This window comes from Wenzhouxiangella sp. XN79A (assembly GCF_012272825.1).
In the GTDB taxonomy this organism is placed as follows: Bacteria; Pseudomonadota; Gammaproteobacteria; order Xanthomonadales; family Wenzhouxiangellaceae.
In genome coordinates, this window is sequence record NZ_JAAWWS010000145.1 from 224955 (window position 1) to 279276 (window position 54322).

The 54322-nt window shown below is 67.2% G+C and carries 42 protein-coding genes (1 of these 42 running past the window's edge); 41 read left to right on the forward strand and 1 reads right to left on the reverse strand.

The features are described from left to right. From HFP89_RS07760 to ptsP, 36 genes are all read left to right on the forward strand, one after another. Positions 1 to 375 carry the 3' portion of a MotA/TolQ/ExbB proton channel family protein gene (locus tag HFP89_RS07760; protein ID WP_168717071.1) on the forward strand. Its footprint begins 150 nt before the window's first position, so only the last 375 of its 525 coding nucleotides appear in the window; its start codon lies beyond the left edge, outside the window; it ends in the stop codon at positions 373 to 375. Positions 376 to 399: 24 nt separating this feature from the next. Next, the gene (locus HFP89_RS07765; protein WP_168717072.1) at positions 400 to 807 is read left to right on the forward strand and encodes a biopolymer transporter ExbD; all 408 of its coding nucleotides are present in this window, start codon (positions 400 to 402) and stop codon (positions 805 to 807) included. Positions 808 to 811: 4 nt separating this feature from the next. Continuing rightward, positions 812 to 1444, forward strand: coding sequence for an energy transducer TonB (locus tag HFP89_RS07770; RefSeq protein WP_168717073.1), 633 nt, complete (start codon positions 812 to 814; stop codon positions 1442 to 1444). Next, positions 1441 to 2733, forward strand: a complete 1293-nt coding sequence (locus HFP89_RS07775) for a tetratricopeptide repeat protein (RefSeq protein WP_168717074.1) — start codon at positions 1441 to 1443, stop codon at positions 2731 to 2733. The genes HFP89_RS07770 and HFP89_RS07775 overlap by 4 nt, the downstream gene beginning before the upstream one ends. Positions 2734 to 2821: 88 nt before the next feature. Further along, positions 2822 to 3496, forward strand: a complete 675-nt coding sequence (locus tag HFP89_RS07780) for a histidine biosynthesis protein HisIE (protein ID WP_168717075.1) — start codon at positions 2822 to 2824, stop codon at positions 3494 to 3496. 38 nt (positions 3497 to 3534) lie between these two features. Continuing rightward, the gene (locus HFP89_RS07785) at positions 3535 to 3684 is read left to right on the forward strand and encodes a hypothetical protein (protein WP_168717076.1); all 150 of its coding nucleotides are present in this window, start codon (positions 3535 to 3537) and stop codon (positions 3682 to 3684) included. 22 nt (positions 3685 to 3706) lie between these two features. Then, positions 3707 to 4600 (forward strand): site-specific tyrosine recombinase XerD, encoded by an 894-nt coding sequence (gene xerD / locus HFP89_RS07790; protein ID WP_168717077.1) that lies wholly within the window; start codon positions 3707 to 3709, stop codon positions 4598 to 4600. Between the two features lie 232 nt (positions 4601 to 4832). Then, the gene (locus HFP89_RS07795; protein WP_168717078.1) at positions 4833 to 5573 is read left to right on the forward strand and encodes a DsbC family protein; all 741 of its coding nucleotides are present in this window, start codon (positions 4833 to 4835) and stop codon (positions 5571 to 5573) included. Between the two features lie 160 nt (positions 5574 to 5733). Continuing rightward, a complete protein-coding gene (gene purL / locus HFP89_RS07800; RefSeq protein ID WP_168717079.1) occupies positions 5734 to 9573 on the forward strand; it encodes a phosphoribosylformylglycinamidine synthase in 3840 nt (1279 codons plus the stop codon). A 33-nt stretch (positions 9574 to 9606) separates the two neighbouring features. Further along, the gene (locus HFP89_RS07805) at positions 9607 to 10239 is read left to right on the forward strand and encodes an exosortase H-associated membrane protein (RefSeq protein WP_168717080.1); all 633 of its coding nucleotides are present in this window, start codon (positions 9607 to 9609) and stop codon (positions 10237 to 10239) included. A 78-nt stretch (positions 10240 to 10317) separates the two neighbouring features. Further along, complete coding sequence (gene gspE / locus HFP89_RS07810) at positions 10318 to 12069, forward strand: type II secretion system ATPase GspE (RefSeq protein ID WP_168717081.1); 1752 nt, start codon at positions 10318 to 10320, stop codon at positions 12067 to 12069. A gap of 7 nt (positions 12070 to 12076) precedes the next feature. Further along, entirely contained in the window at positions 12077 to 13288 is a 1212-nt protein-coding gene (locus HFP89_RS07815) for a type II secretion system F family protein (RefSeq protein WP_168717082.1), read from the forward strand. A gap of 107 nt (positions 13289 to 13395) precedes the next feature. Further along, complete coding sequence (gene gspG / locus HFP89_RS07820) at positions 13396 to 13815, forward strand: type II secretion system major pseudopilin GspG (protein ID WP_168717083.1); 420 nt, start codon at positions 13396 to 13398, stop codon at positions 13813 to 13815. 47 nt (positions 13816 to 13862) lie between these two features. Then, positions 13863 to 14315 carry a GspH/FimT family pseudopilin gene (locus HFP89_RS07825; RefSeq protein WP_168717084.1) on the forward strand — a complete coding sequence of 151 codons (453 nt, stop codon included), beginning with the start codon at positions 13863 to 13865 and terminating at the stop codon, positions 14313 to 14315. After that, positions 14312 to 14767, forward strand: coding sequence for a type II secretion system protein (locus tag HFP89_RS07830; protein WP_168717085.1), 456 nt, complete (start codon positions 14312 to 14314; stop codon positions 14765 to 14767). The genes HFP89_RS07825 and HFP89_RS07830 overlap by 4 nt, the downstream gene beginning before the upstream one ends. Beyond that, complete coding sequence (locus HFP89_RS07835) at positions 14764 to 15477, forward strand: prepilin-type N-terminal cleavage/methylation domain-containing protein (protein ID WP_168717086.1); 714 nt, start codon at positions 14764 to 14766, stop codon at positions 15475 to 15477. The genes HFP89_RS07830 and HFP89_RS07835 overlap by 4 nt, the downstream gene beginning before the upstream one ends. Beyond that, positions 15474 to 16412 (forward strand): type II secretion system protein GspK, encoded by a 939-nt coding sequence (locus HFP89_RS07840; protein WP_168717087.1) that lies wholly within the window; start codon positions 15474 to 15476, stop codon positions 16410 to 16412. Before HFP89_RS07835 ends, HFP89_RS07840 begins: the two co-directional genes overlap by 4 nt. A gap of 19 nt (positions 16413 to 16431) precedes the next feature. Further along, complete coding sequence (locus HFP89_RS07845; protein WP_168717088.1) at positions 16432 to 17601, forward strand: PilN domain-containing protein; 1170 nt, start codon at positions 16432 to 16434, stop codon at positions 17599 to 17601. Continuing rightward, the gene (gene gspM / locus HFP89_RS07850) at positions 17601 to 18212 is read left to right on the forward strand and encodes a type II secretion system protein GspM (protein WP_168717089.1); all 612 of its coding nucleotides are present in this window, start codon (positions 17601 to 17603) and stop codon (positions 18210 to 18212) included. The genes HFP89_RS07845 and gspM overlap by 1 nt, the downstream gene beginning before the upstream one ends. Continuing rightward, positions 18209 to 18967, forward strand: a complete 759-nt coding sequence (locus HFP89_RS07855) for a hypothetical protein (RefSeq protein ID WP_168717090.1) — start codon at positions 18209 to 18211, stop codon at positions 18965 to 18967. Before gspM ends, HFP89_RS07855 begins: the two co-directional genes overlap by 4 nt. 42 nt (positions 18968 to 19009) lie before the next feature. Beyond that, positions 19010 to 21214: a type II secretion system secretin GspD gene (gspD, locus tag HFP89_RS07860; RefSeq protein ID WP_168717091.1), complete on the forward strand. Its 2205-nt coding sequence runs from the start codon at positions 19010 to 19012 to the stop codon at positions 21212 to 21214. Between the two features lie 49 nt (positions 21215 to 21263). Next, a complete protein-coding gene (locus HFP89_RS07865) occupies positions 21264 to 21698 on the forward strand; it encodes a hypothetical protein (protein WP_168717092.1) in 435 nt (144 codons plus the stop codon). 157 nt (positions 21699 to 21855) lie between these two features. Further along, a complete protein-coding gene (locus tag HFP89_RS07870; RefSeq protein WP_168717093.1) occupies positions 21856 to 23388 on the forward strand; it encodes a hypothetical protein in 1533 nt (510 codons plus the stop codon). 172 nt (positions 23389 to 23560) lie between these two features. After that, the gene (locus HFP89_RS07875) at positions 23561 to 24631 is read left to right on the forward strand and encodes a hypothetical protein (RefSeq protein WP_168717094.1); all 1071 of its coding nucleotides are present in this window, start codon (positions 23561 to 23563) and stop codon (positions 24629 to 24631) included. Between the two features lie 117 nt (positions 24632 to 24748). Beyond that, positions 24749 to 25666, forward strand: coding sequence for a peptidylprolyl isomerase (locus HFP89_RS07880; protein WP_168717095.1), 918 nt, complete (start codon positions 24749 to 24751; stop codon positions 25664 to 25666). Between the two features lie 19 nt (positions 25667 to 25685). Continuing rightward, positions 25686 to 26441, forward strand: a complete 756-nt coding sequence (locus tag HFP89_RS07885) for an ABC transporter permease (protein ID WP_168717096.1) — start codon at positions 25686 to 25688, stop codon at positions 26439 to 26441. Next, entirely contained in the window at positions 26438 to 27640 is a 1203-nt protein-coding gene (locus tag HFP89_RS07890) for an ABC transporter ATP-binding protein (protein ID WP_168717097.1), read from the forward strand. Before HFP89_RS07885 ends, HFP89_RS07890 begins: the two co-directional genes overlap by 4 nt. After that, entirely contained in the window at positions 27637 to 28443 is an 807-nt protein-coding gene (locus HFP89_RS07895; protein WP_168717098.1) for a glycosyltransferase family 2 protein, read from the forward strand. The genes HFP89_RS07890 and HFP89_RS07895 overlap by 4 nt, the downstream gene beginning before the upstream one ends. Positions 28444 to 28515: 72 nt before the next feature. Next, positions 28516 to 29955, forward strand: coding sequence for an RNA polymerase factor sigma-54 (locus HFP89_RS07900; RefSeq protein WP_168717099.1), 1440 nt, complete (start codon positions 28516 to 28518; stop codon positions 29953 to 29955). 132 nt (positions 29956 to 30087) lie between these two features. Then, positions 30088 to 30411, forward strand: coding sequence for a ribosome-associated translation inhibitor RaiA (gene raiA / locus HFP89_RS07905; RefSeq protein WP_168717100.1), 324 nt, complete (start codon positions 30088 to 30090; stop codon positions 30409 to 30411). A 45-nt stretch (positions 30412 to 30456) separates the two neighbouring features. After that, positions 30457 to 30909 carry a PTS sugar transporter subunit IIA gene (locus HFP89_RS07910; protein WP_168717101.1) on the forward strand — a complete coding sequence of 151 codons (453 nt, stop codon included), beginning with the start codon at positions 30457 to 30459 and terminating at the stop codon, positions 30907 to 30909. Beyond that, entirely contained in the window at positions 30906 to 31856 is a 951-nt protein-coding gene (hprK, locus tag HFP89_RS07915) for an HPr(Ser) kinase/phosphatase (RefSeq protein ID WP_168717102.1), read from the forward strand. Before HFP89_RS07910 ends, hprK begins: the two co-directional genes overlap by 4 nt. Next, complete coding sequence (gene rapZ / locus HFP89_RS07920; RefSeq protein ID WP_168717103.1) at positions 31840 to 32709, forward strand: RNase adapter RapZ; 870 nt, start codon at positions 31840 to 31842, stop codon at positions 32707 to 32709. Before hprK ends, rapZ begins: the two co-directional genes overlap by 17 nt. Further along, positions 32706 to 33089, forward strand: coding sequence for a PTS sugar transporter subunit IIB (locus tag HFP89_RS07925; RefSeq protein WP_168717104.1), 384 nt, complete (start codon positions 32706 to 32708; stop codon positions 33087 to 33089). The genes rapZ and HFP89_RS07925 overlap by 4 nt, the downstream gene beginning before the upstream one ends. Next, positions 33086 to 33355, forward strand: coding sequence for an HPr family phosphocarrier protein (locus HFP89_RS07930; RefSeq protein WP_168717105.1), 270 nt, complete (start codon positions 33086 to 33088; stop codon positions 33353 to 33355). The genes HFP89_RS07925 and HFP89_RS07930 overlap by 4 nt, the downstream gene beginning before the upstream one ends. Beyond that, a complete protein-coding gene (gene ptsP, locus HFP89_RS07935; protein ID WP_168717106.1) occupies positions 33352 to 35091 on the forward strand; it encodes a phosphoenolpyruvate--protein phosphotransferase in 1740 nt (579 codons plus the stop codon). Before HFP89_RS07930 ends, ptsP begins: the two co-directional genes overlap by 4 nt. A gap of 19 nt (positions 35092 to 35110) precedes the next feature. On the opposite strand, the gene HFP89_RS07940 is transcribed toward ptsP, so the two are convergent. Further along, positions 35111 to 35320, reverse strand: a complete 210-nt coding sequence (locus HFP89_RS07940; protein WP_206212257.1) for a DUF2061 domain-containing protein — start codon at positions 35318 to 35320, stop codon at positions 35111 to 35113. A 196-nt stretch (positions 35321 to 35516) separates the two neighbouring features. Here HFP89_RS07940 and HFP89_RS07945 point away from each other — a divergent pair, with 196 nt between their 5' ends. From HFP89_RS07945 to HFP89_RS07965, 5 genes are all read left to right on the forward strand, one after another. Beyond that, complete coding sequence (locus HFP89_RS07945; protein WP_168717108.1) at positions 35517 to 37493, forward strand: acetoacetate--CoA ligase; 1977 nt, start codon at positions 35517 to 35519, stop codon at positions 37491 to 37493. 129 nt (positions 37494 to 37622) lie between these two features. Next, positions 37623 to 46148, forward strand: a complete 8526-nt coding sequence (locus tag HFP89_RS07950) for an isopeptide-forming domain-containing fimbrial protein (RefSeq protein WP_168717109.1) — start codon at positions 37623 to 37625, stop codon at positions 46146 to 46148. A 177-nt stretch (positions 46149 to 46325) separates the two neighbouring features. Further along, a complete protein-coding gene (locus HFP89_RS07955) occupies positions 46326 to 46583 on the forward strand; it encodes a hypothetical protein (protein ID WP_206212258.1) in 258 nt (85 codons plus the stop codon). A 504-nt stretch (positions 46584 to 47087) separates the two neighbouring features. Next, positions 47088 to 52736, forward strand: coding sequence for a DUF11 domain-containing protein (locus tag HFP89_RS07960; protein WP_168717110.1), 5649 nt, complete (start codon positions 47088 to 47090; stop codon positions 52734 to 52736). A 10-nt stretch (positions 52737 to 52746) separates the two neighbouring features. Then, a partial coding sequence (locus HFP89_RS07965; protein WP_168717111.1) for a DUF11 domain-containing protein occupies positions 52747 to 54322 on the forward strand: 1576 nt, incomplete at its 3' end.

Consider the following 54322-nt stretch of genomic DNA (forward strand, 5'->3'; position numbering starts at 1 on the left):
CGTCGTGAGCTCATCGACCGCTGGCAGGCCAGGAGCGACCATCGCTCCTGGCATGCCCATCGCGTCAAGGAAGAGATGATCAGTCAGTTGCGGGGTCAGCTCGAGAAGAACGTGCGCACGATCCAGACCCTGGTCGCGATCTGCCCGCTGCTCGGGCTGCTGGGCACGGTGACCGGCATGGTCGCGGTCTTCGACGTCATGGCGTTCTTCGGCACAGGCAACGCCCGGGCCATGGCCGCCGGTGTGTCGAAGGCGACCATCCCGACGATGGCCGGAATGGTGGCCGCCCTGTCCGGGGTCTATTTCGCTTCGCATCTCGACCGCAAGGCCGACATCGAGGCCGAAAAGCTCGAAGACATCCTGCAGCACGACTGAGACTGAATCGAGGACCCATCTTCAATGGCACGCAGACACGCTGCAAAGGACGAGCCGGAGATCAACATCACGCCGATGCTGGACATCGTGTTCATCATGCTGATCTTCTTCATCGTTACCACCACCTTCGTCCGCGAGACCGGCGTCGAGGTCGAGAAGCCGACGGCCATCACCTCGGAAGCACGACCGCAGGGTAATGTCCTGATCGGAATCGACAGCAATGACCAGATCTGGATGAACGGCAGTCAGATCGAGTTGAGCGACGTGCGCACCCTGGTGTCCCGCGCACGAGACGAGAACCCGGAGGGCTCGGTCATCCTGATTTCAGACAAGGGTGCTCGCACCGGGACCCTGGTCGACATCATGGACCAGGTCCAGGCCGCCGGCGTTTCCCGCATGGCAATTTCCGCCGAACAGACCGGCGGGGGGTAGGAACATGGGTACAGGATTTCGTTACGTCATCTCCGTGCTGTTGGCCGTGATCGTCACGCTGGCGGCGTTCTACATGATGCATCGATTGATTTCGGGCGCCGGTGGGCAGCGCGAGGAAATCGAGCCGCCGCCGGGCATTCGCTTCGGGCCCGTCGAGATCGAGGAGAACCTGACCAAGGAAGAGCGCCGGCGACCCGAGCCGCCGCCGCCGCCGGATGAGCCGCCGCCGCCGCCCGATCTCGAGATCGCCCAGGTCGAGCAGCAGGCCGTGAACATGCCCGAGCTCGAGATGCCGGATCTGAACTTCTCGCCGACCGGCGGAAACCCCGTGCTCAACAGTTTCAACACCAACCGGAACGCCGAGGGTGACGTGGTGCCGCTGGTTCGGATCCAGCCGCAATATCCCCGGGATGCGGCGATGAACCAGATCGAAGGCTGGGTTCGCGTCCAGTTCACGATCACCGAGACCGGAACCGTGACCAACCCGCGCGTGATCGACGCCGAGCCACCGCGCGTGTTCGACCGGGCCGCGCTTCGCGCCATCCTGCGCTGGAAATTCAAGCCGAGGATCGTCGACGGCGTGGCCGTGTCACGCTCCGCAACCCAGCAGATCGATTTCAATCTGGACGGATCATGATTCGCACGAACTCTTCTCTGACCCTTGCCGCGGCGCTGACTGCGGCGTTTGCGGCCAGTCTGGCAGCGCCGACCGCAGTGTTCGCCCAGGCCGAAGGAACGGTGACCTGCGGAGTCGAACGCGAGGTCGATCCGGGGCTGTTGTCCGAGCCGGTCTATCGGCGGCTCAACGACATCTTCGAGAAATTCGGCGAGGACCTGTTCGCCGAGGCCTACAACGACCTGGCCGAAATGCGCGAGCGTCGGCTGTCCGATTACGAAAAGGCATCGGTCGAGCAGGCCATGGGCTTTGCAGCCGCGCAGCAGGAGGATTACCAGCGCGCGATCCGGCATTTCAATGAAGCGATCCGGATCAATTCGATGCCGAACGACCAGCACTTCGAGATGATCCTGCAGGTCGCCCAGCTCTACAACGCCATCGAGCAGTACGACGAGGCCCTGGAGCAGCTCGATCTCTGGTTCTGCGTGTCCACCGAGGATGCCAAGAAGCAGGCCGACGTCTGGCTTCTGAAGGCCAACCTGCACATGCAGCGTGACGAGTTCCGGCAGGCGCTGGAATCCATCGACACGGCGATCGAGCTTCGCGAGGATCCGCCGGAGAGCTGGTACCGCGTCAAGCTCGGCATGCACATGGAGCTCGAGGAATGGCCGCCGGCCGTCGACGTGCTGAAGATCCTGATCGCGATGAACCCGGACCGAAAGGCCTACTGGATTCAGCTGTCGGGTATCCAGATCGAGCTCGATAACGAAGAGGAGGCCATGGCCGCCCTGCGCCTGGCCTGGCGCAAGGGTCTGCTCGACAAGGGTAGTGAATTCATTCAGTTGGCTGGCCTGCTGCAGGAGCTGGACTCGCCGCGTCAAGCGGCCTCGGTGCTCCAGGACGGGCTGGAACGCGGCATTGTCGATGCGACCACGCAGAACTGGGAAATGACCGCGGGCGCCTGGTACGAAGCGCGCGAGATGGACCAGGCGCTGGCGGCCTACGACCGCGCCGGCGAGCTTTCCGATAGCGGGAAGATCGACTTCCAGCGCGCCTCGATCCTGGTCAACCGTGAAGACTGGGATGAAGCGCTGGCCGCTGCGAACCGGGCGCTGGAAAAAGGCGACCTGACCGACTCGCAAGCAGGCAATGCACACATCCTCGTGGGCATGTCGCATTTCAATCTCGGCGATTACGATGAGGCCGAACAGGCCTTTAATCGTGCGTCGGACTATGGCAGACTCCGAGCAGCGGCGCAGGAGTGGATCAACCACATCAACCAGACACGCCAGCGGATAGCAAGCCGTTAACAGGATGCGGATCATCGAAACGCCGGAACGACAACGTCCGATGAACGCACTAACTGACCTTCGACATCGCTGACCGGGGAGGAAGACGATGCAGAACAATACCGAGAGCACCTTGGACCAACAGGTCGGCGACGACGCTGGATCGGCAGGCACTGTTTCTCCGCCCGAGCCCGCTCCAGAGAAGAAGACTTCCAGGAAGAAGGCGTCCAAGAAGAAGGCTTCCAAGAAGAAGGCCTCCAAGAAGAAGGCGTCCAAGAAGAAGGCCTCCAAGAAGAAGGCGTCCAAGAAGAAGGCCTCCAAGAAGAAGGCCTCCAAGAAGAAGGCCTCCAAGAAGAAGGCCTCCAAGAAGAAGGCCTCCAAGAAGAAGGCCTCCAAGAAGAAGGCCTCCAAGAAGAAGGCCTCCAAGAAGAAGGCCTCCAAGAAGAAGGCCTCCAAGAAGAAGGCCTCCAAGAAGAAGGCTTCCAGGAAGAAGGCCTCCAAGAAGAAGGCCTCCAAGAAGAAGGCCTCCAAGAAGAAGGCCTCCAAGAAGAAGGCCTCCAAGAAGAAGGCCTCCAAGAAGAAGGCCTCCAAGAAGAAGGCCTCCAAGAAGAAGGCCTCCAAGAAGAAGGCCTCCAAGAAGAAGGCCTCCAAGAAGAAGGCCTCCAAGAAGAAGGCCTCCAAGAAAAAGGCCTCCAAGAAAAAGGCCTCCAAGAAAAAGGCCTCCAAGAAAAAGGCCTCCAAAAAGAAGGCGACCAGAAAAAAGGCCGGAAAAAAAAAGCGCTGAGCGCTGATCCGTGGGCCCGGCTGGCCGAGGCGGCTGAAATGATCCGGGACGCGGCAAGCCAGATCGCCGCGCAGGAAGCGGCTGCCAGCCGCCGAGCGCTGGATGACATTGTCGGCGCAACGCGGTCGAAACTCGTCGACCTCGAGGAAATGGCCGAGAAGGGCATTGCCCGGATCACCGGCAAGTAGCTCATTGCACGGGCCGCCGGCGATGGATGATCCGGGTGAGCTGATCGACCGCTTCATCGACGCCGCCTGGGCCGAAGACGGCCTGGCGCCGAAATCCCTCGACGCCTATCGAAACGACCTGACCGGGTTTGCCCGGTCGGGTCTTTTCGTGAGCGCCGGGCGCTTGATCGTCGTCGAACGACGCACGCTGATGGACCTGTTCGCGCAGCGATTGCGTGGCGGCACGCAGGTCAGCAGCCTGCGCCGACAGCTCAGCGCGCTGCGGCGCTTCTGCGCCTGGCTGCGGCGTGAGGGGCGAATGAACGACGATCCGCTGGCCCATTTCGAGCCGCCGCGTTCTCCGATGCGATTGCCCGGTGTGCTCAGCGAGAACGAAGTGGTTGCCCTGATGCGCTCGCCGGACGTGGATACAGCACTGGGGCTGCGCGACCGAGCGATGCTCGAGGTGCTCTACGCCAGCGGGCTGCGCGTCAGCGAGCTGGCCGGTCTGGAGCGGGCCAACGTGAACCTGCGACAGGGCGTGGTCCGGGTGACCGGAAAGGGCGGCAAGGATCGGCTCGTTCCGCTGGGCGATTCGGCCTGTGAATGGTTGACTCGCTGGATGGACGGGCCGCGCAGGGACTGGGCCGACGACTCGGACGATGCTGTGTTCGTATCCCGGCGCGGTCGTCGCTTGTCGAGGCAGGGCATCTGGCAGCGCATCCGTGGTCAGGCCCTGGCGCTGGGCTTCGGCTCGCGATTGACCCCCCACAAGCTGCGCCATTCGTTCGCCACCCACATGCTCGATCACGGCGCCGACCTGCGAGTGGTCCAGATGCTGCTCGGTCACGCCGACCTGGCGACGACCCAGATCTACACCCACGTGGCCCAGGCTCGACTCAAGGACCTGCATCATCGGCACCACCCGCGCGGTTAGCGGTCCCGGTCACGATGCGTTCACTGCCGTGCATCGCCGCGAGCGGGCCGCACCGGGTGGCCCCGTCTTCCACGGCCGAAGCGCGATCCACGCAGACCTGCGGTGAGATTCCGTAGACTACGCCGATTCCGTTTCGGGCCGGAACTTCCAGTCGATCTTCCGTTCCAAGCGACCGTTCCCGCCGGTTCCGAAGCGTTCCGGTGCATTCAAGAAACCACGACCGAGGACTGCCGTGAACATCCGACCCCTTTCGACCCTGCTGGCCGTCGGCGCGCTTGTGCTGACCACGATGCCGGCTGATGCCCAGGACTATCAGGTCGTGCGCGACCGACTGGAAAGCCTGACCGGGCCCGAGACCGAAATCACCATTGCCGAGTCGGCGATCCCGGGCGTGCTCCAGGTTCGGCTGGGCGGCGATATCGTCTACATGAGCGAAGACGGGCGGTATCTGATGCAGGGTCGTCTGCTCGACCTGGAGTCGCGGACCGACCTGACCAATGCCGCCAAGACCGAGATCCGCAAGGACCTGGTCCAGGCCATCGACACCGAGCAACTGATCCGGTTCGGCCCGGACAACCCCGAATATGAACTGCTGGTCTTCACCGACGTCGACTGCGGCTATTGCCGCCGGCTGCATCAGCAGATCAGCGAGTACACCGAAGCCGGCATCCGGATCAACTATCTGGCGTTTCCGCGGGCCGGGGCCGGATCGGAAACCTTCCGCAAGATGGATGCCGTCTGGTGCAGTGATGACCAGCATGCGGCGATGGACGAGGCCAAGGCCGGCGGCAGTCCGACCGCCGAGGCCTGCCAGTCGCCGGTGGCCGAGCAGTACCGCCTGGGCCAGGCGCTGGGCGTGACCGGCACGCCGGCGCTGCTGACCATGGACGGCGACCTGATCCCCGGCTACGTTCCGGCCGACGATCTGCGCGGCCGACTGGAACAGCTGGCCGCGCAGCACAGCGCCGACTGAAGGTCCGATCCATCCGGATTCCACGTCCGACCGGCCATCGGTCGGGCGTAGTGCTGTCGCGTTCCGACCGACCGATGAAGGACAGCGACCGCCTTCACGCCGCCCGTTCGGCCAGGCCGGGTCCGTATAATGCGGGCCGTCCAGTCAGCGGGCCGCCGCGATGAAGTTTCTGCTCGGCCGGGGTGGTCTTCCCCGGTTCAAGACCGCCGCACTTTCCGATCAACTCGTTCGCCGAATCGGGCGCCCCGTCCGGATCGACAGCCGCGAGTTCCTGATGCTCGATCTGGAGCCGGCTGCATGGGCCGAACGGTCCGAGGCCCTTCTCCAGGTGCTCGATGCCGAGCCGATGCCTTCCGGGATGCCGGACGCGACCCACCTGTTCGTGGTGCCGCGCCGCGGTGTGGTCAGCCCCTGGGCCAGCAAGGCCGGCGACATCCTCACCCGCTGCCACGTCGACGGCGTCCGAAGAGTCGAGCGCGGGACCTGGCTGCAGATCGAGGGAATCGAGCCCGATGAACTCGACGAGGAAACCCGGCAGCTCTTCTACGATCGGATGACCGAGGCGGCGGTCGATGATCTTTCCGCGCTGGCGGACTGGTTCGAGCCGCTGGCGCCCGAGCCGCTGGGTCGGCTGGCGCTCGGCGACGATCCCGCCGCCGCCCTGGCGCGGGCCAACGACGAGATGGGCCTGGCGCTGAACGCCGACGAGATCGATTACCTGGTCGAGGCCTATGCGGCACTCGGCCGCGATCCGACCGATGCCGAGCTGATGATGTTCGCGCAGGCCAATTCCGAGCACTGCCGGCACAAGATCTTCAACGCCGACTGGGTCGTCGATGGCGAGCCGCTCGGCGATTCGCTGTTCGGCATGATCCGCACCACCCACCGCGAAACGCCCGACGGCGTGCTGGTCGCCTATGACGACAATGCGGCCGTCCTGCGTGGTTTCGACGGCGAGCTGTTCAGCCCCGGCATCGATGATCCGGTCTGGCGGGTCGAGGCGCTGCCGCTGCATATTCAGATCAAGGTCGAGACGCATAACCATCCGACCGCGATCTCGCCCGAGCCGGGTGCCGCAACCGGGTCCGGCGGCGAAATCCGCGACGAGGCCGCGACCGGTCGCGGCGGTCGGCCGGTCGCGGGCCTGACCGGTTTCAGCGTGTCCGACCTGCGGATTCCGGACGCGCTCAGGCCCTGGGAGACCGCGCCGCCGCCGCCGTCGAGGCTGGCCACGGCGCTGGAAATCATGATCGAGGCGCCGATCGGCGCGGCCCGCTACAACAACGAATTCGGCCGACCGAACCTCGGCGGCTATTTCCGCACGTTTTCCGCCGAGATCGACGGTCGGCTGTGGGGCTACCACAAGCCGATCATGATCGCCGGCGGCTCCGGCACCATTGCCGAGGGCCAGACCGGGAAGAAGCCGCTGGACGAGGGCTACCGGGTGATCGTGCTCGGCGGTCCGGCGATGCTGATCGGGCTCGGCGGCGGCGCGGCCTCCAGTGTCCATTCCGGCCAGTCCAGCGAGGCGCTGGATTTCGCCTCGGTCCAGCGCGCCAACCCCGAGATGGAGCGCCGCTGCCAGGAAGTCATCGACCGCTGCTGGTCGCTGGGCGCCGACAATCCGATCGCGTCGATCCACGACGTCGGTGCCGGCGGCCTGTCCAACGCCATTCCCGAGCTGCTGGACGACGGCGGGGTCGGCGCCGAGCTGCAGCTGCGCGCGATTCCGGCCGCCGATCGTTCGCTGTCGCCGATGGCCATCTGGTGCAACGAATCGCAGGAGCGCTACGTGCTGGCCGTGGCCGAGGACGACCTGGACCGCTTCCGCGCGATCTGCGAGCGCGAGCGCTGCCCGTTCGCCGACCTCGGGCCGGCGACGGCCGGTCATCGGCTGCATGTGGCCGACGCCGAGCACGGCGACGCCCCGGTCGACCTGGATCTCGATGTCCTGCTCGGCAAGACCCCCGCGCTGACCATGGACGTCTCGCGTGCTGCCGTTCCGGTCGACGACCGGGGTACCGAGGGCCTGGAGCCCGATGCAGCGCTCGACGCCGTGCTCGCCGTGCCCGCCGTGGCCAGCAAGCAGTTCCTGATCACCATCGGCGACCGGACGGTCGGCGGCCTGAGCGCCCGCGACCAGATGATCGGGCCGTGGCAAGTGCCGGTCGCCGACTGCGCGCTGACCCTGACCGACTATGCACACTACACCGGCACCGCGATGGCCATGGGCGAACGCAGCCCGCTGGCGGTCTGGGATGCCCCGGCCTCGGGCCGGATGGCGGTGGCCGAGGCCTTGACCAACCTGGCCGGCGTTGCACTGAGCGGTCGCCGTTCGATCAAGCTGTCGGCCAACTGGATGGCGGCCAGCGGTGCACCGGGCCAGGACGCCGCGCTGCGCGAAACCGTCGAGGCCGTCGCGTTGGCATTCTGCCGGTCGCTGGAACTGGCCATCCCGGTCGGCAAGGACTCGCTGTCGATGCAGACCCGCTGGCGCGATGCCGACGGCGATCAGGTGATGATCGCGCCGGTCTCGCTGATCGTCTCGGCCTTCGCGCCGGTCGACGATGTCCGCCGCGCGGTCACGCCCGAACTCCAGCTCGACGCCGGGCCGAGCGAACTGTTGCTGCTGGCCCTGCCCGGCATGCGGCTCGGCGGATCGGCGCTGGCCCAGGCCACCGGCCGTGCGTTGGGCGCGGTGCCGGACGTCGATTCGGTCGACGACTTCGCCGCGCTGTTCGACGCCGTCCAGCAGCTGCTGGCCGAAGGCCGGATCCTGGCCCTGCACGATCGCTCCGACGGTGGCCTGCTGGTCAGCGTGCTCGAAATGGCACTTGCCGGGCACGCCGGGGTGGCCCTGGACCTGTCCGACGACGTCGATCCGATCGCTGCGCTGTTCAACGAGGAGATCGGCCTGGTCGTCCAGGCGCGGGCCGCCGACCGGACCGCGATCGAGCAGCGACTGGCCGATGCCGGGCTGGCCCATGCGCTGACCGTGCTCGGCCGGGTGACCGGCGACGATCGGCTGCGCGTTGCACGGGCCGGTGCGACCTGCATCGACCGTCCGCTGGCCGAGCTGCACAGGGCCTGGGCATCGACCAGCTGGCGCGTCCAGCGGTTGCGCGACCATCCCGACTGCGCCGACGAGGAATTCGGGCAGCTGGCCGACTGGTCGCGGCCGGGGCTTGCGCCGGTCGTCACCTTCGACGCCGCTCCGCCGCCGGTCGTCGGAACGGCGCGTCCGCGGGTGGCGATCCTGCGCGAGCAGGGCGTCAACGGCCAGCGCGAAATGGCGCGGGCCTTCCACGTCGCGGGGTTCGAGGCCGTCGACGTGCACATGAGCGACCTCGAGCACGGTCGCCAGGTGCTCGACGGCTTTCACGGGCTGGCCGTGTGCGGCGGGTTCTCGTTCGGCGACGTGCTCGGCGCCGGCAACGGCTGGGCGCGATCGATCCGCTTCAGCCGCCGTCTCGGTGACCAGTTCCGGTCCTTCTTCGACCGGCCCGACACCTTCACGCTCGGCGTCTGCAACGGGTGCCAGATGCTGTCTGCGCTGGCTTCGATGATTCCGGGCGCGGCCCACTGGCCGCAATTCGTCCACAACCGCTCGCGCCAGTTCGAGGCTCGCCTGAGCCTGGTCGAAATCGTCGAATCGCCGTCGATCCTGCTGGCCGGGATGGCCGGTAGCCGCCTGCCGGTGGCCACGGCCCACGGTGAAGGCCGCGCCGTGTTCGCCGATGACCGGGCCCGCTCCTCGGCGCGCGTCGCGGTGCGCTACGTCGATGGCTACGGCCGTCCGGCCGAGCGCTATCCCGACAATCCGAACGGCTCGCCCGCCGGGATCACCGGCCTGACCAGCGACGACGGCCGCGCGACCATTCTGATGCCGCACCCGGAACGGCTGCTGCGCGCGGTCAACTATTCCTGGGCCCCGACCGAGTGGGGCGAGTGGTCGCCGTGGATGCGGATGTTCGAAAACGCGCGCCGATGGGTAGACTAGTGTGCCCCGAGCCCGACTTCCAGTGATGATCCGATGAGCGAACCGCAGCGACCGGAATCGAACGAGCCGTCGAACGACGACGAGATCTCGATCAGCGACAACCCGATCAAGGAGATGTTCCTGCTGGCGATCCTGTACCTGCCGCTGGGCTTCTTCCTGTGGTTCTACCTGGCCTCGGCGCTGATGTGGTTCCCGGCCCGGCTGACCGACTGGGCGCTGACCGGTCTGTTCCCGGAGATCTTCCGCGACGTCGTGCAGTTCGGCTACCGGCTCGAGATCCAGCTGCAGTTCGTTCGCCCGGAGGGGCGGATCGCGCTGGCCGATCGCGAAATCATGATCTACGCCTGGGGCATGGCGCTGCTGTTCGGGCTGATCATGGCCACGCCGATGTCGATCAAGCGGCGGCTGGCCCAACTCGGGATCGGCTACGTGGTGGTCTCCTTCGTGACCGCCTGGGGTGCGTTCTGGGACGCGATGAAGGAAGTGGCGTTCAAGGTCCAGCCCGAAGGTGTGGCCGCGATCGCCCAGACGGCGGTGTCGCCGACGATGATCGCGCTGTTCTACCAGCTCGGCTACCTGATGCTGCCGGCCGTCGTTCCGCTGGCCACCTGGATCCTGATGAACCGGCCGTTCCTCGAAGACGTCGTGTTCACCCGCAAGCGCTGAGCCCCGGCCCGGGGAACCCGCCGACACGGCGGCTGTCCATTGCAGGCGACCGCTGAAGGGTATCCGTATAATCCCGCCATGGAACACGCTCTGACCGCAACCGGCGAAACCGACCTGCTGCCCCAGGTCGGCGATCATCTCGAGGATCGCGCAGCCGAACTGTGCTCGCTTCTGATCGAACAGGGTCGCCTGCGGTCGGAGGACCTGGCCCGCGCCCGCGCCTACCGCGAACAGCACGGCGGCAACCTGCTGACCCTGCTGGTCCGGCTGGGCCTGGTCTCGGAGCGCGACCTGGCCTCGGCCCAGTCCGATCTGCTCGGGGTCCCGCTGGTTTCCGAGAAGGACTACCCGGAACAGGCACCGGAGATCGAGTCGATCTCGGTCCGGTTCATGAAGCAGCAACACCTGGTGCCGATCCGGGTCGACGACGGCACGCTGCAGGTGGTCATGGCCGATCCGCAGAACCCGGCCATGCTCAAGGCGCTGCGCATGGCGACCGGGCTGACGGTCGAGCCCAGCGTCGGCATCACCTCGGAAATCGACAACGCGATCGAACGCTACTTCGGTGGCGGACGCAGCGCGATGGGCCAGATCGCCGAGGGGCTCGGTTCGGACGTCGAGAGCGACGACGAGGAAAACGTCGAGCACCTTCGCGACCTGGCCTCCGAAGCGCCGGTCATCCGGCTGGTCAACCTGATCCTGGGCCGGGCGGTCGAAGCGCGGGCCTCCGACATCCACATCGAGCCGTTCGAGAACCGGCTCAAGGTCCGCTACCGCATCGACGGCGTGCTTCAGGAAGTCGAAGCGCCGCCGGCGCGTTCGACCGCGGCGGTGATCTCGCGCGTCAAGATCATGGCCAAGCTCAACATCGCCGAGCGTCGCCTGCCGCAGGACGGCCGCATCATGCACCGCGTCTCGGGCAAGGAGCTGGATCTGCGCGTCTCGACCGTGCCGACCTCGCACGGCGAGAGCGTGGTCATGCGAATTCTCGACCGCGAGGCGGTGACGCTGGATTTCGGTGCGCTGGGCTTCGCCGAGGACACCCGCGACCGGTTCATCCGCCAGCTCGAGATGCCGCACGGCATCATCCTGGTGACGGGACCGACCGGCTCGGGCAAGACCACCACCTTGTACACGGCGCTCAGCCAGCTCAACGCGCCGTCGCGCAAGATCATCACCGTCGAAGACCCGGTCGAGTACCAGCTCGAGGGCGTCAACCAGATCCAGGCCAAGTCGTCGATCGGCCTGAATTTCGCCGCGGCGCTCCGCGCGATCGTCCGCCAGGACCCGGACGTGATCATGATCGGCGAGATGCGCGACCTGGAAACCGCCAAGATCGCGATCCAGTCGGCCTTGACCGGGCACCTGGTGCTGTCGACGCTGCACACCAACGATGCCGCCGGCGGCGTCACCCGGATGCTCGACATGGGCGTGGAGGACTACCTGCTGACCTCCACGGTCAACGCGATCATGGCCCAGCGCCTGGTCCGCCGGCTCGATCCCGCGACCCGCGAGCCGTTCGAAGTGCTGCCGGAGATGGTCGAAGAACTGGGCCTGCGCGCGCTGACCGACGCCGACCCGATCACCCTGTATCGCCCCGGCAGCTCCGAGGTCAATCCGACCGGCTACAAGGGCCGCTCCAGCATCATCGAGCTGCTCCAGATGTCCGACGAGATCCGTCGCATGGTCATGAAGCAGGCTACCGCCGGCGAGATCGAACGGCAGGCCGTGGCCGAGGGCATGCGCACGATGTACGCCGACGGCATGCTCAAGGCGCTGAACGGCACGACCAGCGTCGAGGAAGTCCTGCGCGTCACCCAGGAAGCCTGAGCGCACCGTGCCGATCTTCGAATACAAGGCCGTCACGCCCGCCGGCGAAACCCTGACCGGCGAGATGGAAGCGCCCACCGCCGACCTGGTCGTGGCGCACATTCAGGAAACCGGCAACATTCCGGTCCAGGCCAAGGAAGTCGGCGCCGGCTTCCGGCTCGAGACCCTGTTCCGCGGCCGCCAGGGCCTGACCCAGCGCGAAATCGGCGACCTGACCGGCCAGCTGGCCACGCTGCTCGGCGCCGGCCTGCCGCTGGACCGCTCGCTCGGCATCCTGGTCGAGCTGGCCGAGAACGAGCGGGTCGAGCGGATGCTGTCGAAGATCCGCGACCGGGTCCGCGAGGGGATCTCGTTGTCCGAGGCGCTGGAAGAACGCCACGGCGTGTTCTCGCGCTTCTACATCAACATGGTCCGGGCCGGCGAGCTGGGCGGTGCGCTGGACCAGACCCTGGCGCGGATGTCGGAATACCTCGAGCGGGCCAAGGAACTCAAGGACGGCGTGGTCTCGGCGCTGATCTACCCGGCGTTGCTGGTGATCCTGGCGATCGCCTCGCTGATGCTGCTGATGATCTACGTGATCCCGCAGTTCACGCCGATGTTCGAGGACTTCGGCGCCGACCTGCCGCTGATGACCAAGGTCGTCGTGGCCATCGGCGAACTGCTTCGTGGCTACTGGTGGGCGCTGGCCGGCGGTTTCGCGCTGGTCGTGCTGTGGTTCCGCGGCCAGATGGCGCGGCCCGCTTCGCGGCTGCGCTGGGACGCCCGCTTCCTGAAGATGAAGTGGATCGGCGACGTGATCGCCAGGATCGAGATGGCCCGGCTGGCCCGGACCACCGGCACGCTGCTGATCAACGGCGTACCGCTGCTGTCGGCGATCTCGATCGCGCGTAACGTCATGGGCAATACCGTGCTGCGCGAGGACGTCGGCGTGGCGGCCAAGAAGGTCAAGACCGGTGCCCCGCTGGCCCGCGCGCTGAACGAGAGCGGCAATTTTCCGCGCCTGGCGCTGCAGATGATCAACGTCGGCGAGGAAACCGGTCAACTCGACGAGATGTTGCTGAAGGTCGCCGATACCTACGACCGCGAGGTCAAGACCACGATCGACCGGCTGATGGCGCTGCTGGTGCCGGCCCTGACCCTGGGCCTGGCCGCGGTGATCGGCTTCATCGTCATGTCGGTGCTCATGGCGATCCTGAGCATCAACGAACTGGTCGGCTGACCCTGTTCTCATCGCGCCGGCGGCGAGCCGGGGCGGGCAGTACCTTTCGTGCGGGAATCTTCACGTCCCCGTGCGGTCGAATCGAATCGGATAAGGAGCGAATGATGATGAACACCATCCAACCGAAGAGCGTCGGCGGCTTCTCGCTGATCGAACTGCTGGTCGTCCTGGTCATTCTCGGCATGATCGCGGGCCTGGTCGTGCCGAACATCATGGGCCGCAGCGAAGACGCCAAGGCCCGCACGGCGGTGGCCGAAATCCAGCGGCTGTCGATGGCCGTCGACGAGTTCTACCTCGATACCGGTCGCGCGCCGCGCGAGCTGCGCGAACTGGTCGAGGAGCCCAGCGGCGTGTCGAACTGGAACGGCCCGTACGTGAACAATTCCAATCTGAACGACCCCTGGCAGAATGCGTATCAGTACCGGTATCCGGGCGAGCACCGGGACTTCGACCTGTTCTCCTACGGCGCCGATGGCTCGCCGGGCGGCGAGGGCGCGGCGAAGGACGTGGCCAACTGGGAACAGTGAGCAGCCGGGGTCGCCGCAACTCGAACCCGTTCGAGAGGGCGACCTCGATGCGCGTGCGTGCGGCCGGTTTCAGCCTCATCGAACTGATGGTGGTGATGATGCTGGTGGTGGCGCTGTTCGGGCTGGTCGGAACCTCGATCAGCCGCTCCCTGAAGGGCGCCGAGCTGCGCAACGAAGCCCGCGAGATCATCGCCGGCATGCGCCGGACCCGCGGTCAGGCGATCGTCCAGCGCACCGAGGCGGTGTTCCGGGTCGACGCCGATGCGCGCACCTGGCAGGCGGCCGGCCGTGAGCCCGAAGCCCTGCCCGAAGGGCTGGACATCACGCTGACCACGGCGCGCTCCGAGCTGACCGGCGAAAACGCCGGCGGCATCCGCTTCTATCCCGACGGCGCCTCGACCGGCGGCAGCGTGCTGCTGAGCGTCGAGGACCGCAAGTGGTACATCACGGTCGGCTGGCTGACCGGCGAGATCAGCCAGGACCCGCCGGAGGACACATGAATCCTCGCCGTCGTTCATTCGCGCCGTCGATCCGCCGCAGCGGCGGCTTCACCCTGATCGAGGTGATGGCCGCGTTCGCCATCTTCGCCGTGCTGTTCGGCGTGATGCTGCAGATCCTGTCGACGTCGATGAGCAACACCCGGCGCTCGAGCGACTTCACCCAGGCCGCCCTGCTGGCCCAGAGCCAGCTGGACATGATCGGCATCGAAGCGCTGCCCGAACCGGGCCGCTACGGCGGCGACTACGACGATCGCTATTCCTGGGAAATGGAGATCGAGCCCTACCTGATCCAGGACGAGCGAGCGGTGAACTACGAGGAACTGCCGATCGACCTCTACCACATCGTGCTGACCGTCTCCTGGGGCTCGGGCCGCGGTGAGCGCTCGGCGCGCTTCGAGACCCTGCGCGCGGTCGATCGCTTCTTCGCCGAGCGTCAGGAGATGATGCCGTGACCGGTCTGCCCCTGCCCGACCGCAGTCGCGGCTTCACGCTGATCGAGCTGCTGCTGGCCACGGCCCTGATCGCCCTGATCATGGCGATGGCCTACGGCGGCTTCCGCGCCGGCGTGCGCGCGACCCACTCGGGCGAGCAGCTGATCGAGGAGTCGAACCGACTGCGGGTCGTGCACGAGTTCCTGCGCACCCGGCTGGCGCTGGCCCAGCCGCTGATCATCGAGGACGTCGACGGCGAGGCGATCCGCTTCGAGGGCGATCCGGACCGGGTCCGCTTCGTCGCGCCGCTGCCGGGCTATCTGAGCTACGGCGGGCCGTACGTGCAGGAATTCCGCGTCGAGCGCGGCCGCGAGGGCGTGGATCTGGTGTTCGCCTACGCGATGCTCAACGGCTACGAGCCCGGTGATCTCGACGCCGAACCGCCGGTCACGCTGCTCGAGAACGTCGGGCGCCTGAACCTGGAGTACCTCGGCTTCGAGGATAACGGCGAGAACGTGTACTGGGACTCGGCCTGGCAGGAGCCCGATCGCATGCCGCTGGCGATCGCGCTGGCGCTGGACATGGAGCGCGACAACGGCCTGCGCTTTCCGCCGCTCAACACCCCGCTGAAAGTCGACAGCGCCAGCATCGCCCAGCCGCGGCTGCAGGGTTCGGACAGCATCCTGTCGCCGGTCAACCGCCACCTCCAGCGCACCCAGGATCGGCAATGAGCCGGGGCCCGTATCCGGTCCGCTCGAACCGCGGCATCGCGCTGATCGTGGTGCTGTGGATGCTGGTGCTGCTGACCGTGGTCATCGGGACCTTCTCGGTGCTGGCCCGGACCGAGAGCCTGCAGTCGCGGTTCCTGTTCGACACCACCGATGCGCGCTACGCGGCCGAGGCCGGCATCCATCGCGCCGTCGTCGAGCTGCGCAATCCGGACCTGGAGACCCGCTGGGTGGCCGACGGCCGTGCCTACGTCTTCGATTTCGGCGGGGCCGAGGTGGAAGTGAAGATCACCGACGAGACCGGCCTGATCGACGTCAACGCCGCGGCCCAGGCCCAGCCGGAGTTGCTGCTGAACCTGTTCGAGTCGGTCGGCGTCGAGGCGCAGTCGGCGCAGATGCTGACCGACGCGATCCAGGACTGGGTCGACCCCGATGACCTGAGCCGCCCGCTCGGCGCCGAGCTCGACGAATACCGATCGGCCGGCTATCCCTACGGGCCGGCCAACGCACCGTTCGCCTCGGTCGACGAACTGCAGCAGGTCATCGGCATGAGTTGGGAACTTTTCCGCGCCGTCGAGGCCAGTCTTACCATTCACTCGGGCCGCGCGAACTTCAACCCGGCCTTTGCTCCGCTGAGCGTTCTGCGGACGCTGCCCGACATGGACACGGAGACGGCGCAGTTGTTTATCGAGGAACGCTCGCAGTATCATCCCGGCGATGCCATGCAGCTGATGCTGCCGGACGGAACGCCGGTCAACCAGCGCGGCGGCGGACTCACGCACACGGTCGAATCCCGGGCGACCCTCGAGGGGGGCACCTGGAGTCGGATCACGGCCACGATCCGGCTCGGCACCGACAGCCGAGGCCGGCCCTTCCGCGTGGTGCGCTGGTCGGAAAACGAGACCGAGCCGGCCGCAGCGACGCCGCCGCAGACCTGAGCCGGACCCAGGACACACGATGATCCAGAACCTTGCCGACAACCTGCAGGACGCCGTCCGCCGCCGCTACCGGGCGACGCCGCTGCCGGCGTTCTTCGCCTGGTGGGGCGGTGAGCTGGCGCCGCTGGTGCCGGCGACGCTGCGGCGACGCTGGATGCCGCCGAAGCCGCAGCTGTGGATCGTGCCGGCCGAGACCGGCGGGGGCGACCTGCGCATCCTTCGGGTCGGCGATTCACCCGCGGTAGCCGACGTGTTCGGCGCCGGCGAAGACCTCGACCTGCTGCGCGACCGCTGGCGTGACCTGCAGGCCGGCTTCGAGGACGGTCGCCCGGAGGTCCGGCTGTGCCTGCACGAGGACGATGTGCTGGCGCTGCCGATCGAACTGCCGGCAGCGATCGAGAGCAACCTGGCCCAGGCGCTGAAGTTCCAGATCGACCAGGTCTCGCCGTTCAGCCCGGACCAGGTCTATTTCGACCACCGGGTGGCCGCGCACGACCACGAACACGGCCGGCTGCAGGTCGAGTTGCGCATGGTGCCGCGCGAGACGGTCGACGGCCTGCTCGAGCGGCTGCGCGCGGTCGGCGTGGTCATCCACCGCGTCGATACGCTCCGGCCCGGCGACGAGGCCGAACCGGAGGGCTTCAACCTGCTGCCCGACGAGCGCAGGCCCCACTACGTGCATGCCCGGGCCCGATTCAACCTGGTGCTCGCCGGCCTGCTGGTGCTGCTGGCCGGGCTGATCATGGCCCAGTCGCTGATCCTGCGCGAGCGGACGGTCAATCGATTGACCGAGGACGCCGATCGGCTGCGGACCGAAGCGCGCCAGGTCATGGCGCTGCAGCAGCGCCTCGAGGAATCGCTGCTGGCGGCCAATTTCCTGGCCGAGAAGCGCGCCGCCCAGCCGCCGGCGATCGAACTGCTGGCCGAGACCACCCGGCTGCTGCCCGACGACATCTGGCTGCAGCGCTTCCAGCTGCAGGGCCAGGAGATGACCGTGCAGGGCCTGACCAACGGATCGCAGCGCGTCATCAACCTGCTGAACGAATCCGAGCTGCTGCGCGATACCGAGATCCGCGGCAACATCACCATGGATCCGCGCTCCGGCAAGGAGCGGTTCACCACCACCTCGCAGGTGGTCCGCGCCGACGGACCCGATGCCGCGCAGGTCGAAGACGAGGGAGGCGCCTGATGCAGCTGCTTCCCGATCGCGAACAGGGTCGCCCGCTGGCGATCGGCCTGCTGGTCATCGCCCTGATCCTGGTCTACCTGGCCGGCTTCCACTGGTTCGTGGTGCGCCAGGCCGCGCTGGGCAGCGAGATCGACCAGCTGGAGCGCCAGATCGCCCGTTTCAAGGCCACCGCCGGCCAGCGCGATGCACTGCAGGAACGGCTGCAGCAGCTCCAGCGCCAGCGCCTGGACAGCGCGCTGTTCCTGGAAGGCGGCGATTTCAACGTCGCGGCGGCCGAGCTGATCCGGCGACTGCGCGAGGAGGTCGAGCGGCGGGCCGACGATGCCAGCCTGTGCCAGGTCACCAACACCACCCCGCAGCGACCGCGCGAGCCCGAGCGGTTCCAGGCCGTCAAGGTCAGCGTGCGCATGCAGTGTCCGCTGCCGGACTTCATCCGCGTGCTCTACGAACTGGAGCGCTCGGTGCCGTTGATCTTCATCGACAACCTGATGATCAATCAGCGTGCGATGCTCAGCCAGGCCTCGCGGCGCGGCGGCGAGGCCTATGGCCAGCTCGATGTCCGGTTCGAGATGTTCGGTTATCTCGATCAGCCGGGGGAGGGTTTCGAATGATCCGGGTCGATGCGCGCAACAACCTGTTGTCGGTGCTGCTGCTTTCGGCGATCGGCCTGCTGGCGCTGCTCGGGGGCCTGAATTTCCTGCTGCTCGGTCACGGCGATGCGGCGTCGATTCCGCCCGCAGCGGCCGGTCTGCCCGACACCGGCGAGGCCGGCGCGCCGACCCAGGAGCTCGGCGAGCTCGAGCGCTTCGCAGTCATCACCGATCGCCCGGTGTTCTTCGAGGACCGCCAGCTGCCGGTCATCGAAGACGAGGCCCTGGTCGACGAAGATGCCACGGAGGAGGCGCCGGTGGTCACGGAGATCCCGGAGCTCGAGGCCAGCGTGGCCGGCATCATCATCACCCCCGAGCTGAAGCTGGCGATGATTGCCGATGCGCGGGGCCGTGAAACCCTGGTGCTGCGCGAAGGCATGGCACTGGAAGGGGAACTTTCGGCCTGGAAACTGACCGAAATCCGTCCACGCAGCGTACGATTCGCGACCGACGGCGGACGCAGTGCCGACCTGGAGCTCCAGGTCGAGACCGATGCCCTGGCCGCCGGCGCGCCGCCGTCGCGGCCGCCGCAGCGGGAGCAGCCGCTGCCGCAGACGGCCGACAGCGCCGATTCGCCGACCTCCGACACCGAAGCCCAGGCCGCCGCGCGAGCCCGGGCCGAGGAGATACGCCGGCGCGTGGCCGAGCGCCGCGCCCAGCTGCGCGCCGAGGCCGAGCGCCGCGCACGGGAACAACAAGACAACGACGGTCGCTGATTTCTTCGCGCCGCGCCGTAACTACGAGACATGGAACATCGAATGCCTATCGAACGTACAGATCGACGTCGAGCACGCCCCACGCTGGCCCTGATCGGTGTCCTGCTGCTGGCCGGTTGCGCCGCGACCGACCGGCGCGATGACGTGACCGATCCGACCCGCCCGGCCGGTGCCCGCTTCGCCGAGACCGCGCCCGTCCAGGGGCCGATCGAACTCGGTCCCGAGTCGGGCGAGGAGGGCGCCGCGTTCGAGGGCACGGAGACCTATCCGGGCACCGGCGTGTTCATCAACCGCGACGCGGCCAACGCCCCGGTCCTGCCTCCGGACGGCGAGGGCGAGGTCACGCTGAACTTCGAAGGCCAGGGCATCCAGGAAGTCATCCACGCCATCCTCGGCCACATGCTGCAGGAAAACTACGTGATCGCACCGGGGATTTCCGGCGAGGTCACGTTTTCCACCGCACGGCCGGTGACGCGCGACCAGATCCTGCCGATCCTCGAGATGCTGCTGCGCTGGAACGGCGCCACGCTGATCTGGCGCGAGGACCGGTACCACGTGCTGCCGATCTCCGAGGCCGTGCGCGGCAACCTGACGCCGCGGATCGGATCGGAAGCCCTCGGCCGCGGCTACCAGGTGGTCGGTGTCCCGCTGGACTACATCGCGCCGAGCCAGATGGTCACCATCCTGGAACCCTACGCGCGCGAAGACGCCGTGCTCAACGCCGACAACGCCCGCAGCCTGCTGATGCTGGCCGGCACGCCGGCGGAGCTTCGCAACTACATCCAGGTCATCGACACCTTCGACGTCGACTGGCTGGCGGGCATGTCGGTCGGCATCTTCGAGATCAGCCGGGTCGAGGTCGCCGACCTGGCCACCGAGCTGCAGTCCCTGCTCGGCGAAGGCGAAGGCGAGGGTGGATCGCCGCTGGCCGGGATGTTCCGGATCATGCCGATGGAGCGGCTGAACTCGATCATGGTGATCACGCCGCAGGCGCGCTACCTCGACGAGATCGAGAAGTGGATCGACCGGCTCGATCGCTCCAGCCCCGAGGCCGGCGCGCGGCTGTATGTCTATCGGGTCAAGAACCTCGACGCCGACGTGCTGGCCGGCTACCTGGCCAACGTGTTCGGCGGCGAAGGCGGCGGCAGCCAGGCCACCCAGCGGCAGGACCGGGGCGGGCTGGCGCCCGGGCTCGAGCGGGCCCAGGCCAGTTCGGTCAACGAATTCCAGACCGAGACCGGCCCGCAGGCCCGAGCGGCCAGCGGTGGCGGTGGCCGTACCGGTGGTGGTGGAACGGTCACGCTGGGCGAGGACGGCGGCATCCGGATCACCGCTGTGCTGGAAACCAACTCGCTGTTGATCCAGGCCTCGCCGAGCGAGTACGACTCGATCCTCAACGCCATCGAGCGGCTCGACGAGCAGCCGCTTCAGGTCCTGATCGAAGCCCAGGTGCTGCAGGTGGTGCTCAACGACGCGCTGGAGTTCGGCGTCAGCTGGTTCCTGCAGAATTCGGCCTCGCCCGACCTGCCGGACGGGTTCGTCGGCTCCAACGACCTGAATTTCGGCCAGTTCGGCAACGGTTTCGGCGGCTTCCAGTCTTCGCTGACGCCGGCCGGTGGCATCGGGTCGAACTACGTGGGCGCGATCATCGACCTGCTCGACAGCGTATCGGATACGCGGACCATCTCCGCGCCGTCGCTGATGGTGCGCAACAACGCGCAGGCCACGATCAATGTCGGCTCCCAGATCCCGGTCCAGTCGCAGTCGTTCATCGGTGGGACCGACACCGGCAGCCGGCTCGGCACCACGCAGTACATCAACACCGGAACCGTGCTCGACGTGACGCCACGCGTCAATCCCGGCGGGCTGGTCTACCTGACGGTCAGCCAGGAAGTCTCCTCGCCCGGCGACCCCCCGACCTCCGACAACCCGAACGTTGCGATCAATACCCGCAACGTCACCACCGAAGTGGCGGTCCAGTCGGGCCAGACCATCGTGCTCGGCGGCCTGATCGCCGAGACCAACGGCATTTCGTCCAGCGGCCTGCCCGGGCTGAGCCGGATTCCGATCATCGGCGGCCTGTTCGGGCGCCGTGCGCGGACCCAGAGCCGCGAAGAGACACTGGTGCTGATCACCCCCACGGTGATCCAGAACACCGCCGAGCTCGAGGAAATCTCCCGCGAGTTCGAGAAGAAGTTCAAGGGCCTCGAGCCCATCGCCGGCGGATTCCAGGGCATCCGCGACTGATCCGCCGACCCGGTTTCAATCCCATCCATCGAATCGACTACGAGGACGTATGCGCTATTCCATCCTGTTCATCCTGATCGCCGGCCTGTCGCTGGTCGGCTGTTCGCCGTCCGATCCGCCTTCCGAACCGGCCGCCGAGGCGGCGCCGAGCACTGACGAGGCCGTGTTGCAGCGCGCCCAGGGGCGCTGGAACGCGCTGATCTCCGGCGATCACGAAACCGCCTACGGCTACTACACGCCCGGTTTCCGCGAGCAGATGCCGCTGGTCGACTTCACGATCGACATGCGCAGCCGCCCGGTCCAGTGGGTGGCCGCCGAGGCGCTTTCGTCCAGCTGCGACGGCGATCGCTGCGTGGTGGAAATCGACCTCGAATATCGGGTACCATCGGCGCCTGCCCAGATGTCGGGCATGGGGAACCGGCGACCCATCGAGGAAACCTGGATCCGCATCGACGACACTTGGTGGTTCATGCCCGGAGCGTGAGCGCCGACAGGTGGTGCGCCCCGCCTGAATTCTGTTGCTTTACAGTCCGGGCTTGGTTAATATAGACTTGCAAAATCTGATTCTGGGTGATCGCTGCCCGAAGATGATCAGAAATTGCTCAATGCAGAGCCCTGTGTAAAAACCTAGGAGTGTTGTAATGAAAAGAAAGACCTTGACGACTGCGGTACTCGCAGGTCTGACGGGCGTTGCGGGGATGGTCAGCGTTTCCAACGCTGTTAACCTGAACCCGGACGGCCTGGGTCAGGTCCTCCTGTACCCGTACTATTCCGCCCGCGGCGGCAATGACACGCTGATTTCCATTGTCAACACCACTGACAATGCCAAGTCTGTCAAAGTCCGTTTCCTGGAAGCCCTGAACTCTCGCGAAGTTCTCGACTTCAACCTCTACATGTCGGAATACGACGTGTGGGTGGCGGCGATCACCGGCAATGCTGCCGGCGGCGGCTCCCTGATCATTCCGGATTCGTCCTGCACCGTTCCGTACTTCTTCGGTCAGGGTACGTTCGCGGATGAAACCGCGCGCTTCGGCTCCGTCGACTTCGTCGACTTCGCCTACACCGGTCCGAACGACGACTCCGGCCCGCAGGGCATCGAGCGTACGGCTTCCGGTTACATCGAAGTCATCGAAATGGGCACGCTGGTCGACATCACCGAAGGTTCGGCCGCGGCTGCAACCCACGTGCTGACCAACGTTCCGGGCCCGGGCGGCGCTACCGTCGAAGTTCCGCGTCCGGCCGACTGCCAGCAGCTGGTCGATGCATGGACCGTCTTCGGTGGCACCGGTGGGTACTGGATCCAGGACGAGCTGATCGACCACGAAATGCCGTCCGGCGGCCTGTTCGGTGGCGGCAGCATCATCAACGTCGCCGAAGGCACGATGTTCAGCTACAACGCTGATGCCATCGATGCATTCTCGACCGCGATCCTGCACACCGATCCGGGTGACATCTTCCCGAACCTGAACTCGGGCGACAACGTCTCGAACGTGTTCATCAACGGTGTCGTCGATACGCAGACCTGGCTGGAAGGCGTCGAAGCCGTTTCCGCCAACGTCCTGTACGACACGGTCATGAACGAGTACGTGATCGATCCGGCCATCAACTCGCGTTCGGAGTGGGTGATCAACTTCCCGACCAAGCGTTTCTACGTTGACGGCGCGTTCGCCATCGACACCCCGCCGGTGGATCCGTTCACCGTCGCGTGGACCGGTGACGCCTGCGAGCCGGTGGCCTTCCAGTTCTGGGATCGCGAAGAAGCTCCGTCGAACCCGGTCATCCAGCCGCCGATCATCTCGCCGCCGCCGCCGACCCCGCCGGGTTCCGGTCCGTTCACCCTCTGCTACGAAACGAACGTGATTCGCTTCGATCAGACCGGTGGTGCGGTTCCGACCGAAAGTGAAATCCTGAAGGAGCCGCGTTTCGCGACGATCCCGATGGGCGACTTCACCAGCGGTTGGCTGCGCTTCGAGTTCAACCCGGACGATCCGCCCGTGCACTTCACCCGTCCGTCCGCTGCCGGCATCCAGTACCTGGGCCTGCCGACCATCGGTTTCTGGGTGAACACGTACTCCAACGGTCAGCTGGGCGGTGGTACCGTTCTGGCGAACTACGGTGGTACGTTCAAGCACCGCGGTAGCCGTCGCCTGCAGATCGCTCCGCCGGCGCCGTAAGTCTCGTGTATTCGACCGGTCGGCCTCCGGCCGGTCACCACGAAACACAAAGGGCCGCCCTCGGGCGGCCCTTTTTTAAACTTTTCTTAACCGGGTCTGTCCTACATTGGCAACCCTGGTCCCGGCCCGCAGCGGTCGGTCTGTACGTTTCGAATTCCCGAGTCTCCAATCCATGAATCATTCCGAATCGAACGAACGGGTTGCGCGTTGCCTGCAGCCGGTTCGCTGTCTTTCCGCGCTCGTCCTGGCAGTGCTCGCGGGCACCGCGTTCGCTCAGTCCCAGAGCATCATCCTCGACACATCGCCGACGCCGACCACGATCGAGTTGCTCGACGGCACCGATGTACTGCTCGATCCGCTGTCCGGAAACATTACTGCCACGCCGCTGGACCCGGCGGCCTGCTCGGCGACGACCGACTGTTCCGATGTCCAGGTGTCGATTACTTCGTTCAACGTCTCGCCGTCCACGGTGACCCAGGGCCAGACCACGAACTTCGGCTGGAACGGGCGCGGTGCCTGGGAATGCCAGGGCGCGGGCCTCCCGGCCACGACCTGGAACGGTACGAAGCTGCCGGCCGGAAACCAGGCCGTGTCGACAGCGGCGCTGTCCCCGGATACCTACACCGTGACGCTCGAATGCAGTAACGGTCCGGTGACCGACACGGCCGACGTTTCGCTGACGGTCATCCCCGGCGGAGGTGGCGGTGGCGGCGTTCCTGCGTTCTGCGTCGATGACGGCCGCGTTCCGCCCGCAGGCCTGACCCAGGACACGGCGATCATCGACGGGAGTTCAACGGTGACGCAGACCTGGCTACAGCTGTTCGGCCAGGACTTCCCGCAGGGCAACGGTCGCGATACGGCGATTCAGCGTGATCGCTACGCGTCGCTGCAATTCGACACCGACGGGCTTGCGACCGGCGTCAGCGGGCGCGTGACCTTCGACGTTCTGCAGACCTTTGTCCCGAGCGGCCAGAAGATCGTCACGCTGAGCCAGTGTCCGGGTGATTTCACCGACCTGAACGACAACAACTGCAAGCGGTTCCTCGGCCAGGGTTCGGTCCGTTGGGCGATCAATTCCGGTGGCGGTTTCGACTGCGTCCTTCAGCCGAACACGACCTACTACCTGAACATCCTGTATACCGACAACGATGACGCGCCGTACGACGACTGGGCCTGCACAGGCGCGTCGAACCCGACGACGGCCACCCAGTGCGGCGATATCATCAACTCGCTGGTCAACTGACCTTGCGCGGGCCGGGGAACCCGGCCTGCGTTTCGCGATCAAACCGCAGGTTTCTCCCGCCCGGATCCTTCCGGGCGGGATCGTCTTGAATCCCCGGAACTCGAAGGAGTCACCGCCATGCGATCCATCGCAATTCTCGCTCTGATCCTGTCCTGCACTTCGTCGCTGGCGATCGAACGCAGCGTCGAGATCGAACTGGAAAGTCCCTTGATCGCCAGCCGCGGCGATACCGAAATTTCGATGCTCGACCTCCACGGCCGGATGATGGCCGTCCCCGAGGGCGACCGTGCCGGTGTGGTGTCGTCTCCGGAGCGGCTGGAGCAACTCATCCAGGACGTTCTCACCGTTCACTTCCTGGCCGAGCGCGGGCGCGAACAGGGCCTGGCCGATACGGTGGACTTCCAAGCCGAGTTGCACCACATGATGATCGTGCGCCTGGCCGAAAAGTACCGCGAGAACTGGATCGCCGAGCGTGAGCTCGACAGCTACGAGAACCAGGCGCGGGAAACCTATCTGAGCAACCCCGACCGGTTCTCCCGGCCCGACACGGTGACCTTCAGGCACGTCCTGGTTCGCGATTTCCGCGACGACCCTCGTTCTCGCGCCGCCGAGTTGATGGCGCGGCTGGAGCAGGGCGAGGATTTCGCCATGCTGGCCCGGAGCCACTCCGACGATCCGAGCGTGGTCCAGAACAAGGGCACGCTCGAGGCCATCGACGTCGCGACGCTGGAAGACCAGTTCGCTGCAGGCATCGCCCAGCTCGACGAAGGCGAGATGGGCCTGGTCGAATCCGGTTTCGGTTGGCATGTCGTGATCGTCGAAGAACGTCGAGCCGGTGGGCGACAGTCGTTCGAGGAAGTCCAGGATCAGCTCATCGCGCAGGCCCGGGAACGGCATCGCGAACAATTGCTCGACCGCTTGATGCGCCAGGCCTGGGACGGTGAGCTCGAACTGGTCGACGGCGCCGTGGCCGAGATCCTCGAACGCTACCCGCCGCCGCAGGAGCTGATCGACGCGATCCAGTCCGGGAACTGACCCTCGGGCGAGGCCGGCGATGTTCCGCGACCTGCTCCTCCGGGATCTCCGAGGTCGGTTCGTCGGCAGCCGGTCCGGCTGGCTGTGGGTCGTGCTGACCCCGCTGCTGCTGCTGGCAGTCTACGGCTTCGTGTTCGGCGTGATCTTCCGGGCCCGCGTCCCCGCCGGCCTGGATCTGCCCTTCGTCGCCTGGCTGGCGATCGCGATGTGGCCGTGGCTGGCGTTCCAGGACGCGATCCTCCGTGCCGCGGCGAGCATGCCGGAGCATGCCAACCTGATCAGCAAGGTGCCGCTGGCCCGGGACCAGCTGGCCCTGAGTGCCGCCACCGCGGCGTTCGTGCTGCAGGTGGCCGGCTTTGTGGCCGTGCTGGTCGCATTGCCGCTGTTCGGTGTCGCGATTGCGCCGCAAGGCCTGGCCGCGGCGCTGCTGACGCTGGCCGTCCTGTTCGCCCTGGCCGCCGGTCTCGGCTTCTTCGCCGCTGCGCTTCGTGTCTTCTACCGGGACCTGGACCAACTGCTGCCGACGCTGCTGATGTTCGCGTTCTTCCTGACGCCGATCCTCTATGCCCCGGAGATGCTGCCCGATCATCTGCAGTCCCTGTGGATGTTCAATCCCGTCGCCGGCTTGATGAACGACCTGCGCGCGGCGCTGCTGCACGGGCAGGTCCTGCCCGGCGCGCACACCCTCTGGATGGTGCCGGTTTCGGCGCTGGTGTTCCTGGTCGGCCGCGCGTTCTTCCGGCGCCTGGCGCCGTACTTCGAGGACTACCTGTGACCGAACCGTTGCTGCGCGTGAACGAGGTCGGCAAGGCCTATCCGGCCGGCCCCGGTGCCGGGGGGCGCTGGCGGGCGATTCTCGACATCCTCGCTTCGGGCCGCTCGAAGGGTGTCAAGCGGGTCCTCGGCGGCGTCGACTTCGAAGTCCGTCGCGGCGAGTCGGTCGGCATCATCGGCGCCAACGGCGCCGGCAAGTCGACGCTGCTGAAGATGATCACCGGTGTGCTGGCGCCGAGCGAAGGCCGGATCGAGACCCGCGGCAGCGTTGCGGCCCTGCTCGAACTCGGCGCCGGTTTCGAGCCGGATGTGACCGGGCTGGAGAACCTGCGGATGAACGCATCGTTTCTCGGCCTGTCCCGCGCCGACGTCGCGGCGCGCCTGGACGACATCCTGGCTTTTGCCGACATCGGTGAGGCGATTCACGAACCGATCAAGAACTATTCCTCGGGCATGGTCGTGCGCCTCGGTTTCGCCGTGGTCGCTTCGGTCCGTCCGGACCTGCTGATCACCGACGAGGTGCTCGCGGTCGGCGACGAGTCGTTCCAGAAGCGCTGCATTCGCTGGATCGAGCGCTACCTGTCCGAGGGCGGTACGCTGCTGATGGTCTCGCACAACATGTACCAGGTCCAGAAGCTCTGCCGCCATGCGCTGTGGCTGGAGCAGGGCGGGGTGCGGGCCTGGGGTGACGTGTTCGAGGTGACCCAGTCCTACCTCGCCTGGCACGAGCGGCGCGATGCCGATTCGCGCGAACGGGCGCGCGCGGCACGGCTCGACGGCGCGCGCTATCGGGTCGAGCGGTTGACGCTGCATCCGGCCTCGGACAATGGACCGCTGCGGATCGATGTCGGCGATCCGCTGCGCGTCGAGCTGGCGCTGCATTCGCCGGACGGTCGTGCGCCTCAAGCGCTGGTCGGCATCGTTCGCGCCGACGGTACACCGGTCTACGGCGTGGCGACCGATCACGACGAGGCCGTGCCTGCGCGCATCGACGACCATCGCTTCGCGATCGATCTGGCGTTCGACGGCCTGCCGCTGCTGCCGGGCAGCTACGTCGTGCGGGCGCATGCCATGGACCCGGAAGGACTGCGGCTTCAGGACACCGTCGAGGCGGAGTTCACGGTGTCCGGGCGCAGCCGCGCGCTGGGCCTGGTCGAGCTGCCGCATCGCTGGTGCACCGGCGACGACGCCGACCGATGAGCATCGCGCCGACCATCGTGGTGCCGGTGTTCAACGCGCCGGACGAGACCCGGCGCTGCCTGTCGGCGCTGCGCCGAACGCTGGCGCCGGGCCAGGCCGACGTGATCGTCATCGACGATGCATCGACCGATCCGGCGATTCCCGCTCTGCTGGCCGAGGCCTGCGATCCGGCCTGGCACCGGGAGCGCCAGGCGCGGAACCTGGGTTTCGTCGGCACCGTCAATCGCGGCATGGCGCTGGCCGGCCCTGCCGACGTCGTCCTGCTCAATTCCGACACGGTCCCGGCCGGCGACTGGCTGAACGCGATGCGTCGCTGCGCCGAGGTGTGTCCGGACGCTGCATCGATTACCCCGTGGACCAACAACGGTGAGATCGTCTCGCTGCCCGAGTTGTGCCGGGCCGCGCCCGTGCCCGCAGACGTCGAGCGTTGGGCCCGGGCCTGCCTCGCGACCCGGCCGGCGTATCCGAGCCTGCCGACCGCGGTCGGCTTCTGCATGTTCCTGCGCCGGGCCTGCCTGGATGCGGTGGGCGATTTCGATGCCCGGACCTTCGGCAAGGGCTACGGCGAGGAAAACGACTGGTGCATGCGGGCCACCGCGGCCGGCTGGACGCACCGGCTGTGCGACGACGCCTTCGTGGCCCACCAGGGCCAGGCCAGCTTCGGTCCGCTCGGCCTGAAACCCGACGAATCGGCGATGCAGCGCCTGCTCGGCCTTCACCCGGACTATCTCGATCGCGTGATGGCCTTCATCCGCGACGATCCGCTCGCGCCGCACCGGGCCCGGGTGCTGGCCGCGCTCTGAGGTCGGCACTCGTCGATCGGGCATCGGATCCCGGCTCTCGGCGCTCGGCCGACGATCACCTACAATGCCGGCATGGCTCTGCAGACCGGACTCAAGCTCAAGCTCGGGCAGAAACTCAAGCTGGCACCGCAGCTTCGGCAGGCCATTGCCCTGCTGCAGCTCAACCGGCTGGAGCTGCGCGAGCACCTCGAGCAGGCGCTGGAGTCCAATCCACTGCTGGAGCTCGACGCGCCGGAGGCGGTGTCCGAGGCCGATGTCGAACCCCGGGACGGCACCGATCCCGTCGACGACTTCGCCGACGAATACCGTGCCGACGATCGCGATGAGTATCACGACGAACGCTGGAACGACCTTCCCGAGGGTTTCTCCGAGGTCGCCGAGACGCCCGACTACGATCGTTTCATCAGTGATCCCGCCCAGGAGTCGTTGGCCCAGCACCTGCTCTGGCAGGCCAACCTCGCACACTTCTCCGAGCAGGACGAAGCGATCGCCCGCGCCATCATCTACGCGCTGGGCGAAGACGGCTACCTGGCCGACGATCTGGCCACGCTGCGCGCGTCGCTGGCGCCGGAATACCTGGTCTCGATCGACGAAGTCGTTGCGGTGCTCGGACGGGTGCAGCACTTCGAGCCGGTCGGCGTGGCCGCGCGCAATCTCAGGGAATGCCTGCTGATCCAGGTCCGAACGCTGCCGTCGGAGACTCCGTCGCGTGGCCTGGCCGAGCATCTGATCGAACACTACCTCGACGAGGTCGGCGGTCTCGAGGCCGCCGCGCTGGCGCGACGGACCGGGTTCGGCACCGAGGAGATCGACGGTGCACTGGCGGTGATCCGGCGGCTGGATCCGCGTCCCGGCCTGCGCTACGGCCGCGACGACGAGAACTACCTGGTCCCGGACGTGTATGTGTTTCCCGGAGACGATGGCTGGCAGGTCCGACTCAATCGCGACAACGATCCGCGGCTGCGCCTCAACGACGCCTACGTCAAGATGATCAAGAAGGCCCTGGGCGAGGACAAGAGCTATCTGAAGGAGCGGCTCAAGGAAGCCCAGTGGCTGATCTCCAGCCTCGAGCTGCGCAATCACACCCTGCGTTCGGTGGCCGAGGCGATCGTCCGGCACCAGGCCGGTTTCCTCGAGCACGGCGACATCGGGATGCAGCCGCTGCTGCAGAAGGAGATCGCCGAGCGGGTCGACGTCCACGAATCCACGGTCTCGCGTGCCACCACCGGCAAGTTCATGCACACCCCGCGCGGGACCTTCGAGCTGAAGTACTTCTTCTCCGGGGCGATCCCGACCCGCGATGGTCGGTCGGTCTCGGCCACCGCGGTCAAGGCCCGGCTCGAGCGATTGATCGCAACCGAGCCGGTCGGCAAGCCGCTGTCGGACCAGGCCCTGGTCGAACGGCTCGCCGCCGATGGGCTGTTGCTGGCGCGTCGGACCGTCGCGAAGTACCGCGAACAGCTCGGGATCCCGAACTCCGCTCGCCGGCGCCGCGAGGCGCGTCGCCCGTGAGTCGCGCCGGGCGGGCTGCGCGGGACTGAAGCGGTCGGGGCATTGGTATACCATTGGCTTCCGGGTCGGACCGAGCGGTCCCTTCGCGGAACCTGCCGACCGGCCCTTCGACTCAGCCAGAGGAGCAATGCCATGCAGATCGAGATCAGTGGACAGAACGTGGACGTCACTCAGGCCCTGCGGGCCTACGTGTCCGAAAAGATGGAGCGCGTCCAGCGCCACTTCGACCACCTGACCTCGGCCCACGTGGTGCTGCGCCTGGAGCGGGTCCAGCATTTCGCCGAAGGCACCATCAATGTCGGTGGCCGTACCCAGCCGATTCACGCCGACGCCGATGCCGAAGACATGTACGCGGCCATCGACCTGTTGATGGACAAACTCGATCGACAGGTCCGCCGGCACAAGCGCAAGGTCAAGGACCACCACCGCGCCGAGCGCCGGGCCGAAGCCGGCTGAGCCGGGCAGCGCACCTCCAGACCCCATGACGTTCCGCCGGATGCCATGCGCCTCGCCGACCTGCTGACTCCGGACCGGATCGCGCTGGACCGGACCGTTTCGAGCAAGAAGTCCCTGCTCGAGGCGGCGGCCGGGTTGCTCGGCGCGGCACCCGATGCCGCAGCCGGGCGCGATATCTTCCACGGCCTTTGCCAGCGCGAACGGCTCGGCTCGACCGGGCTCGGCCACGGTGTGGCCATTCCGCACTGCCGCATCGAGCAGCCCGGGGCCTCCGGCGCGCTGATCCGGCTGACGCGGCCGATCGATTTCGACAGTCCCGATGCCGAACCCGTCGACCTGTTCTTCGCGCTGGTCGTGCCGTCGACCTGCAGCGAGGGTCACCTCAAGCTGCTGGCCGGCATCGCCCAGCTGTTTTCCGACCCGGACCAGCGCGAACGCCTGCGCGGACTCGACGGCGCCGACGACGTCATTCGAGTCCTCAACGACTTCGAGCCGTGAATCAGACCCTGGCCGTCGCCGACCTGGTGGAACGCCTCGGTGAGCGGCTGGAACTTCACTGGGTCGGCGGCCAGCGCCAGGCTCGCCACCGCACCCTGTCGGCGGTATCGTTCCGGGCTCGACCATCGCTGGTCGGCTTCCTGAACCTGATCCATCCCAACCAGGTCCAGGTGCTCGGCGACGAGGAACTGGACTGGCTCGACAAGCTCGATGCCCGTCAGCGCTGGCAGACGCTGGCAGAGGTCTGCGCATGCCGGCCGGCCGCGCTGATCGTCGCCGGCGGCGGCGAGGTCGGCGACGATCTCGAGGAACAGGCGGCCGACAACCAGACGCCGCTGCTCAAGAGCCCGCGGCCGGCCTGGGAGCTGGTCTCGATCCTGCAGTACGAGGTCACCCGGGCGCTGGCCAACCGGCAGGTCGTGCACGGCGTGTTCATGGAAATCTTCACCATCGGGGTGCTGATCACCGGCGAGCCGGGCGCCGGCAAGAGCGAACTGGCGCTGGAATTGATCACCCGCGGCCACCGCCTGATCGCCGACGACAGCCCCGAGTTCACCCAGATGACGCCCGATATCATCGACGGCAGCTGCCCGGAGGCGCTGCGCGACTGCCTCGAAGTGCGCGGTCTCGGCGTACTGAACGTGCGCCGGATGTTCGGCGATGCGGCAGTCAAGAGCAACAAGTTCCTCCGGCTGATCCTGCATCTGCACCCTCCGCAGCCCGGCGACGAGGTCTCGTTCGATCGCCTGTCGGGGCGGTCGGACGATGCGCGCGTGCTGGACCTCGACGTACCGCGCATCCTGCTGCCGGTGCTGCCGGGTCGCAACCTGGCGGTCATCGCCGAGGCGGCGGTGCGCAATTTCATGCTCCAGCTCAAGGGCTTCGACGCCACCGGCGACTTTCTCGAGCGCCACGGGCGCCTGATGGGTCATGACCGGCAGCGCTGAGGCACCCCGCCTGATCCTGATCAGCGGCCTGTCCGGCGGCGGCAAGTCGGTGGCCCTGAATGCCCTGGAGGACCAGGGGTTCTATTGCGTCGACAACCTGCCGGCCACACTGCTGCCGTCGCTGGCCGAGCAGATCGAGGCCGCGCCGGAGCGGTTCCGGCGGGTGGCCATCGGCGTCGACGCGCGGGCCGGTTTGGAAACGCTCGCGGCGCTGCCGGAAGTGCTCGAGACGCTGCCGTTCGCGGTCGAGGTGATCTTCCTCGAAGCCGACGACGATGTGCTGATCCAGCGCTATTCGGAAACCCGCCGCCGCCACCCGCTCGGTGAGGGACGCACCCTGGCCCAGGCGATCGCGGAAGAACGACGCATGCTGCAGTCGCTGGCCAGCCGCGCCGATCACGTGATCGACACCAGTGGGCTGAACCTGCACCAGCTGCGCCGGCGGATCTGGGAGCAGGTCCGGGCCGGCCGGCCGTCGGAAATCTCGCACCTGGTGCTGGAGTCCTTCGCCTTCAAGCGCGGCGTGCCGCGCGACGTCGACCTGGTGTTCGACGCGCGCTGCCTGCCCAACCCGCACTGGCAGCCGGGCCTGCGCAGCGCCACCGGCCTGGAGCGGCCGGTCCGTGAATACCTCGAGGGCGAGGCCCGGGTCGGCGCGTTTCTCGCCGATATCGACAGCTTCGTGCGCCGCTGGTTGCCGGCCTGGGCCGAAGAGCAGCGCAGTCACCTGACCGTCGCCATCGGCTGCACCGGCGGGCGGCATCGCTCGGTCTACCTGGTCGACGAGCTGGCCACGCGCTGGCGCCGCGACGGCCTGGACGTGACCACCCATCATCGCGAGCTGCAGCAGTGACCCGGATTCTGCTGGTCGCCCACCAGGGCCTGGCCCCGGCGCTGCTCGACGTGGCCCGCACGATCCTCGGCGCCGAGCCCGACGCGGCGGCCTTCGACGTGGCGCCGGACGGCGATCCGGTTGCCCTGGCCGGCGAGCTGGCGCGCTGGATCGACGCCCATCGCACCCAGGCCCCGGTAGTGCTGCTGACCGACCTGCCGGGCGCCACCCCGCACAACCTGGCCGTCGGCGCCGCGTCGCCGTCGGTGCCGGTGGTCGCCGGTCTCAATCTCGGCATGCTGTTGCGCGCGCTGAATCACGCCGATCAGCCGCCGGACGAACTGGCCGAGCGGGCCCGGGTCGGTGGCCGGCGCGCCATCCTGCGGGTCGGCGCGTCGTGACCCGCCGTTCGCTGCAGCTGGTCAACCGGCTCGGGCTGCACGCGCGGGCGGCCAGTCGGCTGGTTCGGACCGCGGCCGGTTTCGAGTCCGCCGTGTGGCTGGAGCGCGACGGTCGCCGGGTCAACGCCAAGTCGATCATGGGGGTGCTGATGCTCGCCGCGCCGCTCGGCAGCGAACTGACGCTGGAGTGCGACGGGCCGGATGCGGAGGAGGCCGCCGAGGCCATCGAGGCGCTGGTCCGCGACCGATTCGGGGAAGACCAGTGATCCTGGCGCTGAGCGGCACCGGGGTCTCCGACGGGGTCGCGCTCGGCCGGCTGCACAAGCTTTCGCACCGCGAGCTCGACCTGCCCGAATATCACGTCGAGGACGAGGAGATCGAACGCCAGGTCCGGCGCCTGGAGGCGGCCAGTGCTGCCTGCGAGTCTGCGCTGGCGGCGATGGAGGCCGGGCTGCCGGACGAGGCGAGGGGCGCGGCCGCCGAGATGCTGCAGGTGCATCGATTGATGCTGCGCGACGACACCCTGATCGGCGAGAGCGTGCGCCGCGTCCGGACCGACGGCATCAATGCCGAATGGGCGCTGGACCGGCAGGCCGCATCGATGCGCTCGGCCCTGGAACGTTCCGAGGACGCCTACCTGGCGCTGCGCAGTGAAGACCTCGACCAGATCGTCCAGCTGCTGCAGCGCGAGCTGGCCCAGTCCGGCGCGGCGGCCCTGGCCGAACGCATCCCCGCCGGCCTCGAGGGCACGGTCGTGCTGGCCCGTTCGCTGAGCCCGGCCGAAGTCGCGATCCTCCACCAGCGCCGGGTCGCCGGCGTGATCACCGAACACGGCGGGACCTGGTCGCACAGCGCGATCCTGGCCCGGGCCTACGGCATCCCGACGGTGATGGCGGTAAAGCGCGCGCTCAGGGTGCTGCGCGAGGGCGAGTGGGTCATTCTCGACAGTCACTACGGTGCCGTGCTGGCCACCGAGGACGACGGCCTGCACGGCCACTACGGCGAGAAGGTGCGCCAGCTGGCCCGCCGCAGCGCCCGCCAGGCCCGCGCCCTGGCCGTGCCCGATCGCACGCTCGACGGGGAACGGTTCCGGCTGTTCGGCAATGCCGAGCACGCACCGGAGCTGACGCGCTGCGTGGAGCACGGCGCTGTCGGGATCGGCCTGATGCGGACCGAGTTCCTGTTCACCGAGACCCTGCTGCCCGACGAAGAGACCCAGTACCAGGCCCTGCGCACGGCCCAGGCCGCGCTCGACGGGCGGCCGCTGACGGTGCGCACGCTGGACGCCGGCGGCGACAAGCTGCCCGAGGCGCTGGCTCGTTTCGATGGTCCGAACCCCGCGCTCGGCCTGCGCGGCATCCGCCTTTCGCTGGCGCTGCCCGAACTGTTCGACGTTCAACTCCGCGCGATCCTGCGGGCCTCGGCGCATGGGCCGGTGCGGATCCTGTTGCCGATGCTGACCCGACTCGACGAGCTGGAGCGGGCCCGGGAACGGATCGCCGAATGCGCCGAGGCGCTGCGCGAAGAGGGCGTATCGGTCGATCCGGACGTCCAGATCGGCGGCATGATCGAGACCCCGGCGGCGGCCTGGATGGCCGAGCGTTTCGCTGCGCGGCTGGATTTCCTGTCGATCGGGACCAATGACCTGGTCCAGTACGTGCTGGCCGTCGACCGCCAGGACGAACGAGTCAGCCACCTGTTCGACCCGTCCTGTCGCGCCGTCATCGAGTTGATCGGCCGGGTGGTCCGGGGCGCGGCGGTTCACCAGCGCCCGGTCCAGGTCTGCGGCGAGATGGCCGGCGACCCGAGAATGGTGCCGGTGCTGTTCGGTCTCGGCGTGCGCGAATTCAGCATGCCGCCCGGTCAACTGGCCGCGGTCAAGTCGAGGCTGATCCGGCTCGACGCCGCGCGCGCACGGCGCGAGGTCGCGGACGACCTGGCCGTGTCGGACAGCGACTCGGTTGCGGCCCTCTGCAGGCAGTTGGATCCGGGTTCGGACTGAGGCGGCGCGACTCGGTCGATCAGGCGCCGGTCAGCGGCTCGGGCGTGCCGACCGGGCGGGTCCGCCGTTCCCAGACGCGCTCGTGGATGAAATAGGCCACCGTGTTGATCGCCGGTTCGATCAGGGCCACCACGCCGCCCAGCGTCCAGGAGCCGGTCATCAGGCCGACCACGGTGAACGCGACCAGCATGTGGACCATCGCGAACGTCAGTGTCTTGTACTTGGCCATCGTGGCACCTGCCTGTGATGTAACGAGAATCATTATCATCCTTGAATCGCGTTCGGCCTGCAATACGAAGTTTCGATCACGCCGATATCCGGATCGAATGACCGAGCTCGCGGCCGGACTGCCCGAACGTACACGTGACGCTCGGTGGCCCGGTTCGTTAAGCTGCTGCTTTTCCGACCCGTAGACGAGCTCCGGCATGACCGATCCGATCTGGCGCCCCGATCCGGCGCGCATCCAGTCCGCCCACCTGGGCCGCTTCATCGAGGCCGTGGCGCGCGCGCACGATCCGTCGGTGAACGATTCGGCGAGCCTCTACCGGTTTTCGATCGAGCAGCCCGAGACCTTCTGGAATGCCGTCTGGGACTTTGCCGAGGTGCGTGCCTCGAAGCGCGGCGACCGGGTGACCGAAGGATGGCCGGCCATGCCCGGAACGCGCTGGTATCCGGACGCGCGGCTGAACTTCGCCGAGAACCTGCTCCGGCGATCGGACGAAGCCATCGCCATCGAGTTCGCCAGCGAAGGGCGACCGGACGACCGCATTCGCCGATCGTTGAGCTGGCGCGAGCTCGATCGACAGGTCGCCGCGGTCGCCGCCAGGCTGCGCGAGCAGGGCATCCGGCCCGGCGACCGCGTCGCCGGTTACCTGCCGAACCTGCCCGAAACGATCATCGCGATGCTCGGCGCGGCATCGGTCGGTGCGGTCTGGTCGTCGTGCTCGCCGGACTTCGGCGTGCGCGGCGTGCTCGACCGCTTCGGCCAGATCGAACCCCGGGTGCTGTTCGTGGCCGCGGCCTATCGCTACAACGGCAGGACGCATGACTGCCTGGCCCGGGTGTGCGAGCTGCTGCCGGAGCTGCCGTCGGTCGAACAGGTGGTCGTCGTTCCTTATGCGGACCCGGACCCCGATCCGTCCGCGCTCGGCCGGCCGGCCGTGCTGTGGGACGACTACACGGCCGCTGGGGCAGTCGGGGCGGGCGACCGGCCGGTCTTCGAGCCGTTGCCCTTCGACCACCCGCTGTACATCCTGTATTCGTCGGGCACCACCGGTGTGCCCAAATGCATCGTGCATGGCGCCGGCGGCACGCTGCTGCAGCACCTCAAGGAACTGCTGCTGCACACCGACCTGAAGCGCGACGACCGCTTCTTCTACTTCACGACCTGCGGCTGGATGATGTGGAACTGGCTGGCCTCGGGGCTGGCCGTCGGCGCCACGCTGGTGCTCTACGACGGCTCGCCGTTCCACCCCGACGGCAACGTGCTCTGGGACCTGGCCGATGAGCTCGACATCGCCGTGTTCGGCACCAGCGCGAAGTGGATCGCGGCCTGCGACAAGGCGGGCGTGAAACCGCGCGAGACGCATCGACTCGAGAGGCTCCGGACGATCCTGTCGACGGGCTCCCCGCTGTTGCCCGAGTCGTTCGAATACGTCTACCGCGACGTCAAGGCCGATGTGCAGTTGAGTTCGATCTCCGGCGGTACCGATATCGTGTCGTGCTTCGCGCTCGGCAACCCGATGCTGCCGGTGTACGTGGGCGAACTCCAGTGCCGGGGCCTGGGCATGCAGGTCGAGATCCGCAACGAGAACGGCGAAGTGGTCGCGGACGAGACCGGCGAGCTGACCTGTTCGAAGCCCTTTCCCTGCATGCCGGTCCGTTTCTGGAACGACCCCGACGGTGCCCGCTACGAGGCGGCCTATTTCGAGACCTTCCCGGGCATCTGGGCCCACGGCGACTACGCCCGCCTGACCCCGCGCGGCGGCGTGATCATCTACGGCCGCTCCGACGCCACCCTGAACCCCGGCGGCGTGCGGATCGGTACCGCCGAGATCTACCGCCAGGTCGAGAAGCTCGACGAGGTGCTCGAGTCGCTGTGCGTCGGCCAGGACTGGGACGGCGACGTTCGCGTCGTGCTGTTCGTCGTCCTGCGCGACGGCATCGAACTCGACGACGCGCTGATCGACCGGATCCGCGCGCAGATCCGGGCCAACACCACCCCGCGCCACGTCCCGGCCAAGGTCATCGCGGTGCCCGAACTGCCGCGCACGGTCTCGGGCAAGATCACCGAGCTGGCCGTGCGCGACGTGATCCACGGCCGGCCGGTCAAGAACACCTCGGCGCTGGCCAACCCCGATGCATTGCGACACTTTCGGGATCTGCCCGTGCTTGCCGAGTGAGGCCTCGCTCGGCGAAAGCGTGACGGTGGTCCCGATCGAGTCGCTTCAATCGAAAATTCAGCACATTTTCTGGCCGATTGGCGCAGAACTTGCTACCCTACCGCCGTTAAAAAAAAGGGGAACGAGTCCATGCTCCGCGTCATACGCGCGTTCTGCGCGTCAGTCCTGTTTGTGCCCGCCCTGGCCATCGGCCAGACCCCCGTCGTCAGCGAGAACGTCCCGCCCGAGAGTTTTCTCGGCGAAGGGTTCTGCTTCGAGGCCGATTTCTCCAACAGCGGCGCACCAGGGTACGGTCCCTATCTTCGACTGGATCTGCCGCCGGAGCTGAGTTTCGACAGCGCCGAGATCTTCGGCGTCGGCGGTTCGGTCATCAACGTCGGCGTCTTCCCCGCCGCACCGGGCAACCAACTGACCGACCCGCTGATCGACCAGCCGGTCAGCGGTATCGAAGGTCACTCGCTGCGTATCCTCGAGTTTCCTGTCGGTTCGGTGATCAGCGGCGGCCCGCTGCTGCTGGTCGAGATCTGCCTGACCATCGACCCGTCGGCCCAAGTGGGTGTTCCGCTGCCGATCGGCTTGAGCCCGGTCTATGAATTCGGCGACACCGCCACCGGCACCAACGGCCCGATCATCGGTACCGCGTCGACCCCGACTGTCACGCCGACGGTCCTGCTGTTCGACAAGCAGGACAGCGCGCCGGAATCCGAGCGCCCGCCTGGACCCAGCTGGCCGTACGACTACACGCTGACGGTCGATATCGCCAACACCGCGACGATCGAACCGCTGGTAATCCGCGACCAGTTGCCCCCCGATCTGCAGTTCGTCGGCGGCATTTCGATCACCGGCGGCGTCGGCTGCAGCGTGACCCAAGCACCGTCGCTGGTCAGCCCCGGAGGAGCGCTGGAAGTGACTTGCGCCGGAGGCACGGTGGGAACCACGTCGGCCGCGGATGTCGTCGTCGAATACTCCGGCTACATCACCGATGTGCTCAACGAAGCCGCCTGCGACATCCGGCCTCAGATCAACGACGCATCGGTACTGGCCACCTACGTCGACCCGTCGGCCACGGCGCAGCCATTGCCGCCGGTTTCGGACAGCACCACGATTTCGGCCGAACACGTCGTGGTCCAGAAGGGCGCCGCGCCGGGCCAGGCCGTTGCCGGGGACACCGTGACCTTCACGCTGCAGTTCCAGGTCACCGACTTCGGCGACGCCGATGCGCTGGTGGTCACCGACGTCCTTCCCGACGGACTCGATTTCGATTCGCACGGTTCACTGATCGTCAATGGCGCGCCGGTCGCGATCGCGCCGCTGTCGGTGACCACCAACCCGGATTCCACCGAGACGGTTGTCTACGACATCGACGCGGCGGCCGGGACGCTGGCGGCCGGCAGCTCGGCCACGCTGACCTACAGCGCCGTGATCCAGCAGACCTACGACCAGACCGGAGAATCGGTTCTGGCCTCGGATTCGCTGACCAACAGCGTCGTGGCCGACTTCGATCTGGTCCAGGGGGCGGCCGGCTGCAGCAACGGCAGCGACGCCACGGTCGACATCCTGCCGGTGGCGCTGACCAAGGAGATCATCAACCCGCAGCCGTTCTATGTGCCCGGCGACACCGTCATCTTCCGCCTGACCAAGGACGTGCCGGCTGGCGATAGCCGCGGGATCCGGTTCGAGGACTACCTGCCGCTGCCGATTTTCGACGTCAGCGACATCGACCTGGCCTTCGGCACCGATATCGTCTACGGCCCGGGCGACACGGCCGGGCTGGTCCCGGATGCGATCACCGTCGATGTGGCCCAGAATGCGCTGTTCATCGACTGGCCCGATCTGGATTCCCTGTCGGCGGCCACCATCCAGGTCGATCTGTCGGTCACCGTGACCGACGACCCGTTTGCCGACGGCCTGGCCCTGACCAATATCCTTCAATCGAGTTCGGAGAACACGCCGGGTCAGACCGCCGTGTCCACCGGACCGGTGAGTTTCAACGTCGGCGCGCCGGTGCTGGAGATTACCAAGGGGATCTCGGCGACCGATCAGAACGGCACCATCGATCCACCTGCGTCCACGCTTCCGGTCGACGGGAACATCACCGGCGTCGATGCCGGCGATTCGATCAGCTATGTCATTACCGTCGAGAACGTCGGCAGCGCGCAGGCCTTCGACGTGGTCATCACCGACCCCGGCGCGGCCGAGTTGACGGGTTGTGCCGTCGATTCGGTGACCGACGGCAACGGCGCTGCACTGTCAACGACAGGCACCATCCAGTCCGGCCTGCTCCTCGACGATCCACTGGCGGCCAACGACGGCACGCCGGGCGCGCCGTTCGGCGCCGATACTGCGCTGGTGACGCTGACCTGCGAGGTCGTCGGCACCATCGAGCCCGGCACGAACTGGGACAATACGGCGACTGCGACCTGGGCCAGCCTGGGGGGTGCGGTCGATTTCCCCGCAGTCTCCGACACGGCTTCGGCGAGCAGCGCTGAAGCGGCCGCCGAGAAATACTTCATCGACAGCTCCGAGCCGGCCACGTCGAATGCGGCCAGCCCGCCGCGCGTGGCGATCGGTGAGATCGTCCGCTATCGACTGGCCGCACGGATTCCGGAAGGCCGGATACCGAACGTGACCGTGCGCGACCTTCTGCCGACGGGGCTGCAGTTCATCGACGACGGCACGGCCTCTGCAGCGTTCGTCTGCGACGGCGCCTGCACCGCAACGGCCCAGGCGCTGGTCAACCGGCCCGGCGGCGCGGCTGCCCCGGGCTCGCTGGCCAGCGCACTGGTGTCGACGCCGATCGCGCCGGGGTCCATTCTCGGCGGCCCGTTCGGTGACGGGACCGACCCGACCTTCGCGTTCGGCCACGTGGTCAACGGAGACGACGATGCCGATGACGAATTCCTGGTCGTCGAGTTCAATGCCCTGGTGCTCAATGCGGGCACCAACCAGCAGGGTACCAACCGTACCAACCGCTTCGACCTGCGCAGCGCCGGCACCGAGATCACGCCGAACTCCAACGGCGTCACGGTCCGGATCGCCGAGCCGGCCGTCTCGCTCGACAAGAGCGCCACGCCGACGTCGGGCGATGCCGGTGACGTGATCGCCTTCACCCTCACCCTGGCCAACGGCATGGGTGGAAACGTCACGCCGGCCTACGAGGTTGCGCTGACCGACACGCTTCCGGCCGGGCTGGTCGGCCTGACCGTGTCGAGCGTCACCCCGACCGCTTGCCCCGGACTGACCACCACGGACAATACGGTCGGGGATGCCCTCGACCTGTTCTTCAGCGTGATGGCTCCGGGATGCTCGATCTCCGTCGAGTTCGATGCCACACTGACGCCGGGCGTCGCGCCGGGAACCGACGTGACGAACACCGCGTTCGCGAGCTGGACGTCGCTGCCGGGTGCCGGAACCGGGCCCAATCCGACCGGATCGACAACGCCGGGCGCGTCCGGAACGGTCACCGGCGAACGGACCGGTGCAGGCGGGGTCAACGATTACGCCGATTCCGATCCTGTAGCCGTCGGCATCCCCGACGTCGGGATCGCCAAGAGCGTGGTCGCGACCTCCGAGCCTGAAACCGGCGACGGCGAGTTCCGGTCCGGCATCGAGGACCTGGCGATCGGCGAATCGGCGACCTTCGAAATCGTCGTCACGGTTCCGGAAGGCACGACGCCGCAGGTCGTGATCACCGACACCCTTCCGTTCACCAACGGGGTGATGCGTGTGGACGCCGCGGCGGTCCTGTCGGTCGGAGCCAACCTGTCACCGGACGTGTTCTCGCCCGTGCCGATCGTCACCGATGCCCAGCTCGGCGATGGCATCGACGACTCCGTGGCGTTCGATTTCGGCCAGGTCGTCAACAGCCCCGACGGCGTGGTCAATGACGACGACCGGATCCGGGTCGGCATCACGGCCACGCTGGTCGACGAAGCGGACAACGCCAACGGCGATCCGCTGACCAATACCGCGCTGGTCCGGTTCGGGCCCGGCCTGAACGCGTCGGCCACCGCCGACATCGACGTGGTCGAGCCGATCCTGGTGGTCGACAAGGCCGGCAGCATCAACACCGGTGATGCCGGTGACGCCGTTCTGTACACCGTGACCATCCAGCACAGCGGTGCCTCGGCGGCCGATGCCCAGGACGTGGTTCTGCAGGACGTCCTGCCCGCTGACCTGACGCTGAACGTCGGCAGCATCACCCAGACCGGCGGCACGCCGGTGTTCGTGACCAATACCAGTGCCGGCAACACCGTTGCGCTGGGCTGGACCGACATTCCGCGTGGCGAAGTCATCGAAATCCAGTACGCCGCCGTCCTCGACCCGACCGTTTCGCCCGGTGAACTGTTGACCAATACCGCCGACGTCAGCTGGACATCGATCGCAGGACCGAGCGCCGACGAGCGCACCCGAAGCGTCAACGACAACCACCAGGTGATGGTCACCGAACCCGGCCTCGACAAGCAGGTCGTGGCGACCAGCGAGCCGAGTACCGGCAGCGGCCAGTTCGGCGCCCCGGAGGACCTGACGATCGGCGAGGAAGTCACCTATCGCTTCACCGTTCAGTTCCCGGAAGGCACGAGCGAGGCCGCCGAAGTCTTCGACCAGCTGCCGACCGGTGCATCGGTGCTGGGTCTGGTGTCTTCGCGCATCGTCTCGATCGGGGCCAACCTGTCGGGCGCGGGCCTGCCGCCCGCGGGTACGGCCGGCACGCCCTCGGACACCAATGCCGACATGGTGGCCGATCGGTCGACCTGGCTGCTCGGCGATGTGCTGAATACGGCCGACGGCGTCAACAATGCCGCGGACGTGATCGAATTCGAGGTCGTCGCGGTGGTACTCGACCTGCCGTCGAACCAGAGCGGCGATGTCGATCAGCTCAACGGGGCGACCCTGACCACGGCGACCTCCACCGTCAGTGGTTCGGCGCCGATCGACCTGGTCGAACCCGATGTCGACCTGGCCAAGAGCGTCATCGATCCGGCCGACGGCTTCGTCGATGCCGGTGACGTGGTTCGCGCACGCCTGGTGCTCGGTCACCGCGCCGCCAGCACCGCCGATGCCTTCAATCTGGACATCGTCGACACCTTGCCTGCGGGGCTGTCCTGGGGCGGTGACGCTTCGGTGAGCACCGACTGCGCCGGTCTGATCACCGATTCTTCGGCAGCGCCGATCATCACCTTCGATGTGCCGACCCTCGAGCTGGCCACGGACACCTGCTTCATCGAGTACGACTTCGTCGTCGATGCAACGGTGACGCCCGGCAGCAGCCTGATCAACGCAGCGGAACTGGCCTATGACTCGACGCCGACCGTGGTGTCCGGTCAGACGCGCAGCTACAGGGATTCCGATACCGCGGAAGTCACGGTCATCGCGCCGACGCTGGTCAAGGTCGCGGTCGACACCAGCCAGCCGGATACGGACATGGGCCAGGGCGATCCGACCCTGCTCGACCTGACCATCGGCGAGACCGTGACCTATCAGCTGACTCTGGTCTTCCCGGAAGGGCTGACCACCGATGCGCGACTCGTCGACCTGTTGCCTGCCGGACCGGGCGGGGTGCTCGAAGCGATCGGTGCGACGGTGACCGCGGTCGGCGGAAACATTTCCACGACCCTGCCGGGAACGCCGGTCTTCGACGACCTGCAGCTTGCGGATGGACTGGACGATACGGTCACCCTGGAGTTCGGCAACGTCACCAACGTCCCGGACGGCATCGACAGCGCGGCCGACCGCATCGTGGTCGAAATCGTTGCCCGGGTCGCTGATGTGGCGCCCAACGTCGATGGTGCGCTGCTGACCAATGTCGGCGAGTTCAGCTACACCGGCAATCTGCTGCAGGACTCGGCCGATGTCGAAGTGGTCGAGCCCCTCGTCGGCCTGGGCAAGGCCATGACGCTCGAGCTCGACGGCACTGTTCGTTTGACCCTGACGCTGAACAACAGCGGCACGGCGCCGGCCTACGATCTCGAAGTCACGGACGTGTTCGACGAAGCGAACTGGGACCTGACCGGCTTCACCTCCGTTTCGGTTCCGGCAGGCTTCGAGTTGGTCCTGCAGCCGGATACGCCGGCGGTCGGTCAGCAGACGCTGCGTTTCCGGACCGCTTCCGGGGCCGTGTCGCCGGACGGCACGCTGCCGGTCGGCGCCAGCGTCAGCGCGGTCTTCGACATTCCGCTGGCGGCGCTGCCGCCGGTGCCCAACCCGCTGCCAAATACGGCCGAACTGGTCGGTGGCGACACGCTGCCGGGCCCGGACCCGAGTGGACGGGATCTGCCGCCCGCCAGCGACACGGCTCAGATCGGCGTACCGAGCCTGCAGCTCAGCAAGACCGACGCGCTGCTGATCGACGCCGATGTTTCGGGTGACGTGTCTCCGGGCGATACGCTGCGTTACACGCTCGTCCTCGAGAACTCCGGAGCGGCGCCGGCCACCAATGTCGTGATCGACGACACGCCCGATCCCAATACGGCCCTGGTGGCAGGCAGCGTCACGACTACGCAGGGCGCGGTCATGCTCGGCAATACGGCCGGTGACAGCGATGTCCGGGTCGAGATCGCCAGTGTGGCGGCCGCCGCGACGGTGACGATCACCTACGACACGCTGGTCGACGACCCGCTGGCGCCGGCGGTCACCCAGCTGGTGAACCAGGCCGTCTTCGATAGCGACCAGCTGCCGCCGGGCTCCAGCGACGACCCCGATGCGCCGGGTCCCGAAGACCCGACCGTCGTGCCGGTGAATGCCCAGCCCGACCTCACCCTGACCAAGGATGACGGCGGTGTTTCGACCTCGCCAGGCGGCATCGTGGTCTATACGTTGAGCTACGCCAACGTAGGCAACCAGACCGCGACCAACGTCGTGATCAGCGATACGGTGCCCTTCGGGACCAGCTTCTCGCCGACCGGCAGTTCTCCGGGCTGGACCTGCGCTCCGGACGGATCGGCCGGCAGTGTCTGTTCGCTGACCCTGGCCAGTCTCGCGGCCGGGGCTGCTGGATCCTTCGACTTCGCGGTCCAGGTCGACAACCCGGCGCCCCCGGGACTGGACCAGATCGACAACAGCGCGTCGATCGGCGACGACGGCAACAACGGCCCCGATCCGACCCCGGCCAACAACGACGGCAGCGACAGCACGCCGCTGACGGCCGCGCCGGATCTGACCGTGGTCAAGGACGACGGTGGCGTCACGACCGTTCCGAACGGGGTGGTCGTTTACACGCTGAGCTTCGACAACGTCGGCAATCAGGACGCCACCGGCGTGGTGCTGACCGAGGTCGTGCCCACCCATACGTCCTTCGAAGCCGCTTCGAGCAGTGCGGGCTGGTCCTGCACCCCGGATGCCTCGGCGGGCAGTAGCTGCACACTGGCCCTGGGCACCGTTCCGGCTGGAACGGGCGGCAGCGCGCTGTTCGCCGTCCGCGTCGACGATCCGCTGCCGACCAGCGTCAACCAGATCGACAACACGGTCTTGATCGGCGACGACGGCAGCAACGGGCCGGACCCGACGCCGGGCGACAACAGCGACGGCGACACCACCCCGGTGGACAACTCGCCCGCGCTGGACGTCGACAAGGTCCTGACGTCCGCGCCGGACCCGATCGAACTCGGTAGCGTGCTGGTCTACACCGTCACCGTGACCAACACCGGCAACGCGACGCTGACCAACGTGACGATCGTCGACAGCCTGATCACGCCAACCGGCGGCACGGCCCCCTGTACCTCGGTGGCTCCGGGTGCGACCTGTACTCTGGTCGGGGAATACATCGTCACGCAGCCGGACATCGACAGCGGCAGCATTCTGAACGTTGCCACGGGCGACTCCGATCAGACACCGCCCGGTGTGGATCAGGTCGAAGTGCCGATCGCGCAGAATCCGGCGCTGGACCTCGTGAAGGTCGCCAGCCCGAACGATCCGAACGGGAACAACCAGGTCGACGTCGGCGAGGTCATCGACTATTCGCTGACCGCGACCAACATCGGTAATGTCACGTTGACCAATGTCGTGATCGTCGATTCACTGCTACCGACGCTGGTCTGCACGCCGCCGCAACCGACGACCCTGCTGCCCGGGCAGGCCTTGGTCTGCACCGGCAGCTACACCGTGACCCAGACCGATGTCGACGCCGGCTTCATCTTCAACGAAGCAACGGCCGACAGCGACCAGACGCCGCCGGTCGACGGAGACGCGAACGTGATCATCGACCGCGATCCGGCGCTGGACCTGTTGAAGACGGCCATGCTGACCGATCTCAACGGCAACCAGCTGGGCGATGCGGGGGAAACCATCGAGTACGAACTCGTGGCGACCAATACGGGCAACGTCACCCTGGTCGATGTGACGATCTCCGATCCGCTGATCGAGCCTCTCGATTGCGTGCCGACGGCGCCGGCCGTGCTGGCGCCGGGCGAGACGCTGGTCTGCACCGGTTCGTTGCAGATCGACGCAGCGGTGCTTTCTCTCGGCCAGGTCGAAAATGTCGCTACGGCAACCGGTACCGGATCCGATGGTACGGAAGTCAGCAGTGGTTCCAGCACGGTGACCTTGCTGAACGCGCCGGTTGCGATCCCGGCCCTGAGTCGGTGGAGTCTGCTGGTTCTCGTGTTCGCGTTTCTGACCGTCGCCCTGGTCGTTGGAGGCCCGTTGCGACGCGCGTAGCAGGGTGCGAGCGGCCGGAATGCGGTGAGTTATCTCGCCGCGCCCGGTCGTCCGTTCGAAGCGAACGCAGCCTATGGATCCGTGGCGTTTCGTTCGACTGCCGGGTCGAACAGTCCGGCGCAAGGCCGGAATCAACCTGTCTGGGCCGGACCTGAAAAAAAGCGACGACCGCTTGGCGTGGTTCTACGTGATGGGTCCGAGCTGGACACTGTTCCGGTCCAGAAGATCCGGACCCAGATCCGGGCCAACACCACCCCGCGCCACGTCCCGGCCAAGGTCATCGCGGTGCCCGAACTGCCGCGCACGGTCTCGGGCAAGATCACCGAGCTGGCCGTGCGCGACGTGATCCACGGCCGGCCGGTCAAGAACACCTCGGCGCTGGCCAACCCCGATGCCCTTGAACACTTCAGGTGCCTTCCCCAGCTCCTTGCGTAAGAGCGTGATCCACTTCGCGTTCGTGCGATCGGTTCGAGGTCCGGCTCGATAAATCGGACCTGGAGTGTGGAAATCCCGGCGGCTTCCTATATACTCCGCAGCTGACGCTGAACGGCATGTTCTCCGTATTTTCGTAATCGAACCGTGCACGGCGTCACGAAAAGGGGTTCCGGGGAAGTACCGAAGTTTGTTGGCTTTCAGCCGACGTGCAGCAGCGCGTCGAAAGGAAATCGAATGTGCATGCCCATGCTGGCATGAATCATGCATTCGAACTGGATACGCGGCGGCGGCCGTAGTCGCCGCGATAAAGAGCGGGGAGCCAACAAGTCCATGCCGTATCGGTCGCACGACCCTTCTGCGCAGCGCCCCTGCGCGCCCGTCCCCCCGGCCGGATTGCGCGCCGCTCGCTCGCGCTTCGTGAATGCAGGCCCCTCACGACCGCAGACCCTTCTTCCGGGCGTGGCTCCGTGCCGCACCGAACAACCACCGGGAATTCCAATGTCGATGTCCAGATCCGTGGCCCGTATCGGGTCCATTCCGTTCGCGCGTGCGCTGCACGGGGCGTTGGTTCGTGCAGGGGCGGTGCTGGCGCTGACCGTTGTCGCATCGACCGCCTCGGCCCAGCTGGCGATCGACCCGATCACCTGGGACGTGGTCGGGCTCGACAGCAATCGCCCGCTGACGTCGGGACCGGAACTGTTCCCGGTCGGCGCCGAGGTCTGCAACGCGGGTGTGGCCCCCAGTGGCCCGCTGACGGCGACCATGGTCTGGGACGATCCCGACGCTACGTGGATCGACAATCGGCCCGGCTCGCTGACCACGCTGAACTTCGATCCGCTCGCGCCGGGCCAGTGTCTGGACGCCTATTTCGAAATCCAGGTCACCCGGTCCGCGGCCGCTTTCCTGCAATCGCGGCCGTACCGGATCATCGCGACCGACGGCACGTTCACGGTCGAGACGCCGGATACTCGCCAGATCGTCGTCGAGTCCCTGGTGTCGCAGAACCGGAACACCACCAACCTCATCCGCTGGGGCCAGCAGGCCGACCAGTCCGACTGGCAGACCCTCGGTGCCGGCGGTGCGCTGAACCTCGCGGTCGGTGAGTCCTACTTCATCGAACTGACAACCGAGACCTCGACCGGCTACGAGCAGCTCCAGTCCTTCCTGACGCTGTCGAACACGATCTTCCAGGTCATTGCCGTCGAAACCACCTACAGCACGCTGACTGCGCCGGCCTCCCGCGTACCGACGCCGAATCCGAAGCTCTATGCCGACGGCTGCCTGTGGGAGGCCGATGTCGACAGCCCGAACTACCTGTCCTGCCTGGACGCCGGCAAGGCCGGCGGGTCGATCGTGACGACCTACCGGATCGACATCATCTCCGGCGGCGGCAACAACGTCGGACTCGAGGCGCTGATCTACGACAAGTCGGGTTCGAGTTTTCACTACAACACCGATTTCAGCCAGTCGCCGGGCGACCTGGTCACCTACGATCCGGGCGCATCGGGCTTCTCGAAGCGCTTCTTCCCCGACACCATCTCGATCGGCACCACCTCGCGACTGGTGTTCACCATCACCAACCCGAACCCGGTTGCGCTGGGTGGCTACAATTTCATCGACAACCTGCCGGCGGGCGTCGAAGTCGCTGCCGCGCCGAATGCATCGACGACCTGCGGCGGCATCTGGAATCCGCTTCCGGGGGACACCTCGCTGGCCTTCGATATCGGCGCCGATGTGATCGGGCCGTCCAGCAGCTGTTCGATCATCGTCGACGTCGCCGCGCCGGAAGGCACCTACGACAACGTCTCGAACCCGCTGTTCATCGGACCCGTCGACACCGGCCTGGTCGCCACCGATCAGCTGGTCGTTGCGAACCAGCCGCCGCCACCGGCCTGCCTGCCGGGGACAGCGCATTCGACCTGGACCATGGAGCCGGCGGCCGGCACCACCGTGTCGCCGCTGCCGACGACGGTCTACAACGGCGACAACGCCTTCGCTGTCGCCTCGTTCGCCGGGCGCGCAGCCGGGGCGCTGCCGGCCGGCGTACAGACCATCTCGACCATCGACGGCGTGCCGGCGAACGCCTGGGAAGGCACCGGCTGGCCGCTGGCCACGGCGCCGGCACAGCTGGGGCCGGGTCCGAACGAGGCCTCCTACTTCGAGTTCACGCTCGACACTTCGGAATTCTCGACCAACCCGGCCGAGCCGCTGACGCTGAGCTTCGACATCAACCCCGACGGCGGTGGTTCCTGGGCGTCGAACGTCAATATCACGACCAATGTCCACGTCAGCGTCGATGGCGGGGCGTTCACGACCGTGCTGAACGACAACAGCATCTCGAAGTCGACCTGGCAGACCCGGACCGTCGACTTCACGCCGGGGCTGGCGACGACCACGATCCGGATCAATGCCTCGGGCGTGGCCGGCAATACCGCCGGCGAGACGGCGCCGTTGCGCCTCGACAACGTCAGCCTGGTCGGTTGCGGTCCGGGTGCGCCGGGTACGCTTCCGGCGCCACCGGAGCTGGGCAAGGTGTTCTCGCCGGCCACGATCGGTGCCGGCGAAATCTCGACCCTGAGCTTCACCGTGACCAACCCGAATCCGGCCAGTCCGGCCGGCGATCTGACCGGCATCGACTTCACCGACAATCTGCCGGTCGGCGTTGCGGTCGCGCCGGTTCCCAACGTCGTGACGTCCTGCGGCGGTACGGTCACCGCGGACCCGGGGAGCGGCCTGATCGCGCTCGCCGACGGCGCGCTCGTTGCGGGAGCGAGCTGTTCGGTTGCCGTCGATGTGATCTCCAGCGCGGTCGCGACCCACGTCAATGTCTCCGACTTCATCTTTGCCGACGAGTCGGGCCAGAACAACACGTCGACCGGCTTCGCGACGGCGAACCTGACCGTGCTGGCGCCGCCGTCCATCGAAAAATCCTTCGACCCGGTGCTGGTCCTGCTCGGCGTGACGCCGGGCGATCTCGCCGCGCTGGAGTTCGTCATCACCAACCCGAACCCGGTCGACCCGATCGCCGGGGTTGCGTTCACCGACAACCTTCCGCCTGGTCTGACGGTCGCTGCCGCGCCCAACGTGCTCAGCAGCGGCTGCGGTCTGCCGACGATCACCGCGCCGCCGGGTGCTGCGACCATCACCATGACCGGGGGCGACCTGGCGGCCGGCGGCGTGTGCGTGATCAGCGTGGATGTCACCGGTCCGGCCGGGACCTACGACAACGTGTCGAGCAATGTTTCGCACCAGGTCGCCGGCGTAACGCTCGAGGGCAACAACGCCGCGGCACAGCTGGTCATCGATCTGCCGATTCCGGGCATTGCGCTGTCGAAGCAGGTCGGTCTGACCAACCTCCCGGACGGTGCCTGGCAGGACTACCTGGACGTCCAGCTGCCGACCGACATCTACTACAAGCTCACCGTCGAGAACATCGGCGAGATTCCGCTGAGCGCGATCTCGGTCAGCGATCCGACGCTGGACATTTCCAGCTGCACCTGGCCGGCTACGCTGCCGGTGGCCGATTTCAGCGCGCCGACCGCCCACATCGCCGAGTGCATCGTCGGGCCGATCACCATCGATGCCCAGGCCGAGACGGTCAACGTCGCGACCGCTTCTGCAACGTCCAGCTCCGGTCCGGTGCAGGACATCGACGACGCCACGATCGCCACGGTCGGCCTGGCATTCGACAAGGTGGCCGATCGGACGACGTTTTCGGCCGCCGGTGAGGTCATCAACTACACCTTCTCGGTGAGCAACAGCGGATTTGCCAGCCTCGAAGGACCGGTGGTCGTCACCGATCCGCTGATCGGGGCGGTGAGCTGCCCCGCCGTCGCCACGGTCGGCGACCTGGACAACTTCTTCGATCCGGGCGAGAGCCTGGTCTGTACCGGCAGTTTCACGACCACGGCGGCCAACGTGTCCAGCGGGTCGGTCGACAACACCGCGTTCGCCACGGTCGGCGGATTCGATTCCTTCCCCGATTCGGTCAGCGTTCCGCTGACCACGGCCGACCTGACCCTGGTCAAGGACGGCGTGATCGATGACGGCGGTGATGGTCTGGCCGATCCGGGCGATGTGATCAACTACAGCTTCAGCGTCACCAACACCGGCAACGTCACGCTGAACAACATCACGCTCAGCGACCCGCTCGTGACCGTCAGCGGCGGCCCGATCTCCAGCCTGGCGCCCGGGGCGGTCGATGCATCGACCTTCACCGCGACCTACATCATCACCCAGGCCGACATCGACGCGGGTTCGTTGACCAACATCGCCACCGCCACCTCGAGCGAAGGGGCCGGCGACACCGACACCGATACCCAGTTCTTCGGCATCGGCAGCTGTGCGCTGCCGGGCTCCGACGGCAACGCGACCGGTCTGAGCGGCGTGCTGAACACCTTCTGGCGGCCCAGCGACGGCATCTACAACGGGGCATCGGGCGGCATCGCACTGAACGACCGTCGTGGGCAGCCGCTGCCGTTGATCGAGGGCGACCTCGTACTGGTCATGCAGATGCAGTGCGCCGATCTCGACTTCTCCGACACCCTGTCGTACGGCAACGGTACGGCCGGCGAGCCGGCCAGCGGCTTCTTCGACACGCCGGCCAACTGTCGTGCCGGTGGCTACGAATTCGTCACCGCCGGGCCGGCCAGCGACAACACCTTCCTCGATCTTTCGACGACGCCGCTGGTGGCGTCCTACGAGCAGGCCGCTGCGACGGCGACGAACGGTCGGCGCACCTTCCAGGTCATTCGCGTACCGCAGTACCTGAACGCGCAGTTGGGCGGCCCGGTCACCACCGTCGACTGGGACGGCGATACGGGCGGTCTGGTCGTGCTCGATGTCGCGCTGGAACTGGACCTCAATGGTCAGGCCATCGATGTTGACGGCGCCGGTTTCCGGGGTGGCGGTGGCCTGACCGCCTCGGCTGCCGACCCGATCGAGCGATTCCGCTGGGACGACCCGTCTCGCCATGGGGCCAAGGGTGAGGGCATCGCCGGCACGCCGCGTTTCCTGAGCACCAAGCGCACGCCCGACGACGGCGCGACCGCTGCGGTGATCGATCTCGGTACCGGCTGGGGTGGCTATCCGACCGGGACCGCCAGCAGCGGCGACTTCGCTCGGGGCGCGCCGGCCAACGCCGGCGGCGGTGGCACGTTCTGGAGCGGCAGCTCCGACAACGGTGGCGGTGGCGGCGGCGGCAACGCCGGCGCCGGCGGTCAGGGCGCGGCCGGCTGGCGCAGCGCCGGATACGGCGGCATCCTGGCCGACTACAGCAATCTGCCCGAGAAGAAATGGGGCTTCGGCGGTTCCATCGTGCCGTGGTCGATCCAGCGAGTGTTCCTCGGCGGCGGTGGTGGCGCAGGCGATAACAACTCCAACAGCCTCGCGGTCCAGTCCAGTGGCGCGGCCGGCGGCGGCATCGTGATGCTGCGCGCCGAAACGCTGCTCGGCACGGGGTCGATCTCGGCCCGCGGCGGTCGGGCCACCGACAACCCGTCCAACGATGGCGCAGGCGGCGGCGGTGCCGGTGGCAGCGTCGTGGTGGTCGCGACCAATTGGTCGGCCACGCTCGACGTGGTTGCAACCGGCGGTCGTGGCGGCGACGCCTGGGCGACCGGTACGGCCGCCCATGGCTCGGGCGGTGGTGGCGGAGGCGGTCTCGTGTTGACCACGGCAGCACCGAACCTGGTCGACATCAGCGGCGGTTCGCCCGGCGTCACGACCACCACCGACTCGCCGCCGGGCGGCCCCAGTCACGGCGCACAGTCCGGTCAGGACGGTATCGCGGCGGTCGTCTCCGCCGGCAGCGACGGTCCGGGTGCGTTCGTCGGGCGGACCTGCCGGGCGGACCTGGCGATCATCAAGACCAACCCCGAGAGCCCGCTGCTTTCGGGCCAGGCGACGACCTACACGCTGACCGTGACCAACAATGGTCCGCTGCCGGCCAACGGTGCACGGGTGACCGATACGCCGTCGGCTGGCCTGTCGCTGACCACCGTCAGCTGTTCGGCCTCCGGTGGGGCGGTCTGCCCGGTCGGCCCGCTGGACGTGGTCGATCTGCTCGGCGGTGGAATCGAGATTCCGGATTTCCCTCCCGGGTCCACGATCACGCTGACGGTGGATGCCGTTGTCACGGCAACCGGACTCTGAGGGCGCGACCATGAACCGATACCCGACTCTTCGCATCGTCCGTTCGGCCCTCGTCTCGACCGGGTTGCTGTTCCTGATCGCCGCACCGGCTTCGCCGCTGCTGGCCCAGACATCGGTCACCAACCAGGCCACGGTCACAGCGCCGGCCACGGTCATCGACCCGGACCTGGCCAACAACACCGACGAGATCACGACGCCGGTCGTTCAGCAGGCGCCCGAGCTCAGCCTGGTCAAGTCGATCGTCTCGGGCTCGCCGTATTCGGCGGTCGGCGGAGTGATCCAGTATTCCTTCGAGGTCACCAATACCGGCAACGTGGCGCTGCCCGGGCCGGTGGTCATCGACGATGGCGTGACCGCCAACGAGAGCTGTCCCGCGGTCGGTTCGGTCGGCAACAACGACGGCGTGTTCGATCCGGGCGAGATCATCGTGTGTACGGCCAGCCTGCTCGTCGGCCAGGCCGATCTCGACTCAGGCGCGATTCCGAACACCGCTACGGCGATTGCCGGGGGCGTCACGTCCAATCCGAGCAGCGCGCTGGCCACGGCGATCCAGTCACCGGGCCTGGCGCTGGTCAAGACCGGCGTGCTGAATGACGGCGGCGATGGTATTGCCGATGCCGGCGATACGATCAGCTACACCTTCGCGGTGACCAACACCGGCAACGTCACGATCACCAACATCACGCTGACCGATCCACTGGTGACGGTCGCCGGCGGTCCGATTCCGAGCCTGTCGCCGGGCGCGACCGATTCGACGACCTTCTCGGCCAGCTACACCCTGACCCAGGGCGATATCGACAGCGGAACATTCACCAACATCGCCACGGTCGACGGGTTCGATCCGAACGGCACACCGGTCTCGGACTCCGATACGGACACCCAGCCGCTGACCCGGCTCGGGTCGCTGTCGCTCCTCAAGACCGGCGTGGTCGATGACGGCGGCGACGGCGTGGTCGATGCCGGCGATACGATTAGCTACAGCTTCGCGGTGACCAACACCGGCAACGTCACGCTGACCAACATCACGCTGAACGACCCGCTGGTGGCGGTCTCCGGCGGTCCGATTCCCAGCCTGGCACCGGGTGTTACCGATTCGACCACCTTCACGGCCAGCTATACGCTGACCCAGGCCGACATCGACAACGGCTCGTTCACCAACACGGCAAGCGCCAACGGTTTCGACCCGACTGGCGACCCGGTCGGGGACACCGATGACGATGTCCGCACCTTCGGCAACAGCCCCACCTTGTCGATCGACAAGACCCAGGCCGGCGGCCCCAGCCCGGTGACCGCGGCCGGCCAGACGATCGACTACACGATCGTGGTGGCCAACACCGGCAACGTGACCCAGACCGGCGTCAGCACGACCGACGTGCTGCCGGACGGTACGAACGGCACCCTGAGCGGTCCGGTCGAGTCGATCACGACCGACGGCCAGCTCGAGGTCGGAGAGACCTGGACCTACACGATCAGCTACACGGTCACCCAGGCCGACATCGATGCCGGCGTCGACCTGGTCAACACCGCGACGGTGACGACCACGCAGGTGCCGGGCCCGACCAGCGACACGGCGACCACGCCGGTCG

Coding starts and splice junctions, on each gene's coding strand:
- gspM (WP_168717089.1), top strand. CDS start 17,601: ATGCAGCTGCTTCCCGATCGCGAACAGGGTCGCCCGCTGGCGATCGGC.
- HFP89_RS07895 (WP_168717098.1), top strand. CDS start 27,637: ATGAGCATCGCGCCGACCATCGTGGTGCCGGTGTTCAACGCGCCGGAC.
- HFP89_RS07825 (WP_168717084.1), top strand. CDS start 13,863: ATGCGCGTGCGTGCGGCCGGTTTCAGCCTCATCGAACTGATGGTGGTG.
- raiA (WP_168717100.1), top strand. CDS start 30,088: ATGCAGATCGAGATCAGTGGACAGAACGTGGACGTCACTCAGGCCCTG.
- purL (WP_168717079.1), top strand. CDS start 5,734: ATGAAGTTTCTGCTCGGCCGGGGTGGTCTTCCCCGGTTCAAGACCGCC.
- HFP89_RS07785 (WP_168717076.1), top strand. CDS start 3,535: ATGATCCGGGACGCGGCAAGCCAGATCGCCGCGCAGGAAGCGGCTGCC.
- HFP89_RS07880 (WP_168717095.1), top strand. CDS start 24,749: ATGCGATCCATCGCAATTCTCGCTCTGATCCTGTCCTGCACTTCGTCG.
- HFP89_RS07805 (WP_168717080.1), top strand. CDS start 9,607: ATGAGCGAACCGCAGCGACCGGAATCGAACGAGCCGTCGAACGACGAC.
- HFP89_RS07875 (WP_168717094.1), top strand. CDS start 23,561: ATGAATCATTCCGAATCGAACGAACGGGTTGCGCGTTGCCTGCAGCCG.
- HFP89_RS07945 (WP_168717108.1), top strand. CDS start 35,517: ATGACCGATCCGATCTGGCGCCCCGATCCGGCGCGCATCCAGTCCGCC.
- HFP89_RS07885 (WP_168717096.1), top strand. CDS start 25,686: ATGTTCCGCGACCTGCTCCTCCGGGATCTCCGAGGTCGGTTCGTCGGC.
- gspG (WP_168717083.1), top strand. CDS start 13,396: ATGAACACCATCCAACCGAAGAGCGTCGGCGGCTTCTCGCTGATCGAA.
- HFP89_RS07940 (WP_206212257.1), bottom strand. CDS start 35,320: ATGGCCAAGTACAAGACACTGACGTTCGCGATGGTCCACATGCTGGTC.
- HFP89_RS07900 (WP_168717099.1), top strand. CDS start 28,516: ATGGCTCTGCAGACCGGACTCAAGCTCAAGCTCGGGCAGAAACTCAAG.
- HFP89_RS07855 (WP_168717090.1), top strand. CDS start 18,209: ATGATCCGGGTCGATGCGCGCAACAACCTGTTGTCGGTGCTGCTGCTT.
- HFP89_RS07840 (WP_168717087.1), top strand. CDS start 15,474: ATGAGCCGGGGCCCGTATCCGGTCCGCTCGAACCGCGGCATCGCGCTG.
- gspD (WP_168717091.1), top strand. CDS start 19,010: ATGCCTATCGAACGTACAGATCGACGTCGAGCACGCCCCACGCTGGCC.
- rapZ (WP_168717103.1), top strand. CDS start 31,840: ATGACCGGCAGCGCTGAGGCACCCCGCCTGATCCTGATCAGCGGCCTG.
- gspE (WP_168717081.1), top strand. CDS start 10,318: ATGGAACACGCTCTGACCGCAACCGGCGAAACCGACCTGCTGCCCCAG.
- HFP89_RS07780 (WP_168717075.1), top strand. CDS start 2,822: ATGCAGAACAATACCGAGAGCACCTTGGACCAACAGGTCGGCGACGAC.
- HFP89_RS07765 (WP_168717072.1), top strand. CDS start 400: ATGGCACGCAGACACGCTGCAAAGGACGAGCCGGAGATCAACATCACG.
- HFP89_RS07830 (WP_168717085.1), top strand. CDS start 14,312: ATGAATCCTCGCCGTCGTTCATTCGCGCCGTCGATCCGCCGCAGCGGC.
- HFP89_RS07950 (WP_168717109.1), top strand. CDS start 37,623: ATGCTCCGCGTCATACGCGCGTTCTGCGCGTCAGTCCTGTTTGTGCCC.
- HFP89_RS07865 (WP_168717092.1), top strand. CDS start 21,264: ATGCGCTATTCCATCCTGTTCATCCTGATCGCCGGCCTGTCGCTGGTC.
- HFP89_RS07770 (WP_168717073.1), top strand. CDS start 812: ATGGGTACAGGATTTCGTTACGTCATCTCCGTGCTGTTGGCCGTGATC.
- HFP89_RS07870 (WP_168717093.1), top strand. CDS start 21,856: ATGAAAAGAAAGACCTTGACGACTGCGGTACTCGCAGGTCTGACGGGC.
- HFP89_RS07910 (WP_168717101.1), top strand. CDS start 30,457: ATGCGCCTCGCCGACCTGCTGACTCCGGACCGGATCGCGCTGGACCGG.
- HFP89_RS07845 (WP_168717088.1), top strand. CDS start 16,432: ATGATCCAGAACCTTGCCGACAACCTGCAGGACGCCGTCCGCCGCCGC.
- HFP89_RS07775 (WP_168717074.1), top strand. CDS start 1,441: ATGATTCGCACGAACTCTTCTCTGACCCTTGCCGCGGCGCTGACTGCG.
- xerD (WP_168717077.1), top strand. CDS start 3,707: ATGGATGATCCGGGTGAGCTGATCGACCGCTTCATCGACGCCGCCTGG.
- HFP89_RS07960 (WP_168717110.1), top strand. CDS start 47,088: ATGTCCAGATCCGTGGCCCGTATCGGGTCCATTCCGTTCGCGCGTGCG.